The following is a 56,612-nucleotide window of genomic DNA, read 5'->3' on the forward strand; positions in this document are numbered from 1 at the left end:
CAACGTCGGCGGCGCGCGGCAGGCGGTGGAGCACCTGTTCCGCCAGGGCCGACGGCGGGTCGCGACCATCGCCGGCCCGCAGGACATGGGCGCCGGCCTGGCCCGGCTCTCCGGCTACCAGGAGGCCGTGCGTGCGTCCGGCAGCCGGGTGGATCCGGGCCTGATCGCGTACGGGGACTTCAGCGAGGGCAGCGGCACCGCCGCCATGCGCCGGCTGCTCGACGTCTGCCCGGAGCTGGACGCCGTGTTCGTGGCCTCCGACCTGATGGCGTTCGGCGCGCTGCGCGCGTTGCGCGAGGCCGGCCGCCGGGTGCCCGAGGACGTGGCGGTGATCGGCTTCGACGACGCCCCGATCGCGCGTCAGGCCGAGCCGCCGCTGACCACCGTGTTCCAGCCGGTGGAGGAGATGGGCCGGCAGATGGCCCGGCTGCTGGTGTCCCGCATCCGGGGCGAGGAGGTTCCCTCGCCGCACGTGCTGCTGGACACCGAGCTGATCCACCGGGCCTCCGCCTGACCCGGCCGGGCGGCGGGGGCCCGGTCAGGACCAGCGGCGCAGCTCGCGGCGGGCCAGCGACGCGCGATGGACCTCGTCGGGGCCGTCGGCCAGGCGCAGCGTGCGGGCCGCCGCCCACAGCTCGGCCAGCGGGGTGTCCTGGCTGACCCCGGCTCCGCCGTACGCCTGGATGGCCTTGTCGATCACCCACTCGGCCATCAGCGGGGTAGCGATCTTGATGGCCTGGATCTCGGTGTGCGCGCCCTTGTTGCCGACGGTGTCCATCAGCCACGCGGTCTTGAGCACCAGCAGGCGGGCCTGCTCGATCCGGACCCGCGACTCGGCGATCCACTCGCGGACCACGCCCTGCTCGGCGAGCGGGCGGCCGAACGCGATCCGGTCGAGCACGCGCCGGCAGAGCAGCTCCAGGGCCCGCTCGGCCATGCCGACCAGGCGCATGCAGTGGTGGATCCGGCCGGGGCCGAGCCGGGCCTGGGCTATGGCGAACCCGGTGCCCTCCTCGCCGACCAGGTTGTCCACCGGCACCCGCACGTCGGAGAAGTCGATCTCGGCGTGCCCGCCGTGCGGGGCGTCGCTGTAGCCGAAGACCCGCATGCCGCGCCGTACCGTCACGCCGGGGGTGTCCCGGGGGACCAGGATCATGCTCTGCTGACGGTGCCGGTCGGCGTCCGGGTCGGTCTTGCCCATCACGATGAATATCTCGCAGCGCGGGTCCATCGCCCCGGACGACCACCACTTGCGGCCGTTGATCACGTAGTGGTCGCCGTCGCGGGTGATCCGGGTGGCGATGTTCGTCGCGTCCGAGGACGCCACCTCCGGCTCGGTCATGCAGAACGCGGACCGGATCTCACCGGCGAGCAGCGGCATGAGCCACTGCTTGCGCTGCTCCTCGGAGCCGAACTCGGCGAGCAGTTCCATGTTGCCGGTGTCCGGCGCGGCGCAGTTGAGCGCCTCCGGGGCCAGGTGCGGGCTGCGGCCGGTCAGCTCGGCCAGCGGCGCGTACTGGAGGTTGGTCAGGCCGGCGCCGTAGCGGGCGTCGGGCAGGAACAGGTTCCACAGCCCGCGCTCCCGCGCCTGTGCCTTCAGCTCCGCCATCACCGGCGGGCGGGCCCACGGGTCGCCGGCGGCGGCCACCTGCTCGTGGTGCACCGGCTCGGCCGGGTACACGCACTCGGTGAGGAACGCCTCCAGCCGCTGCCGCAGCTCGACCGTCCGGTCGTCGTACGCGAACTCCATCTAGCTCTCCCTCACCGCGTGCAGCCCGTGTGCCACGAGCGGCGCCACCATGTCGCCGATCCGGTCGAAGCCCTCGCCCAGCGTCTGCCCGAGCGTGTGCCGGTAGTGGATGCCCTCGCAGATCACCGCGAGCTTGAAACAGCCGAGTGCCACGTGCCAGTGCAGGGGGCCGACGTCGACGTCGCTGCGCCCGGCGTACCGCTCGATCAGTTCGGCGCCGGTGGGGAAGCCGGCGCGCGGCCCGATGCCGTCGGCCACCGGGTTGCCCTCGCCGTGGTCGCTGTCGCCGAGCACGTCCCAGTACGTCAGCAGCAGCCCGAGATCGGCCAGCGGGTCGCCGAGCGTGGCCATCTCCCAGTCGAGCACCGCGCGCACCGCCACCGGGTCGACGGTGGCGAGCAGGTTGTCCAGCCGGTAGTCGCCGTGCACGATCCGGCCCGCGTTCGCGCCGTCGGGCACGCTGGCGGCCAGCGCGTCGCGCAGCTCGTCGATGCCGGGCAGCGGCCGGCTGCGGGACCGGTCGAGCTGGCCGGCCCAGCGGCGTACCTGCCGGGCCAGGTAGCCCTCCGGGCGGCCGAAGTCGGCCAGCCCCGCCTCGGCCGGCTCGACCCGGTGCAGCGTGGCGAGCGTGTCCATCATCGCCATGGCGAGGTCGCGCCGCTGCGCGGCGGTGAGCGCGTCGGTCTGCTCCCGCCGCCGGTAGACCTCGCCGTCGACCTTCGCCATCAGGTAGAACGGCGCGCCGATGACGCTCTCGTCGGCGCACAGCAGCAGCGCCTCCGGCACCGGTACGCCGGTCGGCGCGAGCGCCGAGATCACCCGGTGCTCGCGGGCCATGTCGTGCGCGGTGGCCAGCACGTGCCCGAGGGGTGGCCGGCGCAGCACCACCTCGCGGTCACCGGCGCGCAGCAGGTAGGTGAGGTTGGACTTGCCGCCGGCGATCAGCCGCGCCGACAGCGGCCCGCTCAGGTCCGGCCGGTGGACGGCCAGGTGGGCGGCGAGCCGGTCGAGGTCGAGCCCGCGCGGGGCCGGACCGGTCGAGGGCACGGCGACATCGGCGGCCGGATCGGTCATCCGATTAGTTGATGGCAGCTCAGCTTTGTTGTCAAGGTCGGGTTTTCCCGGCGGGACATGCCCTTGCAACAGGGGCGAAATGGTCAACCGGCAGGCTGGGCGCCAGCCTGCCGGCCGCTCGGCCGGCCCGCCGAGCGGAGGGGATCAGACATGCTGCTGAGAGTTCGGGTGACCCTGCCGGACCGTCCGGGCACGCTCGGCCAGGTGGCCCGGACACTCGGTGTCTCCGGCGCGGACATCGTGCAGGTGGTGGTGCTGGAACGGCTCGGCGGCCGGGCGGTGGACGACTTCACGGTGGTCTGGCCGGGTGCGGCGCGGGTGGAGCGGATGCTCGCCGGGCTGGCCGCGATCCCCGGCGTCCGGGTGGACGGGGTGTGGCGGGCGATCGGCGCGCCCACCACCACCGGTCAGGACGCCGAACTGCTCGCCCAGGTGGCGGCGAACCCGGTCGACGGGGTGGCCACGCTCGTCGACGCGGTGCCGGGGCTGCTCGCCGCGGACTGGGCGGTGGTCGCCGTCGTACCCCTGGACTGGGCCTCACGCAGCGGCGAGGCCGGCGTCGCCGCGATCGGCCACGCGAGCTGGCGGGCGCCGGTGCCGCCGCGGCTGCCGGAGGTGACCCCGCTGCGGGCGCGCTCCATGACCAGCCCGGACGGGCACCACTACGCGGTGGCGCCGTTCGGCCGGGCCGGGCTGGTGCTCGTGGTCGCCCGTGACCACAGCGAGCCGCTCGCCGCCGCCGGGTTCCACTCCACCGAGGTGGACCGGCTCGCCCAGCTCGTCCGCGCCAGCGCGGTGATCCTCGGCGACCGGCTGGACCTGGTCGGCACGCCGCCCGTGACCACCGTCACCTGACCGGTCGGCCCGCGTCACCCCGGGGCAACGGGCCCGCAACAGGCGCACGGCATGGTCGGTGCCGAGGAAGGGAGACAACCATGGCGCTGTGGCGGATCCGAGCCACCGTGGACGACCGGCCGGGCTACCTGTCGGTGCTCACGGCGAGCCTCGCGTTGCGCGGGGTCAACATCCTCAGCGTGCAGGTGCACACCACCGAGGCCGGCGCTGTCGACGACTTCCTGGTCGACGCGCCCGAGCAGGTGACCGAGGCGGAACTGCGGGCCGCCGTGGAGCGGGGCCGGGGGCGGGACTGCTGGATCGCGCGCAGCGGGGCACGCGGGCTGGCCGACGAGCCGACCCGGCTGCTGGGGCTCGCCGGGCGGCTGGTGCGTGACCCGGAGGCGACCGGCGAGGTGCTGCGGGCCCTGCTCGGCGCCGACACGGTGACCTGGCGTCCGACGCCCGCCGCCGCGCCGGGCGGGGTGGGCGGCACCACGATGGTGCTCGCCGACCCGGCCGGCGGCGCCCACGAACTGCACCGCCGGGAACCCAGCTTCACCCCGGCCGAGTACGCCCGCGCGCAGGCCCTCGTCGAGCTGGCGGCGACGCTGGCCCGCCGGGACGCCGACCGGATCACCCTGGTGCTGCCGGACGGCGGCGAGGTGTCGGTGCGGGCCGCCACCACCGAGGACGTCCCCGGCGTACGCGACCTGCACGCCGCGTGCTCGGCGCGCAGCCGGCAGCGGCGCTACCTGAGCGGGGCGGCGGACCCGTCGCCGGCCCGGCTGCGCCGGCTGCTGGAGCCGGCGCGGGGCGTGACGCTGCTCGCCACGGCGGGCTCCGGCGGGGCGGCGGAGCCGGTCGTGGCGATGGCGAACCTGCTCGGCGAGGGCGACGAGGCCGAGGCGGCGCTGCTGGTCCGCGACGACTGGCAGCGGCGGGGTCTCGGCTCGGCGTTGCTGCGCCGCCTGGTCGGCCACGCCGACCGGGCCGGCTACGCCGCCGTGCTGCTGCACGTGCAGTCCGAGAACACGCCGATGCTGCGGACGCTGCGCCGGCTGGACCGGCCGGTGGCGATGGAACGCGACGGCGGCGTGCTGACCGCGACGCTGCCGCTGGCCGCACGGCCGCCGGCCGAGCCCGCCGCGCGGGCCGGGGTGACGGTGCCGGCGCAGCGGTCGAGTTGAGCTGACGGCCGCCGGCCGGATCCCGGAGGTGCGCCGCAACGGCGCGGCACACCCGAGGGGTACGGCCCGGACGGCCGGAACCGGCGCGGTCACGCGCCAACAGGGGCCGACCTCCGATACGGGGGACGGTGACACGGCGGGGCTCCCGATGCGGGGGCCCCGCCCGTCTGTGCGCGATCAGGTGGCCGGGTAGCTGCTGTAGTCGGGGAAGTTGCCGTAGAGCCGGCCGTCGCCGCCCACGGTGACCGCCTGCACGAGCAGGTCGCCGCCGACGAACGCGCCCTTCCAGGACGCGCCCCGGCCGCCGAACGGCTCGTCCCGGTCGCCCCGGGAGCGCGGCTTGTTGATGCCCACCTTGAACGCCTGCAGGTCCACCGCCAGCTTGCCGGCGAGTTCCTCGTCGTCGCAGGCGAGCGACGCGACGAGCGCGCCGTTCGAGGCGTTCATCTGGGCCAGCAGCTCGTCGGTGGTGTCCACCACGACGATGGTGTCGACCGGGCCGAACGGCTCGGCGTGCATGAGGCGGGACCGGCCGGGCGGGGCCAGCAGCACGGCCGGTGCGACGTACGCGGACGTGTCCTGCCCGTCCAGGAACGGCGCGCCGTCCAGCTTGCCGCGGTGCAGCGGCACGGCGCCGCCGCGTACCGCCTCGTCGACCTTGCGCCGCAGCTCGTCGGCCTTCGCCCCGCTGATCAGCGGCCCGAAGTCCAGCTCGGGCAGCGGGTCGCCGGCCGCCCAGTCGTCACCGACGGCGAGCGGGTGCCCGAACCGGATCGAGCGGACCACGGGCAGGTACATGTCGAGGAACTCGTCGACCAGGTCGCGCTGGACCACGAACCGGGGGTACGCGGTGCAGCGCTGCTTGCCGTACTCGAAGCCCTTGCGCAGGTGGGCGGCCAGCGAGTCCCACTGGGAGAAGTTCCAGATGCCCCAGGCGTTGAGGCCCTCCTGCTCGATGAAGTGCCGCTTGTCGCAGTCGAGCAGCGCGGCGGCGACCTTGCCGCCGTTGGAGCGCCCGCCGACGAACGCCACGGCGCCGATCTCCGGCGCGCGGACGAGCACCTCGGACAGTTCCTCGCCGCTGCCGGACAGCAGCGTGGCGGGCAGGCCGGCGCGGCGCATCAGCGCGTGCGCGACGGTGAGGCAGACCGCGCCGCCCTGCGACGGCGTCTTGGCGATGACCGCGTTGCCGGCGAGCAACTGCACCAGCTCGGCGTGCACGAGCACGCTCATCGGGTAGTTCCAGGAGGCGATGTTGCTGACCGGGCCGGGCAGCGGCTCCCGACCGCCGGCGAGCATCCGCTCGATCTCCTGTACGTACCAGCGCACGCCGTCCAGCGCGCGGTCCACGTCGGCGCAGGCCAGCCGCCACGGCTTGCCGATCTCCCAGACCAGCAGCAGGGCGAGCAGGCCGCGGTGTGCGGTGAGCGCGTCGAGCGCGTCGGTGACCCGGGCGACGCGCTCGGCCAGCGGGGTCTGTGCCCACTCCCGGTGCGCGTCGGCGGCGTGGGCGACGGCGGCGCGGGCCGTGTCGGCGTCGAGCCGGGCGAGGTTGACCAGCACGGTGTTGTCCACCGGGGTCCGTACGGCGGTGGACGTGCCGAGCGCGCGCCAGTCGCCCCGGACGAGGTTGTGCAGCGTGGTGGTGCCGTCGGGGCCGGTGCCGAACGCCTCGGGCGTGGCGGCCACCGCCCGCGCGAGGGTGTCGGACCAGGAGGTGCCCTCGGCGAGTCGTAGAGCCATCGCGATCTCCTCAGTGTCGTCCGGGGAGCGGCGGCGTCGATGGCACCGCAGGTGAGGCGTACTGTCCCGCGGGCCGGAGCGGGCGGGCAACCGTACGCTCGTATGCCAGGACGGCCGCGCTGCCGACGGCGCTCTCGCGGGTGCACGCACCATCGTGACGATGCCGCTGAGCTGGGACCGAGCACGCTCTATATCGACGGAACTCGATGGTGTGATCCAGCTCCCGATGGTTACCCGTGAGTACGCCCGGGCCTCCCGGATCGGCGCGCTCTTCCCCTGTGGTGAACGGCGCATTACATTGTCGGTTGTCCATGGGAGCGCTCCCGAATCTCTCGCGGACACCCCACCACCACCGCCACGCGGCAGCCGGAGCCCCGCGAGACCGTCCCCGCTCCGGCTGCCGCCCGGCGCCAGCCACAGGAGCTCGCCATGCCCCGTCCGATTCCGCCGCCGGGAGGCCGGTCCCGGCTCCGCCGGCTGTTCGCTGCCGGCGCCGCGCTGGCCGTCGGCCTGGCCACGGCCGTCGCCGCCCCGCCACCCGCGTCCGCCGCCGCACAGGCCGCGCCCGCGTTCAACTACGCCGAGGCGTTGCAGAAGTCGCTGTTCTTCTACGAGGCGCAGCAGTCGGGCCGCAAGCCCTCCTGGAACCGGGTCTCCTGGCGCGGCGACTCGGCGCTCACCGACGGCGCCGACGTCGGCGTCGACCTCACCGGCGGCTGGTACGACGCCGGCGACCACGTGAAGTTCGGCTTCCCGATGGCGTTCAGCGCCACCATGCTGGCGTGGGGCGCGGTCGAGTACCGCGACGGGTACGTCGCCTCCGGTCAGCTCACCCACCTGCTGAACAACCTGCGCTTCGTCAACGACTACTTCGTCAAGGCGCACCCCGCCCCGAACGTCCTCTACGGACAGGTCGGCAAGGGCGACAACGACCACAAGTGGTGGGGCCCGGCCGAGGTGATGCCGATGGCGCGGCCCGCGTACAAGATCGATGCGAGCTGTGGCGGCGCGGACCTGGCGGGGGAGACGGCGGCCGCGATGGCCGCCTCCTCGATGGTGTTCCGGCCCACCGACGCGGCCTACGCGGACAAGCTGCTCGGCCACGCCAAGCAGCTCTACACGTTCGCCGACACGGTGCGGAAGAGCTACCACGAGTGCATCACCGACGCGACGAGCTTCTACAAGTCGTGGAGCGGCTACCAGGACGAACTGGTGTGGGGCGCGATCTGGCTGTACCGGGCCACCGGCGACGCCACCTACCTCGCCAAGGCCGAGAGCGAGTACGACAAGCTCGGCACCGAGCCGCAGTCCACCACCCGCTCCTACAAGTGGACCATCGCCTGGGACAACAAGCAGTTCGGCGCGTACGTGCTGCTGGCGAACCTCACCGGCAAGCAGAAGTACGTGGACGACGCCAACCGGTGGCTGGACTACTGGACGGTCGGCGTCAACGGCCAGCGGGTGCCGTACTCGCCCGGCGGGATGGCGGTGCTCGACTCCTGGGGCGCGCTGCGGTACGCCTCGAACACCGCGTTCGCCGCGCTCGTCTACAGCGACAAGACCACTGACACCACGCGTAAGGCGCGCTACCACGACTTCGCCGTCCGGCAGATCAACTACGCGCTCGGCGACAACCCGCGCAACTCCAGCTACCAGATCGGCTTCGGCACCAACTCGCCGCGCAACCCGCACCACCGCACCGCGCACGGCTCCTGGTGGGACAGCCAGACCGTGCCCGCCGAGACCCGGCACGTGCTCTACGGCGCACTGGTCGGCGGCCCGTCGGCGGCGAACGACGCGTACACCGACAGCCGGTCGGACTACGTGATGAACGAGGTCGCCACCGACTACAACGCCGGCTTCACCTCCGCGCTGGCCCGGCTCACGAACGAGTACGGCGGCAGCCCGCGCGCCGGTTTCCCGTCCGCCGAGACGCCCGACATGGACGAGATGACTGTGGAGACCACGGTCATGCAGGCCGAGCCGCGCGCCACCGGGCTCAAGGCGATCATCTACAACAAGTCGGCGTTCCCGGCCCGGGCGCTGACGACCGGTAAGTTCCGGTACTTCTTCCGGCCCGACGGCACCGGACCGGTCACCGTCACGCCCGGCTACACCCAGGGCTGCCCGTCCCCGTCCACGGCGAAGCAGTTCTCCGGCGACATCTGGTACGTCGAGGTCGACTGCACCGGCTACACCATCGCGCCCGCCGGGCAGTCGCAGCACCGGATGGAGGTCCAGTTCAAGATCGGGGTGCCGGAGGGCGGCACCTGGGACCCGACGAACGACCCGTCGTACCAGGCCACCGCCGGGCCGAACCGCAAGGTGCCGCTCTACTCCGGTGGCGTGCGCGTCTGGGGCGAGGAGCCCGGACCGGTCACCCCGGACACCACCGCGCCCTCGGTGCCCGGCACGCCCGTGGCGTCCGCCGTCACGTCGAGCGGACTCACGCTGACCTGGGCCGCGTCCACCGACACCGGCGGCAGCGGCCTCGCCGGATACGAGATCACCCAGTCCCAGACCGGCAGCGACGCGCTGGTGCTGCGCACCGCCACCACGAACACCCTGGCCGTGACCGGGCTGGCGCCGGAGCGGACGTACCAGTTCACCGTGCGGGCGCTCGACGGCGCCGGCAACCGCTCCGCGTCGTCGGCCGCCGTCAGCGTCACCACGCCGGCCGGCCCGGCACCGGACACCACGCCGCCGACCGCACCCGGTACGCCCACCGCCTCCGCGGTCGGCCCGACCGGACTGACGCTGACCTGGGGCCCGTCCACCGACGCGGTGGGCGTCACCGGATACCGCGTCTACCGCGGCGGGAACGTCCTGGTCGGCTCGGCCACCGGCACCACGCTGGCGGTGACCGGGCTGACCGCCTCCACCACGTACACCTTCACGGTGGTGGCGGTGGACGCGGCCGGCAACGTCTCGCCCGCGTCGCCCGGCGTCACCGTCACCACCACGGCCCCGCCCGCCGGCGGTGCCTGCGCGGTGACCTGGACGGCGAACTCCTGGGACACCGGGTTCACCGCGAACGTCACGATCGCCAACACCGGCACCACGGCGATCAACGGCTGGACGCTGGCGTTCACGTTCGGCAACGCCGGGCAGAAGGTCGGGCAGGCCTGGTCGGCGAACGTGACCCAGACCGGTACGGCGGTGACCGCGTCGAACCTGTCCTACAACGGGACGCTGGCGCCGGGGGCGTCGACCAGCTTCGGCTTCAACGGCAGCCACACCGGCGCCAACCCGAAGCCCGCCGCGTTCACGCTGAACGGCTCCGCCTGCACCGTGTCCTGACCGTCGAGGTGGCGTGGCGTGGCCGGTGCCGCACCGGGCGACCGGCCACACCACGCCTCGCGAGGCCAGAACCTTTCCGAAACGTTTCCGAAACACCATTGTCCTCGTCGATGCGCGATGAAAGCATCGACGGAGCTAGATACCCAACCGAGACGTCCAGTCGTCTTCGCCCCGACGGCCTTGGGTGTTGGCCAGTAAGGAGGCCGAGATGGCAATGAGCCCATCCGTTCATCGCGGCGGGAGCCGGCGACGGCGATCACCGGCCGTCCGGGCGCTGCTCGCCGGCGCGGTCAGCGCAGTGACGGTGGCAGCCGTCGCGGTGATGATGCCGTCGGCGAACGCCGCGGCGTCCACGCTGGGCGCCGCCGCCGCGCAGTCGGGCCGGTACTTCGGCACCGCCATCGCAGCGGGCCGGCTCGGCGACTCGACGTACAGCACGATCGCCGGGCGCGAGTTCAACATGATCACGGCTGAGAACGAGATGAAGCCGGACGCGACGCAGCCGCAGCGGGGGCAGTTCAACTTCTCCTCCGGTGACCAGATCTACAACTGGGCGACCCAGCGTGGTCTGAAGGTCCGTGGCCACACGCTGGCGTGGCACGCGCAGCAGCCGGGTTGGATGCAGAGCCTGAGCGGCAGCAACCTGCGGCAGGCGATGATCGACCACATCAACGGTGTGATGGCCCACTACCGGGGCAAGCTGGCCGCCTGGGACGTGGTGAACGAGGCGTTCAACGAGGACGGCAGCCGTCGTCAGTCGAATCTGCAGGGCACCGGTAACGACTGGATCGAGGTGGCGTTCCGGACCGCGCGGGCGGCCGACCCGTCGGTGAAGCTCTGCTACAACGACTACAACATCGAGAACTGGTCGTACGGCAAGACGCAGGGCGTCTACAACATGATCCGGGACTTCAAGTCCCGGGGTGTGCCGATCGACTGCGTGGGTCTGCAGACCCACTTCACCGGCGGCAGCTCCCTGCCGAGCAACTTCCAGACCACGCTGCAGAACTTCGCCGCGCTGGGCGTGGACGTGGCGCTCACCGAGGTCGACGTCACCAACTCCTCCACCAGCCAGTACGCGGGTCTGACCCAGGCATGCATCAACGTGCCGCGGTGCATCGGCATCACCGTGTGGGGCGTGCGTGACAGCGACTCGTGGCGCTCGAACGAGAGCCCGCTGCTGTTCGACGGCGGCGGCAACAAGAAGGCCGCGTACAACTCGGTCCTCAACGCCCTCAACGCCGCCGCCCCGACCTCCGGGCCGACCACGACCCCGACCACCGGACCGCCGCCCAGCGGTGGCGCCGGCCGGATCGTCGGCGTGCAGTCGGGCCGGTGCATCGACGTACCGAACGCCACCCAGACCAACGGCACCCGCGTCCAGCTCTGGGACTGCAACGGCCAGTCCAACCAGCAGTGGACGTACACGTCGAACAAGCAGCTCATGGTCTACGGCACCAAGTGCCTCGACGCGAACGCCAGGGGCACCGCGAACGGAACCGCGATCATCATCTACGACTGCAACGGGCAGCCGAACCAGCAGTGGAACATCAACTCCAACGGCACCATCAGCGGCGTGCAGTCCGGCCGCTGCCTGGACGTCTGGGGCACCGGCAACGGCCAGCAGGTCCAGCTGTACGACTGCCACGGGCAGACCAACCAGCAGTGGCGGACCGACTTCGGTGGCACCACGCCCCCGACCACGCCGCCGCCGACCACGACGCCCCCGCCGGGCGGCTGCTCGCTCCCGTCGACCTACCGGTGGTCGTCGACCGGCGCGCTGGCCAACCCGCAGAACGGCTGGGTCTCGCTCAAGGACTTCACAAACGTGGTCTACAACGGCAAGCACCTGGTCTACGGGTCATACGTCAACAGCAGCGGCCAGTACAGCTCGATGAACTTCACCCCGTTCACGAACTGGTCCGACATGGCCTCGGCCGGCCAGAACGGAATGAGCCAGGGCACCGTGGCACCCACCCTGCTCTACTTCGCGCCGAAGAACATCTGGGTGCTGGCGTACCAGTGGGGACCGACCTCGTTCAGCTACAAGACGTCGAGCGACCCGACGAACGCCAACGGCTGGTCCTCGGCGCAGACGCTCTCCACCGCGACCCTGCCGGACGCCCCGTACGGCGTCATCGACCAGACGCTCATCGGTGACGACCAGAACATGTACCTGTTCTTCGCCGGGGACAACGGCAAGATCTACCGGTCGAGCATGCCGCTCGGGAACTTCCCGGGCAGCTTCGGCTCGAACTACACGACGATCATGACCGACTCGACGAACAACCTCTTCGAGGGCGTCGAGGTCTACAAGGTGGCGGGCCAGAACCAGTACCTCATGATCGTCGAGGCGATCGGGAGCCAGGGACGCTACTTCCGGTCGTTCACGTCGAACAGCCTGAGCGGCTCGTGGACCCCGCAGGCCGCCAGCGAGAGCAACCCGTTCGCCGGCAAGGCCAACAGCGGCGCGACGTGGACGAACGACATCAGCCACGGTGACCTGGTCCGCACCAACCCCGACCAGACCAAGACCATCGACGCCTGCAACCTGCAGTTCCTGTACCAGGGCAAGAACCCCGGTGCGGGCGGCGACTACAACCTGCTGCCGTGGCGGCCGGGTGTGCTGACCCTCCAGCGCTGACCGTCACACAGTTACCGGCAAGCGTGCCCGGCACCCGTGCGGTGCCGGGCACGCCCTTTCCGGTGGGCCGGCCCGGCCGGCGGGCGGACGACGCCGACCCGGGGCAAGCTGAGTCGGTGGAGCGCATGCTGCTGACCGTCGGGCACGGGGCCGCCCACCGCGACCAGCTCGGGGACCTGCTGGCCGCCGCGGCTGTCGCCCTGGTCGTGGACGTGCGCCGCTACCCGGCCAGCCGGACCAACCCCGACGTCCGCCGCGAGGCCCTCGAACGCTGGCTGCCCGAACGGGGCATCGGCTACCGCTGGGAACCGCGCCTCGGCGGCCGCCGGCACGTCCGCGCCGGCGAGCCGGAACCGGACACCTGGTGGACGGTCGCGGCCTTCCGGGCGTACGCCGCGTACACCCGCACGCCCGACTTCGACGCCGCACTGGACGAGGTGCTGGCCGACGCCGCCCGGGAGAACACAGCGGTGATGTGCAGCGAGAGCGTCTGGTGGCGCTGCCACCGGCGGCTGATCGCCGACGTCGCCGTGCTCGGCCGCGGAGTGCCGGTGTCGCACCTCATGCCGGACGGCCGGCTCAGCCCGCACCGGCCCGCCGAGGGCGCCCGCCTGCTGCCCGACGGGCACCTGCTCTGGGCCGGCTGACTCAGCCGGCCAGGTCCTCGGCGAGCAGGTCCATCAGCAGCGCGTCGTGCCAGCGCCCGTCCGCACCGCGCTCGTAGCGGCGCATGATGCCCACCGGGCGGAACCCCACCTTCGCGTACGCCCGGATCGCCGCCGTGTTCGCCGCCGCCGGGTCGATCGTGAACCTGTGGTGGCCGTACTCGTCGATCAGGTGCCGGACCAGCGTGCGGATCGCGTCGCCGCCCAGCCCGGTGCCGCGTACCGCCGGGTCGAGGAAGACGTCCAGGCTGGCGTGGCGGTAGTCCGGGTCGGTCTCGGCGTACCACTGGATCGCGCCGACCAGCCTGCCGTCGTGCTCGACGGCGTAGATCGTCACCGTGTCGTCGGCGAGGTCGGCCCGGACCGACTCGGCCAGGTCGTCACCGCCGCGCCACCAGCGGCGCACCTCCGGGGTGGCCCGGATCGCGGCCAGGGCGGGCACGTCGGCGTCGGTCACCGGCCGCAGCGTCACCGCCCGCCCGTGCAGCACGCCTCAGCCCCGCCGCTCGCCGTGCTCGACGCAGACCGCCGACCAGCCGGCCGGTACGACCTGCACCTTCATCCGCCGCCGGCAGGACGCGCACCAGCGCGGCGGCTCCCACGCCCGCGCCGCCTCGCACGCCGGGTGCGGCCCGGCCGTCACCGACTCGCCGCACCTGTCGCACCAGAGCGCGGCGGGGGCGGCCGTGGCGGGGGAGGATTCGGTCACCGCTGCCTCACAGGGTCGCCGAGAGCGCCTTCACCGGCATCTTCAGGTCTTCCAGCAGCTTCAGGTCGGCCGTGGCGGGCCGCCCCAGCGTGGTCAGGTAGTTGCCGACGATCACCGCGTTGATGCCGCCGAGCAGACCGTCGCGGGTGCCGAGGTCACCGAGGGTCAGCTCGCGGCCGCCCGCGTACCGCAGGATGGTGCGCGGCATGGCCAGCCGGAACGCGGCGATGGCGCGCAGCGCGTCCTTGCCCTCCACCACCGGGCGGTCACCCAGCGGCGTGCCGGGGCGCGGGTTGAGGAAGTTCAGCGGCACCTCGTGCGGGTCCAGCTCGGCGAGCTGCGCGGCGAACTCGGCGCGCTGCTCGACTGTCTCGCCGAGGCCGAGGATGCCGCCGCAGCAGACCTCCATGCCGGACTCGCGGACCATCCGCAGCGTCTCCCAGCGCTCCTCCCACGAGTGCGTGGTGACCACGTTCGGGAAGTAGGAGCGGCACGTCTCCAGGTTGTGGTTGTAGCGGTGCACGCCCATCTCGACCAGCTCGTCGACCTGCTCCTTGGTGAGCATGCCGAGCGAGGCGGCCACCTGGATGTCGACAGCGGCGCGGATGGCGGCGACGCCCTCGCGCATCTGCTTCATCAGCCGGGCGTCCGGACCGCGCACCGCGGCCACGATGCAGAACTCGGTCGCCCCGGTCGCGGCGGTCTGCTTCGCGGCCTCGACCAGCGCCGGGATGTCCAGCCAGACCGAGCGCACCGGCGAGGTGAACAGACCGGACTGCGAGCAGAAGTGGCAGTCCTCCGGGCAGCCGCCGGTCTTCAGCGAGACGATGCCCTCGACCTCGACCTCCGGACCGCACCAGCGCATCCGGACCTCGTGGGCGAGCTGGAGCGCGGCGGGCAGGTGCTCGTCGGGAAGGTTCAGCACCGCGAGGACACCGGCCTCGTCGAGGCCGACGCCGTTGCCCAGCACCCGCTCCCGGGCCTGGTCGAGGATCTCTGGCATGGCTCGTAACCTAACAGGCCACCGTGAGCGCGGGAAACCACCGCCGCCGGCCCCCGGCGAGCCGGGACCGCGCCACGCCGGGGCCCTCGGCGCGGGTGGTAACTTCGCCCCGCGGAAGCGCCCGGCGGGGGGCGGGGAGTCGGCGGGAGGGGACGGCACGGTGGCGGACTGGCTGGCGGCCCTGGACCGCCGCGCCGAGCTGCGGGCCCGGGCGGGACTGACCCGCACGCTGCGCCCCCGCGCCGCCGACGACGCCGTGGTCGACCTGGCCGGAAACGACTACCTCGGCCTGGCCACCCACCCCGAGGTCACCGCCGCCGCAGCGCAGGCCCTGTCCGCGTACGGGCTGGGCGCCACCGGGTCACGCCTGGTGCGCGGGTCCACCGACGCCCACCACGCGCTGGAGGACGACCTGGCCGACTGGCTGGGCGTCGACCGGGCGCTGGTGTTCTCCTCCGGCTACCTGGCCAACCTCGCCGCCGTCCGGGGGCTGACCCAGCCGCGGACGCTGCTCGTCTCCGACGCCCACAACCACGCCTCGCTGATCGACGGCTGCCGGATCTCCGGCGCCGAGACGCTCGTGACGCCGCACGCCGACGTCGCGGCGGTGGCCGCGGCGCTCGCCGCCGCGCCGGGCCGCCCGGCCGTGGTGGTGACCGAGTCGGTCTTCTCCGTCGACGGCGACCTGGCCCCGCTCACGGAGCTGCACGCGGTGGCCCGCCGCCACGGCGCGCTGCTGCTCGTCGACGACGCGCACGCGCTCGGCGTCACCGGCCCGGCCGGAGCCGGCGGGGTCGCCGCCGCCGGGCTCGCCGGCGCGCCCGACGTGGTGGTCACCGCGACGCTCTCCAAGGCGCTCGGTGGGGCCGGCGGCGTGGTCGCCGGGCCGGCCGAGTTCGTCCGCCACCTGGTGGAGACCGGCCGCACGTTCATCTTCGACACCGCGCCGCCGCCCGCCGTGGTGGCCGGGGTCCGCGCCGCGGTGCGCCTGGCCCGCGACGGCGGCGCGCTGCGTGCCGAGCTGGCCGACCGGGTCGCCGTGGCGGTGCGCCGGCTCGGCGCGGCCGGGCTGTCCGTGTCCGCCCCGGACGGCGCCGTGATCTCGGTGACCGCGCCCGGCCCGCAGGAGGCGACCGCCTGGGCCGCCGCCTGCCGGGACCGCGGTGTGGCGGTCGGCTGCTTCCGTCCCCCGTCCACGCCGGACAGCCGCTCCCGGCTGCGGCTCACCGTCAGCGCCGGGGTGGACCGGGCCGGCTTCGACCACGCCCTGGACGTGATCGTGGAGTGTGCGCCATGAGCTTCGGCGACGCCTGGACCGGGCCGGTGCTGGTGACCGGCACCGACACCGAGGTCGGCAAGACAGTGGTGACCGCCGCCGTCGCCGCCGCCGCGCAGGCGGCCGGCCTGCGGGTCGCCGTGGTCAAGCCCGGCCAGACCGGTACGGCGACGGGAGAGCCCGGCGACGTCGACTCGGTGACCCGGCTGGCCGCCCCGCTGACCGGCCGGACACTGGCCAGCTACCCCGACCCGCTGGCCCCGCTGGCCGCGGCCCGGGTGGCGGAGCTGCCGCCGCTGGAGCTGTACAACGCGGTCGACGCGATCCGCGAGGAGGCGGACAAGCACGACCTGGTGCTCGTCGAGGGCGCGGGCGGGCTGCTCGTACCGATGGGGCTGCGCCCGTCCGGCGAGCCGTGGACGGTGGCCGACCTGGCGGTGTCGCTCGGCGCACCGGCGGTGGTGGTGGCGCGGGCCGGGCTCGGCACGCTCAACCACACCGCGCTGACGCTGGAGGCGCTGGAGCGGCGGGCCGTCCCGGCCGGCGTGGTGATCGGCGCCTGGCCGACCGATCCGGAACTGGTGCACTGGCTCAACCTGTCCGAGCTGCTGCCGAACCTGCTCGGCGCGGTGCCGGCCGGCGCGGGCGGCATGGACCCCGGTGTGTTCCGCCGGTCCGCGCCCGGCTGGCTCACCCCCGCCCTGTACGGCGTGCTGGACGACTGGCGGGCCTGGGCCGAGGAGTAAGGAAGGGCCCCTTCTTAACGCCTCCGGTAGAGGAAGGGCCCCCTATTAACGCACGCGGGGCTCAGGCGCGGCGGACCACGAACGCGTCGGGCATCCGGAAGGTGAGGTTGTCCGGGCACCACGGCGGACGGACCACCGTCACCCCGTCGAGCAGCGCGGCTGCCTCCGCGACCACCACTGCGGCCTCCATGCGGGCCAGCTGCGCGCCGACGCAGCGGTGCGGCCCGGCGCCGAACGCCAGGTGCCGCCGCGAGCCGGGTTGCCCGGGGCGGAACTCGCCCGGAGCCTCGACCACCGCCGGGTCGCGGCCGGCGCGGGACAGCCAGGCCACGATGCTGGTGCCCGCCGGTACGGGCACCTCGCCGAGCGCGGTGTCGACGGCCGCCACCCGCCGCCACGTGACGATCGGCGGCTCCAGCCGCAGCCCCTCCTCGACCACGTCGTCCACCGCCACCGTGCCGGCGCGCAGCCCGGCCCGTACCGCCGGCTCGCCGGACAGCCGGTGCAGCAACAGGGTGAGGAACTGCGAGGTGGTCTCCTGGCCGGCGACCAGCAGGAAGAACAGCGCCCCGACGACCACGTCGGGGGAGTGCCCGGCCTCGCGCAGCCGCGCGGCGAGCCCGCCCCCGGTGGCGGCGAACTCCCGCAGCACGGTGTGGAACCGGCCCACCTCGGCGGCGAGCGCGAGCTGCCGGGAGGAGTCCAGCGGTGCCCAGAACAGCTCCAGCGCGGCCCGGGCGAAGTCCTTGACCGCGCCGACCGGCGCGTCCGGCAGCTCGACCAGCCGGGCCAGCACCAGCAGCGGCAGGTCGGCGGCGAGGCCCGCGTACAGGTCGACCGGGCGGCCCGCGTCCAGCGCCGCCGCCAGCCCCGCCACCCGCTCCCGGACCAGCCCGGTCAGCCACCGGCGCTGGGCGTCCACCCGGTGCGGGTGCAGCGCGTCGGCGACGATGCCGCGGATCTCCGGGTGGCTCGCGCCGCCGTTGTTCGCCAGCGTCGGCGGCAGCCGGAACCGGTGCCCGGCGAGCACCCGCAGCGCGGCCACCGGGATCGGGGTGACGGCGTCGAGCGCGTTGTCCGGCCGGAACGTCACCGGGTCGGTGAGCACCTTGCGGACGAGCGCGTGCCGGGTCACCACCAGGTGCGGCACGCCGACGTGGTCGACCACGGTGGCCGCGTCGGGCCACTGCCTGTCGACGGACTCCCCCCAGCCCCGGAACAGCACGCGGTAACGCTAGCGGCGGGCACCGGGCGGGCTCGGGTCCAGCTCCCAGACGGTGGTGTGCTTCACCCGTACGCTCTCCAGCGCCTCGGACACCGGCACGTCGTACGCGGCCAGCTCGTGGAAGCGCTCGCGGGGGAGGAACGCCCGCCCCGGGTCGCCCACCAGCACCCGGGCGCCGGAACGGGCGGCCCGGAGCAGGAAGCGCAGCATCCGGCGGGCCATCGCCTCGCTGTAGAAGACGTCCCCGGCCAGCACCATTTCCGCGTCGCCCGCGTCGGAGTCGAGGATGTCGCCGAGTTCGGCGTCGACGCGTACCCCGTTGGCCTCGGCGTTGAGCGCGACGGCGGCCACGGCCCGCTCGTCCACCTCGACCGCCCGGACGGCGGCGGCGCCGGCGCGGGCGGCGGCGACGGCGACCAGGCCGGAGCCGGAGGCCAGGTCGAGCACCCGGCGGCCGGCGACCACGTCGGGGTGGTCGGTGACGTAGCGGGCCAGGCCCTGCCCGCCGGCCCAGGCGAACGCCCAGAACGGCGGCGGCTGGGAGCTGCGGAACTCGCCCTCGGTCAGCTCCCACAGGCCGATCGGCTCGTCGGCCTGGTGCAGCCGCACCTCGGGTACGAACGCCACGGGGGCGAGGTGGGCGTGCAGCCGGACGAACGCGGCGGACAGTTCGGACACCGGAGAATTGTGTCCCACCGCCCGGCCGGGCCCGATCCCGGGCGTGTCGCGGCGACACCGTGACCGGTTCACCACGCTCGGTGAAACAGCCCTCTTCTCTTGGCGTTGGATGCGAACACGCCCGTCTACCGGCGTGCCCGGCGTGCTCCTAGCGTTGCCTGTGGACACGACCGAGGGTGAGGAGGCGTGGTGAGCGGCTGGCGGCACGCGCTGCGGATCGGACTGGTACTGACCTTCGTGGCCGGGACCGGGTACGGCGGTGCCCTGCCGGCGCGGGCGGCGGCGGCCTTCTCCACCGAGTTGAGCGGCCTGCCGGACGAGTTCACCGCCGGGAACCGGGTGGAGACGTTGTCCGCCGTGGTGTCCCGCTCCGACGGGGGCGGCTGTGTCAAGGTGCGCTGGTCGATGCTGGTGCGGGTGCAGGGCCTGCGGCTGGACCAGCTCAAGGTGGACCGGGTGGAGGACAGCGGATCGTTCCCGCTGGAGATCCGCACCGAGGGAGACACCGCCCGGCTCACCGACCGGCAGCTGGACCCGGGTGTGCTCTGTCCCGGCCGTACCGTGACCGCCCGCTACCGGGTGGCGTTCGCCGAGGACGTCGGGCGTGGCCGGGTGAGTTTCGCCGCCGAGGCGTACGACCCGCAATTGCGGCTGCTGGCCCGGCGGACCGCCTCCCGTGAGGTGGTGGGGGAGGAGGCGGCCGAGCCGACGCCGTCACCCACCAGCGCGGAGCCCACCGAGACGCCTATCGACGAGCCGTCCACCGAGGCGCCCGACGAGGAGCCCACCGACGAGCCGACCGACGCCGCGGTGGTGGAACCGCCGGCGCCCGGTGGCGTGGCCGGGCGGCCGGTGGCGGACAGCGGCGGATTCGGCCTGGTGCAGGCCGCGTTCCTGCTCGGCGGGCTGCTGCTGTTCCTCGGCGCCGGACTGCTGCTGCGGATGCGCCGCCTGCTGCGCCCGTCCGCGCAGGCCGAACCGGAGACGCTCCCGCCCCCCTTCGAACGCCCCCGCCCCCGCTGGCACTGACCCGCCGGCGGGTGGGGTCAGTCGAGCTGGCTGGGTTCCAGGCCCAGCTCCCGGGCTGCCACCAGGCGGATCCACTCGGCGATCTGCCGGCGGGTGATCACCCGCTCGTGCACCGCGAGCTGGACCGCCAGCCCGTCCATCACCGCGCTGATCCGCCAGGCCGCCCCGGCCGGGTCGGGGCAGTCGAACGTGCCCTCGGTGACCCCGGCGCTGATCACCGCGGCCAGGTCCTGCCGCCACCGCAGGTCGAGGCGGCGGGAGAGTTTCTCCAGCTCCGGCGTACGCAGCGACTCCGCCCAGCCGTCGATCCACATCGACCAGGAGGTGGCCCGGCCGGTCGGCGCGTAGAGGCGCAGCATCCGGCGCAGCTTCGCCAGCGGCGGGGCGGAGGAGCGCAGTACCGCGTCGAGGCGGGCCAGGTCCTGCTCGACCGCGTACGCGAAGGCCTGCGCGAGCAGCCGGTCCTTCGTCGCGAAGTGGTAGAAGACGAGCGCCTGGCTGACCCCTGCGGCCTCGGCCACGTCCGCGGTGCGGGTGTTGGCGAGCCCTCGTTCCGCGATCACCTCGCAGGCCGTACGCAGCAGCGCGTCCAGGCGGATCTCGGCGGCTCGTCTCGTCACGGCGTTACGGTAACCCATCCGAATGACCACAGGGAGTTACCGAAGCGGCCGGTCGGCGGTGGGACAGTCGGATGCCGGACACTCGACTCGCCGGGCGGATTCCGCAGGTCGCGGGCCTGCCCGCCGACCTTCGACGGCAACCACCCAGGCTCCTAGGACGCCTGCGGCACGAGTCGCCGGCAACATCCGGACGCGCCGGAAGGGGCCCCGATTTGGCAACCGTTCCCGGGCTCGGCTAAAGTTCTCATCCGTCACCGGATAACACCGGGGGCGTGCGGACGTAGCGCAGCTGGTAGCGCATCACCTTGCCAAGGTGAGGGTCGCGGGTTCGAATCCCGTCGTCCGCTCGGAGATGCCGCCACGCAGTTCGGGGGCAACCTCGGTGGAGTGGCCGAGAGGCGAGGCAACGGCCTGCAAAGCCGTGTACACGGGTTCAAATCCCGTCTCCACCTCGCAGTAGACGAGGGCGATTGGCGCAGTGGGAGCGCGCTTCCTTGACACGGAAGAGGTCACTGGTTCAAACCCAGTATCGCCCACCAGCGGAAAGGCCGTGCCGATCTCATCGGCACGGCCTTTCTCGTCGCCGTCGATCAGTCCAGTACCGCGCCGCTGGCCATTGCCGCGCCCGGATCGCCCCACCCAGACTGGCTCGGTGGACGATCAGCAGACCCGAGCCCAGCGGTTCCGCGCCCTGCACCAGCCCGGCGACCCACTGATCCTCGTCAACGCCTGGGACGCGCTGAGCGCCCGGATCGTCGCCGCCGCCGGCGCCCGCGCGGTGGCCACCACGAGCGCCGCTGTCGCGTGGAGCCGCGGCGCCCCGGACGGCGACGTGCTCGCCCGGGACACCGCCGTCGACGTGATCCGCCGGGTGGCGGACGCGGTCCGCGTACCGGTCACCGCCGACATCGAATCCGGGTACGGCGACAGTCCCGCCGAGGTCGCCGAGACGATCACCGCGGTGCTCGCCGCCGGGGCCGTCGGCGTCAACGTCGAGGACTCCCGGCACGACGGCGGGGGACCGCTGCGCCCTGCCGACGAGCAGGTCGCCCGGCTCGCCGCCGTCCGGGCCGCCGCCGACCGCGCCGGCATCCCGCTGTACGTCAACGCGCGGGTGGACACCTATCTGCGCCGGGCCGGCGGCGTACCCGAGACTGTCGCGCGCGCCGAGGCGTACCTGGCGGCCGGCGCGGACGGGATCTTCGTACCCGGAACCGTGGAGCCGGAGACGGTGGCCGCGCTGGCGGCGGCGATCCCGGCGCCGCTGAACGTCCTGGCCGGGCCGGGCGCGCCGCCGATCGCCGAGCTGGGGCGGCTCGGCGTGGCCCGGGTGAGCATCGGCCCGGCGGTGGCCGAGGCCGCGTACGCGGTGGCCCAGCGGGCGGCCGCGGAGGTGCTGGGCGCCGGGACGTACGGCGCGCTCGCCGGTGGGCTCGACTTCGACGCGCTGAACGAGTTGATGCGGGGCTGACCCGGCGGCGCGGCATCGACGGCGAGCGGCCGGAGCAGAGCGGGCCGGCCGGATCGGGTGATCCGGCCGGCCCGATCCGGGACCGATCAGCTCCGTCGGCCCCGGTGCTGTCACATCGGCGGGGCGACGTCCCGGCGCTCCTCGACGCGGCGGTACTCCACCGGCTGCTCGGCGGTGGTCGTGACCACCTGGCGACGGCGACCCCACACCAGCGTGGTCATGATGAGGCCGAGGACGCCGGCCGCCATCAGGATCCAGCCGACGACGTCGAGGTCGACCCCGCCGACGCTGGCGTTGAGCGCGAACGTGAGGATCGCGCCGACCGCGATCAGGAAAATGCTCGTACCGATACCCACGACAGCCTCCTTCGGGGGGATGGTTGTGCTGTCACCGGCGTCAGTACCCCGGCGGCGAGCAGCGCAACCACCGGGCCACCCGGCGCGGCGGGGGTCTGCCGCACGGCGATCTTGGCATCGGGTAGAGTTCACTCCGTCGCCGGCGCGAACCGGCGGCGCGCGGACGTAGCGCAGCTGGTAGCGCATCACCTTGCCAAGGTGAGGGTCGCGGGTTCGAATCCCGTCGTCCGCTCGCGATCACCCGGGCGATTGGCGCAGTGGGAGCGCGCTTCCTTGACACGGAAGAGGTCACTGGTTCAAACCCAGTATCGCCCACCGAGAGTCACCCTCCCCGCCCGCCGGCGCCGCCGGTCGATCGGCGGACGTATCCCCTCGGACGGTTCGTACCGGCCACATCGGTCACCCGGCTCCACCGTGCGGGTTATTCAGCCGCTGCCACCACGCGTGTCACTGTGATGCCCGATACGCAGGGAGGCGGTCACATGGCAACGATCGAGCGGGGACGGTGGCGGCGGACGGCCGCACGATTAGGGGTGGCGACTGTCGTCGCGGCCGCCGGGGTGACGGTCTCGGCCGCGCCCGCGCAGGCCACCGCGACGCGGACGGTGGCGTTCTACAGCATGGACGAACCGGCGTCGTCGTCGACGGTGCTGACCGACTACAGCGGCAACGGCCGCCACGGCACGATCGGCGGTGAGGTGGTCACCGGCGCGCTCTACGCCGGGGCGACCGGCCACCGCTTCGCCACCCACCTGCCCACCGACAAGGAGTACGTCCCGGGCCACGTCGACCTGGTGCCGCACACCACCGACTTCAACCCGGACGCCGGGGACTTCTCGCTGACCATCCGCTACCGGACCACGTACTCCTTCGGGAACATCCTCCAGAAGGGACAGGGCAACACGGCCGGCGGCTACTGGAAGTTCGAGGCGCCGAACGGCAAGCCGAAGTGCCTGTTCCGGGGCGCGGACGGCGCCTCCCGTACCGGCTACACGGACGTGCCGATCTCCGACGGCCAGTGGCACACGGTCACCTGCAACCGCACCTCCGCGTATGTGGAGATGTACGTCGACGGCGTGCGGACCAGCCGCCTCAACGGGCCGACCGGCACCATCGCCAACACCTGGCCGCTGTCCGTCGGCGGCAAGAGCCAGTGCGACGGTACGAAGGTCACCTGCGACTACTTCGCCGGCGACATCGACTACGTGAAGATCCTGAAAGGCTCGGGCGGCCCGGCCAACCAGGCGCCGGTAGCGGCGCTGACGCCCACGTGCTCCGGGCTGGTGTGCACGTTCTCCGGTGCGGGCTCCACCGACGCCGACGGCGCGATCCAGAATCACAACTGGGCGTTCGGCGACGGTGACACCACCGGCACGGCCTCCGTGCCGACCACGTCCCACACGTACGCGGCGGCCGGCACCTACCCGGTCACGCTCACCGTCACCGACGACCGGGGCGCCACCGGCACCGCGACAGTCGACGTGACTGTCGCGCCCGTACCGGAGCGGATCTCGTTCGTCGGCCAGGCCGCCGCGAACGCCAACTGGACCAGCCACACGGTCACCGTCCCGGCGGGCGTGCAGGCCGGTGACACGCTGCTGCTCGTGCTCAGCCAGAACACGCACACCGGCACCGGCGAGCCGACCGGGGTGACCGGCTGGACCCGGCTCGACCGCCTCGACGGTGGCTTCGCCACCACCACCGCCTGGTGGAAGACCGCGAGCGCCGATGATGCCGGCACTGCGGTCCGGGTGACACTGGACAGCCAGGCCAAGGGCAACCTGGTGCTGGCCGCGTACCGGGGCGTCGCACCGGGCGGGCCCGTCTTCGCCAGGGCCACCGATCCGGCGAGCACCGCCACCCGGATCACCCCGTACGCGCCGGTGACAGCAGCGCAGAGCTGGGCCGTGTCGTACTGGCTGCACGGCGACAGCACCTCCACCGCGCTCACCCCGCCGTCCGGCGTGGCGGTGCGCAGCAACTCCTCGCAGACCGGCGGCGGCCGGGTGACCGGCCTGTTCGCCGACTCGGCGAGCAGCGTGCCGACCGGCAGCTACGGCGGGCTCACCGCCACGGGCGCCGCGGCCAGCACGACCACCACCACGTGGACGTTCGTGCTGCCCCCGGCCTGACCCATCGGGTACGCGACAAGGCCGGCACCCCGTTGGTTCGGGGTGCCGGCCTTCAGCTTGTGTCTGTTACTTGTTGTCTCAGCTGTTCCAGTGCTGGGCGACGAGGTCGGCGGCCTGCTGCTCCCACTGGGCGTAGTGGTCCGGGTAGGCCGACACCTGGACGGTCTGGGCGGCCTTGGTCAGCGGCATGTCCTGCCAACCGTCGACCTGCTTCAGACCCTTCAGGAACGCCGTCGTCGAGTACTCAGGGTCGGTGATCTGCTCCACCGTGCCCCAGCCGGAGGACGGGCGCTGCTGGAACAGGCCCTGCGAGTCGTGGTCGTTGCGGTCGCCGAGGTGGCCGAGGTTCTCCAGCTTCGACTCCTGCAACGCCGTGGCGATGGAGACGACCGCGGCACGCTCGTCCATACCGGCCTTCTTCGTCGCCGCGATGATCGCCTTCACGTTCTTGGTCTGTTCGTCGTTCAGGTCGATGCGGGACTGCTCACCCTGCACGCCGTGCGGGATCAGCTTGTCACCCTGCACGGTGGCCGTGACCGGCTTGGTGTGGGCGGTGGTGTCCGCCGCGTGGGCGGCCACCGGACCGGCGAACACGCCACCGGTGAAAGCCAGACCAGCAATACCCAGGATGCTCTTCCGCAGAATCGTGTTCATCACAAGTGCTCCATTCGGGGGTCGACGCGCCCCACCGGGGGGATGGGGATGCGTGGGCACCGTCAGGCGCTCAAAAAGACTTCGGGGGGATCCGGCAGCTCGCGGGGCAGGACCTCTGCGCGGCGCCGGAAGCATGTCCAACGACCCGCCACCCGGCATCATTCCCGGGCCCGGTTCACGCCGTCGGAACCATGTTCAACGACCAGCCGCCCGGGTCTGTTCCTGCAGGCCGTGCGGCCCTTCGGGGGCGGGCCGGTGCTCGGTCGTTCACCCGGTTACAACGCCACCCACCCGCCGACGATTCCACCGCCAGAGTGCCGCCCACCACCCCCGAACCAGACACCCCACCCACGTCGGCACGGATGGCACACACGCGCCCGCCCTCGGCGCAGTCGATCATGAACTTGGCGGCGACAAACCGGACACGAAATGCCGTCAAGTTCATGATCGACCAGGCCGGTCGGGTCGACGTGGCCAGCGAGGTCGACGTCGCTGGGCGGGTCGAGGTGGGCTGGGCGGGCTCGAGGTGGGCTGGGCGACGCCGACTCCGGGAGGAGCGAGGCACCCATGAGGCCGCGCCGCCCTACGCGATCTTGCAGTTGAGCCCTTCGTGCATCCCATTCGCGAGGTTTGCGGGGTGCCAAAGTGCAAGATCGCGGGCGGCCCGGGGCGGCCTGGGTGGTTTTGGGGCGGCTGTTGATCGGAGCTGACGAGAGTCGGCCGCGCCTTCGGGGTTAACTCGTCGATCTTGGAGTTGTGGCACCTCGCGAACTGCGTCAACCGGGCATCCGAGGCGCCACAACTCAAAGATCGACGGTGAGGGGCGACGGCGGGGCGGGCGGGTCGGGGTGGGGCAAGTCCGGCGCGGACGAGCGGCGGGGGGCGCGGCTCGGTTACGGGAGATCCGGGTTCTGCCGTTGGCAGATCCGCTGACCGTGAAACGGGGCAGCCGTACCCGACGCGCGGCGGCACGCTGGGACGCATGCGACTCCTCATGCTTGGTGGTACGGGCTTTGTCGGTGGTGCGGTCGTGGCCGAGGCGGTACGCCGCGACTGGCAGGTGACAGTGTTCAACCGGGGTGTGCACGGGCGGGTGCCGGACGGCGTACACCGGTTGCGGGGTGACCGGACCGCGCCGGACGGGCTGGCCGCGCTCACCGGCGGCGAGTGGGATCTGGTGGTGGACACGTGGGACGGCGCGCCCCGAGCGGTACGGGACGCGGCGTCGGCGCTCGCCGACGCGGTGCCGCACTACGTCTACGTGTCCAGCGGATCGGTGTACGCGCCACCCGTCGCGCCCGGCAGCGGCGAGGAGGCGCCCACAGTGGCCGCCGACGCGGATGCGGGGGACGGTGACTATCCGGCGAACAAGGCAGGCGGGGAACTCGCCGCGACGCGAGTGTTCGGTGACCGGGCGCTGCTGGCACGCGCCGGGCTGATCCTCGGGCCGGGGGAGGACATCGGGCGGCTGCCGTGGTGGCTGAACCGGGTCGCCCGGGGCGGGGACGTGCTGGCGCCGGGGCCGCGTGACCTGCCGATCCAGTACGTGGATGTCCGGGATCTGGCGACCTGGCTGCTGGACCGGGGCGCCGAGGGCGTCGGCGGGGCGTACAACGTGGTGAGTCGCACCGGGCACGCGACGATGGGTGACCTGCTCGACGCGGCGGTGGCGGTGACCGGGTCGGACGCGACGCTGCGGTGGACCGCGCCGGAGCCGATCCTGGCCGCGGGCGTGGAGCCGTGGAACGACCTGCCGTTGTGGATCCCGCGCGGGCACGAGTACCGGTGGTTGCAGGAGCGGGACGTGGAACGGGCGTACGCGGCGGGGCTCGTCTGCCGGCCGGTGACCGAGACGGTCGCCGACACCTGGCGGTGGCTGCGCGAGGTGGGGCGCGTGCCGGACCGGGCGGGGCGGCCGGCGCGCGCACCGGTCGGGCTGGCGCCGGAGCGGGAGGCCGCCCTGCTGGCCGCGCTCCCGGCCTGACCCGGAGCAGGCCCGCACTGCCCCAGCCGGCCCCGAACAGCCGGGCCTCGGCCCGCACGACCGGGACGGGCAGGGCCGCGCGGCCGACGTGGCCTGCGGAGGGTACGGGTCAGGCCGGCACGACCGGCAGGTCGAGCACCTCCTCGACCGAGCGGCGCGGGGTGGCGCGACCCGGCTGGCCGTACCCGATCCGCATCACCATCTGCGGGGTGCCGAACCGGCCCAGCGACATCCGCAGCGCCTCCCGTGCGGCGGGCACCTCGATCGGCTGGGACAGCATCGACACGCTCAGCCCGGCGTCCGTGGCGGTGAGCAGCACCCGCTGCAACGCCTGCCCGGCCAGGATCTGGTCGGCCGAGGTGTTGCCGGCCGAGCCGAGCACCGCGACCAGCGGCTCCGGCTCGAAGTCGCGGCCGGGGGCGCGGTTGCGTCCGCCGAAGCCGCGCTGCGGCAGCAGGTCCTGCGGTTCGCTCTGCGGCCCGCCGGCGCCGGTCGGCACGCCGTCCGGAGCCGGCTCGGAGCGGATCCACTCGGCCCGCTCGGCCACGTACGCGGGGTCGCGTTCCAGCACGCGGTGGGCGCTGCGGGCGACCTCGGCGACCGCGTTCACGGCGCTGGTGCCGATCACCAGCTCCAGCCAGCACTGCTCGGCGCGGGCCGCCTCGCCGAGCCGCCACCGGGCCTCGGCCGGCACCGGGTCCGGCCAGAACGGCGCGCGGTTGCTGAACCGGTGGCCGATCGCCCCGTACAGGCTCTGCTCGACCGGGGTGGGACGGCGCGGCACGTCCGGCACCAGCCGGGCCACGACGTCCGGGTCGGCGGGGTACGGGCGCAGCCGCACGGTGGCCGGGGTGCCCGCCACGGCGAGCGCCAGGCGCAGGTTGAACAGGGCCGCACCGGCGGCGATCCGTGCGCCCCAGCCGGTCGGGTCGGTGGCGGGCAGGCCGCGCAGCGGGTCGACGGACACCTCGATGCCGCCGTCGACGAGCCGGAACCGCCACGGCTGGGTGTTGTGCAGTGACGGGGCCCGGACCGCGTCGGCGACCGCGGCCCGCAGTTGCTCGGCGGTGTATTCGGTCGTCATGGTGCTGCTCCCTCTCGTGCGGCGCCGGCTCCCCCGGCCGGGTACACCACTACGGTGCGTCAGCGGGCGGTGCGGTGAGCAGGGCCGGAGGTCCCCACCTGGGCCCGGCCGTCGGTCCCGGCCGGCGCGCGCAGGACGGGACTTTCGACCCGTGCTACAGGTGCGGGAAAGCGGGTAGAAAGGACTGATGATCCGGGTGTTCCTGCTCGACGACCACGAGGTCGTCCGTCGTGGCCTTGCCGACCTGCTGCAGAGCAGCGGCGACATCGAGGTGGTCGGCGAGTCCGGCCTGGCCCAGGAGGCAGCGCGCCGCATTCCGGCGCTGCGCCCCGACGTGGCGATCCTCGACGCCCGGCTGCCCGACGGCAACGGCATCGACGTGTGCCGGGACGTCCGCGCCGTGGACTCCTCGATCAAGGGACTGATCCTCACCTCGTACGAGGACGACGAGGCGCTGTTCGCGGCGATCATGGCGGGCGCCGCCGGGTACGTGCTCAAGCAGATCCGCGGCACCGACCTGGTGGACGCGGTCCGCCGGGTGGCGGCCGGGCAGTCGCTGCTCGACCCGGCGATCACCACCCGTGTGCTGGAGCGCATCCGCAGCGGTGTGGAGCAGCCGCGGGAGCTGAAGTCGCTGACCGAGCAGGAGCGGCGGATCCTGGAGTACGTGGCGGAGGGGCTCACCAACCGGGAGATCGCCGGGAAGATGTTCCTGGCCGAGAAGACGGTGAAGAACTACGTCTCCAGCGTGCTGGCGAAGCTCGGCCTGGAGCGGCGTACCCAGGCGGCGGTGCTGGCCACCCGGCTGCTCGGCAAGAACACCTGACGCCGGTCAGTCGAGCGGGACGCTCCAGCGCACCTCGGTGCCGCGCGGCTCGGCCCGGCGCAGTGCGAACTCGCCGCCCAGCCGCTCGGCCCGTTCCCGCAGGTTGACCAGGCCGCTGCGGGCCGCCTCCGGGTCGCAGCCGATCCCGTCGTCGGTGACGGTGATCTCGACCCGGCCGGAGTCGACGCGGACGCGCACCGACACCCGGCCGGCCTGCGCGTGGCGTACCGCGTTGGAGAGCGCCTCGCGCAGCACGGCGGTGAGTTCGGGGCGCAGGTCGTCCGGGACGGCGCTGTCGATCGGGCCGATCAGTTCCAGCTCGGGCCGGTAGCCGAGCGACTCGGCGGCTACCTCGATCGCCTCACGGATCTCGGTGCGCAGCGCCGCGCTCATCGGGGTGCGCAGCTCGAAGATGGTGCGGCGGATGTCGCGGATGGTGGCGTCCAGGTCGTCGACGGCCTGGTTGATCCGCTTGGCGGCCTCGGGACGGGCGTTCATCGCGCCGCTCTGCAGTTGCAGGCCGGTGGCGAACAGCCGCTGGATCACCACGTCGTGCAGGTCGCGGGCGATGCGTTCGCGGTCCTCCAGGACCACCAGCAGTTCCCGCTCCTCCTGCCCGCGGGCGCGTTCCATGGCGAGCGCGGCCTGCCCGGCGAAGCTGGCGAGCAGCGCGAGGTCGTCGTCGGCGGCGGGCCCGTGGTCGGGCCGGTAGCCGATCACCAGGACACCATGCAGCGTGTCGGCGGCGGCGAGCGGGGACACCACTGCGGGCCCGGCGACCACCGGCCGGGGCCAGGGCGCGGCGGCGGCGAGATCCTCGACCTGGTCGTGGCGGCCCTGCGTGACGGACGCGGCGAAGCTGGTCTCGGCGGCCGGCAGCACCGCGCCGACCAGTTCCCGGGCGACCGGGTCGGCGCCGTCGACGACCTCGACGGTGAACTGCGCCTCGTCCTCGTCGTAGAGCAGCACCAGCGCCAGTTCGGCCTCGGCGACCTCGCGGGCGCGGCGGGCCACGAGCGTCAGCGCGTCGGTACGGCGTACCTCGCCGAGCAGCACCGAGGTGATCTCGGCGGCGGCGGCGAGCCAGCGTTCCCGCCGGTGCGCCAGCGCGTAGAGACGGGCGTTCTCGATCGCCACGCCGGCCGCGGCGGCCAGCGCCACCACGATCTCCTCGTCGTCCTCGGTGAACTCGGCAGCGCCCTGCTTCTCGGCCAGGTAGAGGTTGCCCCACACGTGGTCGCGGATGCGCACCGGCACGCCGAGGAAGCTGTGCATCGGCGGGTGGTTGGGCGGGAAGCCGTACGACTTGGGGTGCTTGGTGATGTCCGGCATGCGGACCGGCTTCGGGTCGTCGATGAGCAGGCCGAGTACGCCCCGGCCGTGCGGCAGCTCGCCGATCTTCGCGTGCAGCTCGGGGCTGATGCCGTGGACGATGAAGTCGTGCAGCATGCGGTCGGGGCCGATCACGCCGAGTGCGCCGTAGCGGGCGCCGGCCAGCTCGCACGCCGACTGCACGATCCGCTGCAGCGTGCTGCGCAGATCGAGGTCGGACCCGATGCCGACGACCGCGTCCAGCAGGGCCCGTAGCCGCTCGCGGCTGGTGACCACCTCGCCGACGCGGTCGAGCATCTCCTGGAGCAGTTCGTCCAGGCGGACACGGGACAGCGGGGTCAGCCCGAGCGACGGCGTGAGGTGCTCGTGCCGGGACTGGGGTGCGGCGGCCACCCGGCGATGGTATCGCCCGGTGACCGCCGTGATCGAGACCGGTCAGGCGAGCCGGTCGCGGACCGCCGAGGTGTCGACCGTCTGCGTGACGTCCAGCCGGGGCGTGTGCGGCGGGCCGGCGTGCGTCGGGTCGGCCAGGCCGAGCCGCATGCTGATGTACGGGAACCCCAGGCCGGAGAGCATCTGCCGCAGCACCTCGCGGGTGCCCTCGACCTCCACCACACCGGACAGCGGCACCAGCGACACGCCGTGCCGGGTGGCGGTGAGCCACGCGGCGGAGAGCGCCTCACCGGCGCGCAGCCAGCTCATCGTCTCGTCGTCGGAGCCCCACAGGATCCCGTAGACGGCGGCCTTGTCGTGGCCGGGCCCGATCGGCAGCGAACCGGCGCGGCCGAAGTCGCGGGCCGGAACGGTCGTCTGCGGCGCCTGCTCGGGCAGCACCTCCGGCGGCAGCCCGGTGCCGGTGCCGGCCCGGCTGGTCCAGTACGCCAGTTCCTCGCGCAGCTCCGGGCTGTCCGCCTCGACGGCGGCGGCCTGCTGGGCGGCGCCGGCGAGCTGGATCTTCTGGGTGTCGTCGAGCAGTTGCAGGTTCACCCCCTCCAGCGTGGCGGCCCGGTCGATGTCGTTCAGCGCGGCGGTGGGGATCGGCTCGTCGCTGACCGGCCGCCGGTCGGTGTGCCGCACCTGCATGCACTGCACGACGCGCATGGCGTCGGGGTCGGCGCCGGTGTGCTCGAGGGTGGTGATCCGGGCCAGCAGGTCGGGTTCCTTCGAGTCGGGCAGCCGTTCCACCACCGGGGTCCAGCCTTCGGCGGCCAGCGCCACCCGGGCGTGGTGCAGCGCGGCGCCACAGCTCACCACCAGCAGATGCCCTTCCGGGTCCAGGGCGCTGAGGTGCCGTTCGCGGACCACCCGCAGCTCCAGCGCGTCGGGCAGGACCGTCCAGTGCCACGGCTGCGTGTTGTGCACCGAGGGGGCGTGGCCGGCCATTCCGGCGGCCTCCGCGAGCGCGGTGGTCAACGGGCGATCGCCGGCCGGCGTCTCGTGGCTCATCGTCACGACCTTTCCTGTTTTCCCCATCGTGCCCCACGGGCGGGTGGGGACGCCGTTCCATCCCCCGGATTACCCGCATCGCCCTGCCCGTCCGACGTCCGGGCTGAGACGATCGACACGTGGGAACCGAGCCACGCGAGTGCGTACCCGAGCAGCCGGCCCGCGCCCGGCGGTGGGCCCGGGCCGAGTGGGCGCCGCTGGTGCTGCTCACAGTGGCCGTGCTGGCCGGTGCGGCGCTGTGGTTCGCCGGCGCGCACGACGCCGCGCGGCTGGTCTGGGCGGCGGTCACGGTGGTCGCCCTGGTGCCGGCGGCCTGGACGACGCTGCGCCAGCTCTGGCTGCGGCAGTTCGGGGTGGACGTCATCGCGGTGCTGGCGCTGCTCGGCGCGCTGCTGGTGCGGGAGTTCCTGGCCGGCGCCGTGATCGCGGTGATGGTCGCGACCGGGCGGGCGCTGGAGGAGTACGCCCAGCGCCGCGCCACCCGTGACCTGCGGGCGCTGCTGGAACGCGCGCCCCGGCAGGCGCGGCGGCGCACCCCGGACGGCGGGATCGAGGTGGTGCCGCTGGACCGCGTCGAGGTGGGGGACCGCCTGGTGGTCGGGCCGGGCGACGTGGTGCCTGTGGACGGCGTGGTCGAGGAGGCGGCGACGCTCGACGAGTCGGTGGTCACCGGCGAGTCGCAGCTGGTCACCCGCGCGGCCGGGGAGCAGGTCGCCAGCGGCGTCGTCAACGCGGGCGCCGGCTTCGGGCTGCGGGCCAGCCGCAACGCGGCGGAGAGCACCTACGCCGGCATCGTCCGCCTGGCCGGCGAGGCCACCGCCCGCAAGGCCCCGATGGTACGGCTGGCCGACCGCTACGCCGCCGCGTTCGTGCCGTTCACGCTGGTGCTGGCCGGGCTGGCGTGGCTGCTGTCCGGCGAGTTCACCCGGGCGGTGGCGGTGCTCGTGGTGGCCACCCCGTGCCCGCTGCTGCTGGCGACCCCGATCGCCGTGGTGTCCGGGCTGTCCCGGGTGGCCCGGCGCGGCGTGCTGGTCCGCGACGGCGGGTCGCTGGAACAGCTCGGCCGCGCCCGTACCCTGCTGCTGGACAAGACCGGCACGCTCACCGCCGGGCGACCCCGGGCGGCCGAGGTGGTGGTGGCGCCGGGCGGCGACCGGGACGAGGTGCTGCTGCTGGCCGCCTCGGTCGAGCAGCTCTCCCCGCACGTGCTGGCCGCCGCGCTGGTCCGGCAGGCCCGCGAGCGCGGGCTGGCGCTGGCCGAGCCGGCGCAGGTCACCGAGGAGCCGGGGCACGGGGTGAGCGGCCGCGTCGACGGGCGGATGGTGCACGTCGGGCAGCTCGCCGGGGAACCGCCGGAGTGGGCGGGCCGGCTCGGTGAACGCGCCGAACGGGCCGGGCGCTCGGCGGTGTGGGTCAGCGACGACCGAGGGCCGCTGGGCGCGATCCTGCTGGAGGACCCGGTCCGCGCGGACGCCCGCCGGACCGTGCGGCGGCTGCGCGAGGCGGGCTTGGAGCGCCTGGTCATGGTGACCGGCGACCGCCCGGGCACGGCCCGGCAGGTGGCGCAGATCGTGGGCGTGGACGACGTGATCGCGCGGTGCTCGCCGCAGGAGAAGGCCGATCGGGTACGCCAGGAGTCGGCGCACGCGGTGACCGTGATGGTCGGCGACGGCGTGAACGACGCGCCGGCGCTGGCCGAGGCGCACGTCGGGGTGGCGATGGGCGCGACCGGGGCGACCGCCTCGGCGGACGTGGCCGACGCGGTGCTCACCGTGGACCGGCTGGACCGGCTCGCCGACGCCGTCGAGATCGCCCGGTACGCCCGCCGCATCGCGGTGCAGAGCGCCACCGTCGGCATGGGCCTCGCGGTGCTGGCGATGCTGGTGGCCGCGGCGGGCCGGCTGCCCCCGGTGGCCGGCGCGTTCCTCCAGGAGGGCATCGACGTCCTGGTGATCCTCAACGCGTTGCGCGCGCTCGGCGGCGGCCTGCGGCGGCGGGATCTGCCGGCGCACACCCGCGAGCTGCTCGACCGGTACGCGGGCGAGCACGGCGGCATCCGCGACGTGCTGGCCCGGCTGCGGGACACCGCCGACATGGTGGCGACCCGCCCGGACGACCCGGCGTGCCTGCCGGCGCTGCGCGAGGTGCACCGGCGCCTGGTCGACGAGGTGCTGCCGCACGAGGCGGCCGAGGACCGGCAGCTCTACCCGGCGCTGGCCGGGCCGCTCGGCAGCGACGAGGCGACCTCCACGATGAGCCGGGCGCACGTGGAGATCGTGCGGCTGGTGGAGCGGATCGGCGGGCACCTCACGGCGCAGCCGGACGGCCGGCTGCGCCGTGACGAGGTGCCCGATCTGCTGGCCGCGCTCTACGGCCTGGACGCGGTGCTGCGCCTGCACCTGGCCCAGGAGGAGGAGGACTACTTCTCGCTCAACCCGGAGGACGGCTCGACCGCGCCCGGCCGCTGACCACCGTTCTCGGCAGTAGCCGAGAGCTCTGGTCGCCGGGGCGCGGCAAGGATCACCCGGGGATGCCTGCGGGAGACCATGCCAAGAAATGGATATGACTCTGAGGCACATCTATGCCTCAGAGTCATATCCGGTCGAGCGGACCTTCTCCAGCGGGCGATCACCGAGGGTGAGTCCGGAAGTGCGCCCGTCGGGTCAGCGCTCGCGTACCACCGCGACGGGGCAGTGCGAGTGCTGGATGAGCTGCTGGCTGACCGAGCCGAGCAGCATGCCGCGCAGGCCGCCCCGGCCCCGGCTGCCGACCACCACGAGCTGCGCCGACCGGCTCGCCTCCACCAGCAGCGCGGACGCGCTGCCGGGTACCGCCTCGATCTCGACCGGCACGTCGGGGAAGCTCTCCCGCCACGGTGCCAGTTCCGCCTCGGCGGCGGCCCGTTCGCTCGCGGCGACCTGCTCCGGGTCGAAGTCCGGCGGCACCCACCTGTCACCAGGCGGCTCCCAGGCCCGCAGCACCCGCAGCGGCACGTCCCGCTGCGCGGCCCGTTCGACGGCGAAGCCGAGCGCCCGCAGCGCCGACTCCGAGCCGTCCGAGCCGACCACCACCGGCCCGGACGTGGCGGCCTGGCCGTCGCGGACCACCACCACCGGGCAGTGGGCGTGCGCGGTGACCGAGACCGCCGTGGAGCCGGCGAGCAGCCCGCCGAAGCCGCCGTGGCCGCGGCTGCCGAGCACCAGTATCCCGGCGTCGGCGGACCGCTCCTGGAGCACCAGCGCGGGCGGCCCGTCGAACACCTCGCCGTGCACGGTCAGGCCCGGCCGGTCGGCGGCGGCGTCCGCCGCCGCCTTGCGGACCAGTTCGTCGACCTGCTGCCGGGCGGCCTCGTCCGGCCACACCCCCGGCGCCACACCGGGGCCGATCCAGCCGGTCACCGTCAGCCACTCGAAGACGTACGCCAGTCGTACCGGCCGCCCCGACCGGCCCGCCTCGTCCAGCGCCCAGTTCAGGGCCACCGACGCGTCGGCGGACCCGTCGTAGCCGACCAGGATCTCCTCGCCGCTCATTCGCCACTCCTCACGGCCGGGTCGTTCTCGCGGATCCAGCGCCACTCGGCGACCCGGGGGTCGTCCTCGCCGCAGCGCCGGGTGTAGTCGCGGCAGGCCTGGCGGGCGTCCACCATGTCCTGGCGCAGGTGCGCGGCGCGCGACCGCAGCCCGGGCACCCGGTCGATCACGTCGATGACCAGGTGGAAGCGGTCCAGGTCGTTGAGCATCACCATGTCGAACGGCGTCGTGGTGGTGCCCTCCTCCTTGTAGCCGCGCACGTGGAGGTTCTCGTGGTTGGTCCGGCGGTAGGTGAGCCGGTGGATCAGCCACGGGTAGCCGTGGTAGGCGAAGATGACCGGTCTGTCGCGGGTGAAGATGGTGTCGAACTCGTTGTCCGGCAGGCCGTGCGGGTGCTCCGACGGCGGTTGCAGGCGCATCAGGTCGACCACGTTGACGACCCGCACCCTCAGGTCCGGCAGGTGCCGGCGCAGCAGGTCGACGGCGGCGAGCGTCTCCAGCGTCGGCACGTCGCCGGCGCAGGCGAGCACCACGTCCGGCTCGGTGCCGTCGTCGCTGCTGGCCCAGTCCCAGATGCCCAGGCCGCGGCGGCAGTGCTGGATCGCCTCGTCCATGGTCAGCCAGTTCGGCGCGGGCTGCTTGCCGGCCACCACCACGTTGATGTACTGCCGGCTGCGCAGGCAGTGGTCCATCGTGGACAGCAGGGTGTTGCCGTCCGGCGGCAGGTAGACCCGTACCACCTCGGCCTTCTTGTTCACCACGTGGTCGATGAAGCCCGGATCCTGGTGCGAGAAGCCGTTGTGGTCCTGGCGCCACACGTGGCTGGACAGCAGGTAGTTCAGCGACGCCACCGGCTCCCGCCACGGGATGTTCCGGGTCACCTTCAGCCACTTGGCGTGCTGGTTGACCATCGAGTCGACGATGTGGATGAACGCCTCGTAGCTGGTGAAGATGCCGTGCCGGCCGGTCAGCAGGTAGCCCTCCAGCCAGCCCTGGCACAGGTGCTCGGAGAGCACCTCCATCACCCGGCCGTCGGGGGAGAGGTGGTCGTCGCCGGGCACCTCGGCGCCCACGAACGCCCGGTCGGTCACCTCGAACGCCGCGCCGAGCCGGTTGGAGGCCACCTCGTCCGGGCCGAACAGGCGGAACGTCTCCGGGTTGCGGGCGATCACGTCCCGGACCCAGGGCCCGAGCACACCCGTCGCGCCGGCCATCGGCTCGCCCGGCGTCGGTACGTCGACCGCGTAGTCGCGGAAGTCCGGCAGCTCCAGGTTGCGCAGCAGCCGGCCGCCGTTGGCGACCGGGTTGGCGCTCATCCGGTGGTCACCTGTGGGCGGCAGGCCGGCCACCTCGGGGACCGGGCCGCCGGTGGCGTCGAACAGCTCCTCCGGCCGGTAGCTGCGCAGCCAGCGCTCCAGCTCGGCCAGGTGCTCCGGGTTGTCCCGGACCTCGGAGATCGGCACCTGGTGGGCGCGGAAGGTGCCCTCGACCTGCTTGCCGTCGACGCGGGACGGGCCGGTCCAGCCCTTCGGCGTCCGCAGGACGATCATCGGCCAGCGGGGACGCTCGACGTGCTCGCCGGAGCGGGCCCGGCGCTGGATCGCGGCGATCTCGTCGACCGCCCGGTCGAGCGTTCCGGCCAGCAGCTGGTGCACCGTCGCCGGGTCGTCGCCCTCGACCACGTACGGCTCGTAGCCGAAGCCGCGCATCATGTCTCGCAGGTCCTCGCCGGGGATCCGGTCCAGCACCGTCGGGTTGGCGATCTTGTAGCCGTTGAGGTGCAGGATCGGCAGCACCGCGCCGTCGCGGGCCGGATTGAGGAACACGTTCGACAGCCAGCTCCCGGCCAGCGGGCCGGTCTCCGCCTCGCCGTCGCCGATCACGCAGGCCACGAGCAGATCCGGGTTGTCGAACGCGGCACCGTACGCGTGGCTCAGCGCGTACCCCAGCTCGCCGCCCTCGTGGATCGAACCCGGCACCTCCGGCGCCACGTGGCTGGGGATGCCGCCCGGGAAGGAGAACTGCCGGAACAGCCGCTGCATGCCGGTCTCGTCCCGGGGGATGTGGTGGTACAGCTCGCTGTAGGTGCCCTCCAGCCAGGTGTTCGCCACCAGCGCCGGGCCGCCGTGGCCGGGGCCGGTGACGAAGATGGCGGACAGGTCCCGGTTCACGATGACCCGGTTGAGGTGCGTGTAGAGCAGGTTGAGCCCGGGACTGGTGCCCCAGTGGCCCAGCAGGCGAGGCTTCACGTGCTCAGGCCTGAGCGGTTCGCGCAGCAGCGGATTGTCGAGCAGATAGATCTGGCCGACGGTCAGGTAGTTCGCCGCGCGCCAGTAGGCGTCCAACCGGCGCAACTCGTCTTCGGTCAAGGGGCTGTGCAGGTTCACCGCGGTGTCCATGCTGCCTTAGCCTCTCGTGGCTCGGGTTCGGCTGCCACTCGGGGACCACGCTTTCTCCCCCGGCGCGTCCAGCCTCGTCCCCATCGGGGGTCGGCGGTCAGGGCCGTAGGTCCCGCCTCGCGCGGGCTCATGACTCGTCCCCGGCATCCCCGGGGATGCCCCGTACGACGATCAGCGGGGCCGGCGAGTGGTAGAGCAGGGACTGGCTGACCGCGCCCAGAGTGGACCCTACCGGCCCGTCTCCCCAGGCGGCGACCACCGCGAGCTGCGCGGCGCGGGACCGGTCGAGCAGGACGGACCTCGGCTCACCGTGGACGGTCTCGCAGTCGGCGGTGACCCGGGGGTACCGCTGGGCCGTCCGGGTGACCGCCTCCTCCAGCCGCCCGTCGTCGCGGTCGCCGGACCCCGGCTCGATCACCCGGACGGCGAGCAGGCGGGCGCCGCGGTGCTGCGCGCAGTCGAAGGCGTACCCGAGAGCGGCCTGCGAGCTGGGCGACCCGTCGAAGCCGACGAGCAGCGGCCCGGGCGGGGCCGGCTGGGTGCGCCCGACCAGCACCGGGCAACCGGCCCGGGCGGCCACGTCCACGGCCGGCGTGTCGGGCGGTACGCGGTCCGGGTGGGCGGACATGCCGCCGTCACCGAGCGCGATCAGGAACGCGGTGTCGGCGACCCGCAGCAGCGCCTCGACCGGCGAGCCCTCGACGATCCGGCCGCTGACCGGCACCTGCGGCGCGCACTCGGCGACGACCTGCCCGGCGTGCTCCAGCACGTTCTCCGCGTCCGTGCGGGTGCCGCCGGCCGGGGCCGGGCCGGGCGTGGCGGCCCAGTTGAACGCGTGCAGCAGGTGCAGCGGCCGGTCGTGGGCGGCGGCCTCGGCGGCGGCCGTGCGGACCACCGTCAGATCGGCCTCGGACCGGCTGACGCCGACCACCACCGCGCCGTGGCTGGGTGCGGCCACCCCGGCTCACCTCCCGACCCGTGCCTTTCACTCACCGTAGTCGCGGGAGCGGGTGCGCCGGAGCGGGTCGGCGGAACTGGCGGTCAGCGCGGGGCGGGCAGCGCCGGGTGGACGCGTAGCACGACGGCTGTGGCGTTGTCCTCGCCGCCCTCGTCCAGGCTGGCGGCGAGCAGGGCCTCGACGGTGCGCGCCGGGTCGCGCCGCGCGGCGAGCAGGTCGCGCAGCCGGTGGTAGCCGAGCTGGTCGCTGATGCCGTCGGTGCACAGCAGCCAGGTGTCGCCGCGGCGCAGCGGCACGGCGAGCAGGTCCGGTTCGGGGCGGTCCGGGTGACCGACGTAGCGCAGCAGCTGGTAGCGCGCCCGGGCCGCCTCCGGCGAGTCGGCCGGCCACCAGCCGTGCAGCAGGCCGAGCCAGGCCATCGTGTGGTCGACGGTGACCAGTTCGAGCAGCCCGTCGCGCAGCCGGTACGCCCGCGAGTCGCCGAGCTGCACCAGCCAGCCCTGCTCGCCGTCCGGCTCGACCACGAGCGCGGTGAGCGTGCACCCGGTCAGGCCCGGCTGCGCCGCGCCGGCCTGGCGTACCCGCCGTTGGGTCTCGGCGACGGCGGCGCGCAGCGCGGCGGCGCCGACGGCGGGCCAGCCGGCGTGGACCTGCTCGGTGAACGTCCGGGCCGCCGTCGTGCCCGCCACGCGGCTGCCCTCGCCGTCGCCCATCCCGTCGCAGACCACCGCGAACGGCAGCTCGGGGTCGACGTGCAGCACGTCGTAGTTCTCCGGGTAGCGGTGCCCGACCACGCTGCCCCCGGCGATCTCCAGGGTGAGGCGGCCGGCGGTGAGCCGGCGCGCGGACTCGACCGGCCGGTCCAGCGGACGGCGGCGGAACACCAGCGGACCGTAACACCGGGACGGGCCGGACAGCGGCAGGCAGGGTCGCGTGTCAACCAGGGTTGACAGGTGGTTGCTGTCAACCTACATTGACAGCATGAGTCAGGCGACGGAACTCGCGGCGGCGGCCGGCAGCACCGACCCCAAGGTCGGCCTGCGCGCCGTGCTCGCCCTGCGCCGGCTGCTCGAACGGCTCGAGGTGATCCAGGTCGACAACGCCCGGCGGCAGGGCTGGTCGTGGCAGGAGATCGCCGACGCCCTCGAGGTCAGCCGGCAGGCGGTCCACAAGAAGCACGCCGGACGACCGGCGGTGCGCGAGAGCTGGGAGGCGTGATGTTCGAACGATTCACCGACCGGGCCCGCAGGGTGGTGCACCACGCGCTCGACGAGGCCCGCACCGAGGGACGGCGGCCGGTCGGCACCGAACACCTGCTGCTGGGCGTGCTCGCCGACCGCGACAACCTGGCGGTACGGCTGCTCGCGGCCGGTGGCGTCGAGGCCGGCGTGCTGCGCGCCGCGGTGGCCCGCCACACCGCGCAGGGCGTGGACGGGCTCGGCGAGGCGGACGCCGCGGCACTGCGCGAGATCGGCATCGACCTGGCCGCGATAGTGGCCCGGATCGAGGAGTCCTTCGGCCCCGACGCGCTGCGCGAGGCGACCCCGCGTCCGCGCCGGTGGTGGCGTCGCGGGCCGCACCACGGCGCGTTCTCGCCCCGCGCCAAGAAGGTGCTGGAGCTGTCGCTGCGCGAGGCGCTGCGGCTGCGCCACCGGCACATCGGCACCGAACACATCCTGCTCGGCCTGCTGCGCGAGGGCGACGGCCTGGCCGCCGTGGTGCTCACCGAGGCCGGGGTGGACATCGACGACCTGCGGCGGCGCGTCGACGCGGCGCTGCGCGAGGCGGCCTGACCCGTACCCGGATTTCAAACCTGTTTGCGGTCCTCGCAACGTCCCGCTGCGCCGGGTCGCCGTCACGCCCCGTGTCCTGCACACTGACGCCGTGGACGGTGCAGACGACAAGCGCCCGGTGAACGCGGAGAACCGCACCCCGCGCTCGGCAGTGGTGGTCAACCCGGTGAAGGTGGCCGACCTGGACGAGTTCCGCCGCACCGTGGACGGCGCGCTCGCCGCCGCCGGGTGGCCGGCCCCGGCCTGGTACGAGACGACGGTCGAGGATCCGGGCCGCGGGCAGGCGGAACAGGCCGTGAAGGCGGGAGCGGAGGTCGTCTTCGCCTGCGGCGGCGACGGCACGGTGATGGCCTGCGTGACCGCGCTGGCCGGCACCGACGTGGCGCTCGCGGTGCTGCCCCAGGGCACCGGCAACCTGCTGGCCGCCAACCTCGGCCTCTCGAACGACCTGGCCGCCGGGCTGGAGGTCGCCGTCGAGCGGGGAATGCGCCGCCTCGACGTCGGCGTGGTCGGCGACAAGTGCTTCGCGGTGATGGCCGGGATGGGCTTCGACGCCCAGATGCTCGACTCCACCTCGGAGACCACGAAGAAGCGGATCGGCTGGCCCGCGTACGTGGTGGGCGCCGCCCGCCACCTGCGCGACCGGCCGATGCGGGTCTCGGTGCGCATCGACGGCAAGCCGCCGCTGCGCCGCCGGGCCCGCTCGGTCCTGGTCGCCAACGTCGGGCGCCTGCAGGGCGGGGTACGCCTGCTCACCGAGGCCGAACCGGACGACGGCTGGCTCGACGTGGCGGTGCTGACGCCGCGTACGCTGCGCCACTGGCTCGCGATGGGCTGGGCGGTGCTGCGCCGCCGCGACAGGGTGCCGGGGATGGAGGTGTTCCGGGCCCGCTCGGTCGAGATCACCAGCACCCGGGCGCAGCCCCGGCAACTCGACGGCGACTTGATCGAGCCGGGCCGGTCGCTCAAGGCCACCATCCGGCCCGAGTCGCTCTGGCTCTGCGTACCGCGCCCGGAGGAGCACCCCGACCTGGCGGTGGACGCCGACGCGGCCGGTGAGCGCGGAGAGCACCTGGTCGAGGAGGCCCGCCGTGAGTAGCACCAAGCTGGTCCCCGAGACCCGGTTGATGACCGAGAACGAGCTGTCCGCCGACGACGCCTGGCACACACTGCGCCGGCACGGCGGTTGGTGCCTGCTGCGGGACGCGTTCATCCGGTTCCGCTACGGCGACGGGTTCAGCCACTCCCGGGCGCTGGCGTTGCAGCTCTGCCTGGCCGTGGTGCCGTTCCTGATCGCGCTCACCGGCCTGATCACCGACCTCGGCGTGGACGAGGGCGGCAAGGTCGTCGCCGACACGGTGCTGGCCATCACGCCCGGCCAGAGCGAAGCCATGGTGCAGGACCTGCTCACCGACAGCGAGCGCACCGAGGACGCCGGCGAGCTGGCGCTGACCCTCGGTCTGCTCACCGGGCTGGTCGCGCTGACCACGACGATGGCGCAGATCGAGCGGGGCGCCAACCGGATCTACGGCGTCGAGCGGGACCGCCCGGCGCTGGCGAAGTACCTGCGCGCCGCGATCCTCGCGGTGGTCGCCGGCGTGCCCGCGCTTGCGGGCTTCCTGATCCTGGTCGGCGGCCGGGCGATGGGCGAGTCGGTACGGCGGCACTACGAGTGGGGCGACGTCGCCATGGCCGGGTGGGACGTGATCCGCTGGCCGCTGAGTCTCGGCCTCACCGTGCTCGCCGTGGCGGTGCTGTTCCGGCACGCGCCCCGGCGCCGCCAGCCCGGCCTGTCCTGGCTCTTCTTCGGCGCGTCCATCGCCATCGCGATCTGGTGGCTGGCGAGCCTGCTGCTCGCCGCGTACGTGAAGTACAGCGGCGGATTCGGCCAGACCTACGGCGCGCTGACCGGCATGATGGCCCTGTTGCTCTGGGCCAACCTCACCGGGATCGCGCTGTTCGGCGGGCTGGCCTTCGCCGCGCAGCTCGAAGCGATGCGCATCGGCGTGGAGGAGCCCGCCAAGCCGGACCTGTGGGAGCCGGAGGCGCAGCGGGCGGAGCTGTTCGACACCGGTGAGATGACCTCGCTCTGACGCCGCGCCGGTCCGGCGTGTACGGGACACGCCGATCGGGTACAGCGCGCCTCGCAGAAGAACGAGGGAGGTGCGGTGTGACCGCGGTCAAGGAAGCCGGGAGCCGGCCGCTCAGCCATTTCGCGGAGCGGAGCCTCGCGGGCCTGCTCGCCGTGGCCGGTGCGGGAGTCGGGTTCGGCGTGCTGCTCATGCTGGTCCGGTTCCGGTGGAGCCCGCTCTACCACGCCGACCACGAGACGGCCGAGTGGTTCAACAACCTCGTGGCCCCGCACGGCCCGCTGGTCACAGTGCTCCAGGCGATCACCGACCTGGGCGGACGGCCGGTGCTGATCTGGCTGGTCACCATCGCGGTGGTGGGCCTGCTGATCCGCCGCCAGTCCCGGCTGGCGGTCTACCTGATCGTCACCGGCGCCGGCGGGCTGATCCTCGACCCGTCGCTCAAGGCGCTGGTCGGGCGGCTGCGCCCGGTGGTGGACGTGCCGATCGCCAGCGCGCCGGGGAACAGCTTCCCCAGTGGTCACGCGCTCGGCTCGTTCGTCGCGTACGGGGCGCTGCTGCTGGTGTTCCTGCCGGCCATGTCGCCGCGCTGGCGCAAGCCGGCCATCGCCATCGCCGGCGTGCTGATCCTCCTGGTCGGGCTGACCCGGATCGCGCTGGGCGTGCACTTCGTGTCCGACGTGATCGGCGGCTGGCTGCTCGGCGCGGCCTGGCTGGGCGTCACCGCGTACGCCTTCCGGCTGTGGCGGCGCGAGCGCGGCCGGCCGGTGCCGCCGCTGCGCGAGGGCTTGGAGCCGGAGGCGGGCGAGGAACTGGCGCTCGCGCCGGACGAGGAGAAGGTGCTGGAACACCCGCGCTCGGCGGTGGCCGAGCTGCTGGTCGGCTGGGTGCTCGTCTTCGGTGTGCTCTACGCGTTCGGCATGTTCGTCAGCTACCACGCCAAGGGCACGTTCTTCGACACGCTCGACACCGGGGTGCCGCGCTGGTTCGCCGAGCGGCACACCGACGCGCTCACCGAGCTGAGCTGGTGGTGGAGCAAGTTCGGCGACACCCACGCGATCCTGCTGGTGTCGCTGGTGTTCTGCCCGATCGTGCTGGCCGTGTGGCGGCGCTGGCGGCCGGTGCTGTACGTGGTGCTGGCGATGTTCGGCGAGCTGAGCCTGTTCCTGGCCAGCGCCCGGGTGGTGGACCGGCCCCGGCCGCCGGTGGAGAACCTGGACGGGCAGATGCCGACCTCGTCGTTCCCGTCCGGCCACATCGCGGCGACCATCTGCCTCTGGGTGGCCATGGCGGTCATCGTGTTCCCGCGTACCGACAGGTGGTGGCGGTGGCTGTTCGTGGGCATGGCCGTGCTGATGCCGGTCGGCGTGGCCACCTCCCGGATGTACCGGGGCATGCACCACCCGACCGACTTCATGGGCGCGATCCTGCTCGGCGCGCTCTGGCTGTCGCTGCTGTACTGGGTGATCAAGCCCAACGCCGACGTGTACGAGGGCAACCAGCCGGCGATCGAGTCCGAACAGGTCGACGAGCTGGACGACGAGCTGGCCAAGGCCGCGCGGCCGGACTGAGCCGATGCTGCGGGTGATGACCTGGAACATCCGGACCGGCGGGCGGGACGCGGGCGGTGCCGACCGCCGGGGCCGGATCGTCTCGGTCGTCACCGCGCAGCGCCCCGACGTGCTGGCGTTGCAGGAGCTGCGCGGCATGGACGCCACGCTCGACGGCCTGGCCGACCGGCTCGGGATGGCGGCGTACCCGGCCCGGTCCTGCTTCGGCCAGCCGGTGGCGGTGCTGGTCCGCCCGCCGCTGCGGGTGCTGCGCGCCGGCCGGGTCCGCCGCCCGTTCCACCACGCCGCCGCCCGGGTGCAGGTCGCCACCGGCGCGGGACCGCTGACCGTGCTGAGCACGCACCTGTACCCCTACTCGGGCGGGCGGCGGCGGATGGAGGCGGACTGGCTCGCCGCCGCGCTGCGGCGTACCGGGGGAGAGCTGGCCCTGCTCGCCGGGGACCTGAACACGCTGGAGCCCGCCGTCGACCACACCGCCCGGCTCGCCGGGCTGGCGACGGCGTACCGGCGGCGGCACCTGCGCCGCGACGGCCGTACCGTGGACACCCGCGCGGTGGCCCGGCTGCTCGACGCCGGTCTGGTGGATCTGTGGCCGCGGTCCGGCGGCGACGAACCCGGCGGCCTGACCGTGCCGACCCGGCACGGCGGCGCCGAGTTCGCCGGGATGCGGCTGGACTACCTGCTCGCCACCCCCGCGCTGGCCGGCCGGGTACGCGCGGTGCGGGTGGTCCGCGACGGTGACGCGGACACGGCCTCGGACCACTATCCGGTGCTGGCCGAGGTGGACGTCACGACCTAGACGAGGTCGGACACCACGATCGCCACGAAGACCAGGATCACCAGCTCGCTGATGATCCAGGAGTGCGCGTCGGACCAGTCACGGAGCCTCGGCAGCAGCCGTTCGGCACGCGCGCCCAGCATCACCAGCGCGAGCAGCGGCAGCGCCAGCAGCAGCACGGTCAGGATCAGGAACGGCAGCAGGTGCCACCACGGCTTGTCGTGTCCGGCCAGGCTGCCGGCGACCGACGCCATGGTGACCTCGTCGCTGGGCATGGCGACGAAGAGCAGCAGGCCGAGGCCGAACGCGAACGGTGGCCGGGTGTCCTCCAGCTTGCGCATCCAGCCGGGCGGCTGGTTCCGCTTGCGTCTGAGGAACGTGATGACCATGAGCGCCGCCAGCAGCACCAGCACGATCCAGTCGATCAGGTGCCGGCTGCCGCTGTCCTTCGTGCCGTTGCCGGCGCTGTACCGGATCACCCGGAACACGCCGTACCAGACGGTCAGCGCGACCAGCGTGCCCAGTGCGGCGCCGGCCAGGTAGGCCACCGAGCTGCGCCGCGGGTCCCGGCTGGCGGCCAGGAACACCGCGCTGATCAGCTGTGGGCCGGCGACCATCACGAAAGCCAGCGGCAGCACGGTCAGCAGGCTCATGGCCTCATTCTGTTGCCGCCCGCTCGACGGCACGGCCGTTTCTAGACGATCAGGTTGAGCAGCACGGTCAGCACCACCGAGGCGACGACCGAGAAGAGGATCATCAAGAGGCAGCCGAGCCCGCCGCCGGCGGGCCGGATCTCGGTGTCACCGATACGCATGGCGTCAGCTCCTCACAGCTCGCGCAGCCGGGGCAGCAGCTCCTCCTGGGCCCAGTCGAGGAACATCGGCTGGGTGCCGCCGCCCACCTGGACCAGCGCGACGTGGGTGAAGCCGGCGTCGACGAACTTCTTGAACGCCTCGACGTGCCGGTCGGTGTCCGGGCCACAGGAGATGCCCTCGGCCACGTCCTCCTCCCGGACGAACCGGGTGGCCGCCTCGAACGACTCCGGGCCGGGCAGGTCGGCGTTGACCTTCCAGCCCAGGCCGAACCAGCGGAACTGGTCGTGCACGATCTTGCGGCACTCGTCCTCGTCCGGGCCGTAGCAGATGGCCACCTGCCCGTAGCGGGGGCGGCCCGCGCCGCCGGCCTCCTCGTACATGTCGATCAGGTGGGACAGCGGATCGGTGGAGATCATGGCGTCGGCGTACTCGGCGGCGAGCGTGGCCGACTGCCGCCCGGACGCGGCCACCGCCATCGGCACCGGCCGCTCCGGCCGGTCCCAGAGGTACGCGTCGGGTACGTCGAAGTGGTTGCCGGAGAACGTCAGCGTCTCGCCGTTGAGGAGCGGCCGGATGATCTGCAACGCCTCCTCGAACATCTCGTGCCGCTGCTGCACGTGCGGCCATCCGCCCACCACGTGCTCGTTGAGGTTCTCCCCGGCGCCGAGACCGAGCGTGAACCGCCCGTCCGAGAGCACCCCGATGGTGCTGGCCTTCTGCGCCACGACCGCCGGGTGGTACCGCCGGATCGGGCAGGTCACGAACGACATCAGCTCGGCCCGGCTGGTGGCGTGGGCGACCGCGCCGAGCACCGACCAGGCGTACGGGGAGTGGCCCTGGGACTCCAGCCAGGGGTAGTAGTGGTCGGACATGACCAGATGGTCGAAGCCGGCGGCCTCGGCGCGTACGGCGTGGTCGACGAGTTCCTTCGGGCCGGCCTGCTCGCACATGAGGGTGTAACCGACGTTGACCATGGCACGTCTCCTTTCCGGGCGGATCGTCCCCGGATACCCCGCCCGGCTCGGGTCAACCCTGCTGTCCGCTTCCCGGTTCCGCTCTTAACCGGTTCAGCTCACGCCACCCGCCAACGGCCACCGCCTCCCGGCGCGTCCCGCTTAACCGGTTGCCTAAAACCTTCCATCGCCCTACGCTGATGGCTGCGTCCGTTCGGGAACCGGGCGGCGGCTACCGGGCTCAGCCGCCACCACCTCGTCACCGTCACCGCACCCCCGCTCGGGCACGGGGGAGACCTTCCCCTGAGGACAGCCATGAAGAAACTGCTCTCCGTCGCGGGCGCCGCCCTGCTGACGGCCCTCGCCGCCGTCTTCGCCCTCGGGCAGCCGGCCCATGCCGCCACCGGGTTCTCCGTCTCCAACGGGCGGCTCTACGACGCGGGCGGCGTCGAGTTCGTGATGCGCGGGGTCAACCACGCGCACACCTGGTACCCGCAGCAGACCAGCTCCTTCGCCAATATCAAGGCGCTCGGCGCGAACACCGTCCGGGTGGTCCTGTCCAGCGGCGACCGGTGGACGAAGAACAGCGCCGCCGACGTGGCGAACGTGATCTCACTGTGCAAGGCCAACCGGATGATCTGCGTACTGGAGGTGCACGACACCACCGGGTACGGCGAGGACGGCGCCGCCACCACGCTGGCGAAGGCCACCGACTACTGGCTGAGCATCGCCGACGTGCTCAAGGGCCAGGAGAAGTACGTCATCGTCAACATCGGCAACGAGCCGTTCGGCAACCAGGGCTACAGCGCCTGGACCACCGACACCTCGAACGCGATCAAGCGGCTGCGCGCCGCCGGCCTGACCCACACGATCATGGTGGACGCGCCGAACTGGGGCCAGGACTGGTCGTTCACCATGCGCGACAACGCCGGCACCGTGTTCGCCGCCGACCCGCAGCGCAACACCGTCTTCTCCATCCACATGTACGGCGTGTTCGACACCGCCGCCGAGATCAGCGACTACCTGGGCCGGTTCCGCACCGCCGGGCTGCCCATCGTGGTCGGCGAGTTCGGCTTCAACCACTCCGACGGCAACCCCGACGAGGACGCCATCATGGCGTACGCCCAGGCCAACGGCATCGGCTACCTCGGCTGGTCGTGGAGCGGCAACGGCGGCGGCGTGGAGTACCTGGACATGACCACCGCGTTCAACCCGGCCCAGCTCACCAGCTGGGGTCAGCGGATCTTCAACGGCGCCAACGGCATCGCCGCCACGTCCCGCGAGGCGTCGGTGTACTCGAGCACCACCCCGACCGCCAGCCCGACGGTCAGCCCCACCGCCAGCCCCACCGTCAGCCCCACGACCAGCCCGACCGTCAGCCCGACCCCGCCGCCGCCCACCACGCCCCCGCCGTCCGGTGGCTGCACCGCCACCTACACCGTCGCGAACTCGTGGCAGGGCGGCTTCCAGGGTGAGGTCAAGGTGACCGCCGGAGCCGCCGCGATCACCGGCTGGACGGTCCGCTGGACGTTCGCCAACGGCCAGTCCGTCACCCAGGCGTGGAACGCGAGCGTCAGCAACAGCGGGTCGGCGTACACGGCCCGCAACGTCGACTACAACGGCCGAATCGGCGCCGGCGCGAGCACCACGTTCGGCTTCATCGGCAGCTGGCAGGGCACCAACTCCACCCCCGCCCTCACCTGCACCGCGAGCTGATTCACCGGGTGGCCGGGCCCGCGCGGGCCCGGCCACCGCTCTCCGACATAGTGATCACGGGGTTTGTGCCGCGTCCGGGCGCGGGTACAGACGCCACGCCCTTGATCGCGGGTCGAGGCGCGAGCACGAGGGACTGGAGGCGACGTCATGAGCACGGGAACCAGGGGACGACCGTCGGGACTGGTGGTCGGCTCGCTCGTGGCCATCTCGTTCGGCACCGTGTTCGTGCTGGTCAACAGCGACGGTCTGGACGCGCCCTGGCCGCTGGTGCTGCGCGTCGCCGGCCTGCTGGTGGCCGCGCTGCTCCTGGCCGCGCTGTTCCGGGTGGCCCGGGTCGAGACGCCCGCCCCGCAGCGGGAGGCCGCCGGGTTCATGGACCGCCGCTACTGGCTGGTGGTGGCGCTGGAGGCGGTCGCGCTCTTCGGTGGCCTGTCCGTGATCAACAACGTGCTGGACCGCCCCGCCGTGGCAGTCGCCTGGGTCGCGGTGGTCGTCGGCGTGCACTTCTTCGGCCTCGCCCACGTCTGGCGGATGCCGCTCTACCACTGGCTGGGCGCCGTGATGACCGCGCTCGGCCTGGCCGGGTTCCTCGCCCACGCGCTGGGCGCGGGCGCCGGCACGGTCGGCCTGATCTCCGGTGTGGGGTGCGGCGCGGCCCTGTTCGCCGCGGTGGCTCTGGCCCTGCGCGACACCGTCCGTCGCGCCGCCGCCTGAGGACGGCCGGACCGCTGACTGACCGTCGGGAGGAACGCGGCCGGAAGTCGGTGACTCAGGGTGTTGCACTCTCTGCTTAGCGTGAGGGGAGTCGTACTCCTTGAAGGGGCGGGAACATGTGGGAAACGATTCTGGGCTTCGTCAGTCTGATGCTGGTCGCGGTGTCGTTGTGCTTCTCCGCCGTGCAGACGCGGAAGGTGGCGAAACAGAGCCGCATCAACAACGGCATCGGCTCGGCCACCGCGCTGATGGAAGTGAACAATCTGTCTCGCGCCTGGCACGACCGCCTGTTGGAGAATCCGCCGCTCCGCGCATACTTCTTCGACCGGAAGCCCTCCGCGCCGACCGACACCGACCGGTCCGTCGTGATCACCCTCGCGGAGCTACTCGCGGACGTGCTGGAGTGCGAGCTGCAGGTGGCCGGGCTGCTGCCCGACTTCCGATTCGCCCACTCCTGGCACCGATGGCCCGCGCACATGCTGGAGCAGAGCCCCGTCCTGGTCGAGGTGGTGGAGAGCCACCCCGACTGGTGGCCCACGCTCCACGAGCTGTGGCGCTCGACCGGCGAGTCCCACCCGGCCGCCGTGACCCATCCATTGGTCGATGGGGCTGCGGCCACCCCGGCCCGCGTCCCGCGGCGGCGCCGGTGACCCCACGAACGTCCCGGGCGCGTAGGCTCGCGCGGCTGAACGGGCCGGTCACCGCTGCCGGCGTCGCTCAGTCATCGACGGTGACCTCCAGGAGGAGGGCCTGTTCGGGGTGCAGAGCCGGCAGTTGCAGGCCTACCGAACCCAGCACCGAACCGGTCAGCGTGATGCCGTCGCCCGGCCAGGCCAGCCAGCCGGGCGGGGACAGCTCCAGCAGGGCCGGTTCCGGCACTCCAGCGGGCGGGCGGACCCGGTAGCGCCGCTGCGGGTCCAGCCCCGGCAGCCGTACCTGACCCGGCACCTGCGCCGCGGAGGTGGAGAGCCGGCTGACCGCGTACACCGCATGGGAGCTGTCGTGGGCGACCACGCCGTGGGCCTGCACGGCCGGGTCCGGGTGGTCGACCCGGACCACCCGGCCGGTGTGCAGCAGCGGGCGCAGCCGCTTGTGCAGCGCGACCCAGGCGGCGAGTTCGGCCCGCTCGCCGGGCTCGATCGCGCTGATGTCCCACTCGATGCCGTGGTGGCCGAACAGCGCGGTGACCGCGCGGAAGCTCAGGTCGTGTACGCGGTGCGTGGTGTGTGAGCGTTCCGGGCCGATGTGCGTGCCGATCAGTTCCGGCGGCAGCAGCAGGCCGGTCCAGCGCTGGATGGACAGCCGTTCCAGCGCGTCGTTGCAGTCGCTGGCCCAGACCCGGTCGGTGCGGCGCAGGATCTCCAGGTCGACCCGGGCGCCACCGGAGGAGCAGCTCTCGATCTCGACGTCCGGGTGCCGGGCGCGCAGCTCGTCCAGCAGCCGGTAGAGCGCGAGGGTCTGCGCGTGCACACCCGGCCGTCCGGCGTGCCCGGCCTCGGTGAGGTCGCGGTTGTGGTCCCACTTCAGGTACGCGAGCCCGTCGTGCTCGCTCAGCACCGTGTCGAGCCGTTCGAGCAGGTACGCGTACGCGTCCGGGTGGGCCAGGTCGAGCACCTGCTGGTGCCGCCACGGTGGTGGCAGCCGGCCCGGCGCCTGGAGCACCCAGTCGGGGTGGGCGCGGAACAGATCGGAGTCGGGGTTGACCATCTCCGGTTCGACCCACAGCCCGAACTGCATGCCGTGCCCGCGTACGTGGTCGATCAGCGGCTGCAACCCGTCCGGCCAGACCTCGCCGTCGACCCACCAGTCGCCGAGCCCGGCCTGGTCGTGCCGCCGGCCGCGGAACCAGCCGTCGTCCAGCACGAAGCGTTCCACCCCGACCTCGGCGGCCCGGTCGGCGAGCGTCCGCAGCCGGTCCAGGTCGTGGTCGAAGTAGACCGCCTCCCACACGTTCAACGTGACCGGCCGCGGCGTGCGCGGGTGCGAGGTGCGTGCCCGTAGGTGCGTGTGCAGCGCGTCGCTGAGCCCGTCCAGCCCGTCGGCCGAGTGGGCCGCGTAGAGCAGGGGAGTGGCGTACTCCTCGCCCGGCCCGAGCACGATCTCGCCGGGTGCCAGCAGCTCACCGCCGCCGAGCGTGGACTCACCTGTGGGGCGGCGTTCGGCGGCGGTGACGTGGTCACCGCTCCACGCGGTGTGCACCGCCCACACCTCGCCGTGCCGGAAACCGAACCCGGACGTGCCCGCGACCAGCAGCAGCGTCGCGTCGTGGCCGGTACGGCCGTGCCGTCCCTCGCGTACCCAGGCGCCCATCGGCCACGGGTGCCGCTGCGGCGCGCGTTCCCGGCACCAGCGGCCGGTCAGGTCGAGCAGTTCGGTGGCGACCGCCGGCACCGGCAGCACGGGCGTCAGCTCCCGTACCTCGTACCGGCCGTCGCCGTCGTTGCGCAGCCGGTGCCGCAGCGTGAGCACACCCGCCACGTCCAGGGTGATCTCGACGGTCAGGCTCAGCCCCGCGCCCGGGTCCGCCGCCCGCACCACCACCCGCCCGGAGGAAAGGAAGGGCCCCTTGTTAACGCCTGGTGCATGTAAAGGGTCCCCTCCTAACAGCTCAGGCGGTGCAGCGGGTTCGTCGTGCACGTCGAGGCCGGTGAGGCGGAACGCCGTCGACCAGTCCCGGCCGTCACGGTGACCGGCGAGACCGGGCCGCCCGCTCCACCCGGCGCTCGCCTCGGGCAGCAGCGACAGCACGGTGGGCGTGTCGAAGCTGCTCGGCACCACCGGCGGCACCGTGGCGTCGACGACCGCAGGCAGATCCTCGTCGGGCAGCGGGCCGAGGTCGGCGCCCCAGTGCACGACCCGGGGCAGCCCCGGGCCGCGGGCGTCGAGCACCAGGCTGGTCCGCGCGCGGCGCAGGTGGACGATCGTCATCCCTTGGAGGCTCCCAGCGTCAGGCCCCGGACGAACTGCTTCTGCAGCAGGAAGAAGATCACCAGGGTGGGGATCGCGACCAGCACGGAACCGGCCGAGACCAGGTTGTTGTCGGTGAAGAACTCACCGCGCAGGTTGTTCAGCGAACTGGTGACCGGGAACTTGTCGCCGGTCCGCATGAGCACAGTGGCCCAGAAGAACTCGTTGTAGATCCAGGTGACCTCCAGCGTGGCGAGGGCGGCCAGCGCCGGGCGGCACAGCGGCATCGTCACCTGCCAGTACTGCCGCCACACGTTCGCCCCGTCGACCATCGCGGCCTCGTACAGCTCGTGCGGCAGCGCCTTCATGTAGTTGCTGAGCACGAACACGCAGAAGCCGCACTGGAAGGCGACGTTGACCAGGATCAGCCCCCAGTAGCTGTCGTACAGCAGCTCCGAGTCGCTCATCCAGGCCGGCAGTGGGATCTCGGTGAACATCCGGAACAGCGGGATGAGCAGCGCCTGCTGCGGCAGCAGGTTCGCCGCGGTGAACAGGCCGAGCAGCGCGATGTTGAGCTTCCAGCTGAACCGGGCGATCACGAACGCCACGCAGGAGGCGAGGAACAGCGTGAGCAGCACCGCCGGGACGGTGATGTACGCCGAGTTGAGGAAGTGCTTGCCGAACTCGGCGGTACGCCAGGCGGTGACGTAGTTGTCGACAGTCCAGCCGCCGAGCGACACGTAGCCGTTGGCGGCGGTGTACTCGTAGGAGCGGAACGAGGTGAGCACCGCCCAGAGGATGGGGAACAGCCAGCCCACGGCGACCGTACCCAGGAACAGGTGCAGGACGACCCGGGCGGGCCGCACGGGGCGGCGGCGGCCGGCGGAGACGGCGGTCATCGCTTGTCCTCCCGCATCACGGTCCAGAGGTAGATGGTGATGAAGACCAGCGAGACGGCCAGCATGATCGTCGCCAGCGCCGAGCCGAAGCCGATCCGGCTCGCCTCGCCGACCACGTTCTGGGTGACCAGCGCGGAGATCAGCTCCAGCCCGTTGCGGCCCTTGTTGATGACCCAGACCAGGTCGAACGCGCGCAGCGACTCGATCACCGTGACCACCAGCACGATGATGTTGATCGGGCGCAGGACCGGGAAGACGACCCGGAAGAACGTGCTGGTCTCCGAGGAGCCGTCCACCGCTGCGGCCTCCCGCAGCGACGGGTCGACGCCCTTCAGGCCGGCCAGGTAGAGCAGCATGATGTAGCCGACGTGCCGCCAGCCGGCCGCCACCAGGACGGCCCAGATGTTGACGTCCGGGTCGCCGTACCAGTCGGTGTCGCCGCCGAACACGCCGTTGAGCAGCCCTTGGTCGCGGCTGTAGATGAGCTGCCAGACGAAGCCGATGAGCGCCAGCGACAGCACCACCGGCAGGTAGAGCGCCGTCTGGTAGAAGCGGCTGCCGCGCAGTTCCTTGTCCAGCAGTACGGCGAGGAACATGCCGAACGGGGTGGCCACCACGAACAGCGCGGCCAGCCAGAGCAGGTTGTTCTGCACGGCGGGGACGAACGGCGGGTAGATGTTCACCACGTCGTCGTAGTTCTTGGCCCCGACCCACTCGATCTCGCTGATCGGGCCGATGCCGTCCCAGTTCGTGCCGGAGAGCAGCACGGTCGCCACCGCGGGCAGCCAGACCAGCCCGGTGACGAGCAACAGGGGTACCAGCACCATCAGCGTGATCACCACGCGGTCGGTGCGGGACAGGAGCCGTAGCCGGCGGCCGCGACCACCCTTGGTGGTGGTCGCGGCCGGCGGCGGCACGGCGCGATCCGCTTGGATCAGGGGCAGGTCGGACATGATGTCCTTCCCCTTCCGCCGTCAGCTGGTGAAGATCGACTTCTTCTGGTTCTCGATGCTGGTGAGCAGCCCGCCGATGTCCTTCGGATCCTTGATGAACTGCTGCAACGCCGGGATGATCACGGTGGAGGCGAAGTCCGGCCGGGTGTCCCGGTCGAGGAACTGGGCGATCTCGGTGGCGGAGCCGACCAGCTCGGCGGCCTTCTTCTGCAGCGCGGTGTAGGCACCGGTGTCCGCGCCGCTGTTGGCGACGAGCGTGCTCGGGTCGTTCTTGACGGTGATGTCCGCCGCCTCCTTCGAGCCGAGGTACGTCAGCAGCTTCTGCGCCGCGTCCTTGGACTTCGGCTTGCGGGCCATCATGTAGCCGTCGATCGGGGCGTCCAGCGCCTTCGCGCCGATCGTGGAGTCGATCTCGGGGAACGTGAAGAAGTCCAGGTCCTCCAGGTCGGCGCCGCTGAACTGCTGGCCGACGAACAGGCCGAGCAGGTACATGCCGCTCTTCTTCTGCTGCAGCGACTGCGCGGCCTCCTGCCAGGTGCGGCCGAGCGAGTCCGGCTGGTGCAGGGGGAGCAGCCCGGCCCAGGTGTCGAAGACCTTCTTCACCTTGTCGGAGGTCCACGCCTCCTTGCCGGCCATCAGGTCGATGTGGAACTGGTAGCCGTTGATCCGCAGGTTGAGGATGTCGAACGTGCCCATCGCCGGCCAGCCGTCCTTGTCCGCGAACGCGATCGGGACCAGGCCGTCCTTCTTCATCCGCGCGCCGAGCGTGTTCAGGTCGTCCAGCGTCTTCGGCACCTCGTAGCCGCGCTGCTGCCACACCGACTTGCGGTAGAAGACGGCCCACGGGTAGTACGACGCCGGTACGAAGTACTGCTTGCCGTCGTCGCCTGTGGACGCCTTCTTGAACGCGTCGGAGTAGCCGTCGAGCTTGCCCCACACGTCGCTGAGGTCACCGGCCAGGCCCTTGGCGGCGAAGAAGCGCATCCGGTAGCCGGCGAACCAGGTGAACACGTCGTCCGGCTTGCCCTGCAGGTAGTTGTTGATGTTCTCCTGGAACGTGTTGTGGTCGACCGTGTTGATGTTGACGGTCACGCCGGAGGACGTCTTGAAGCCGTCCATCACCTTCGCGACGACGTCCTTGGGCTTCGGGTCCGACTGGTTCGAGCCGAGCGAGACGCTCTTGGCGTCGCCGCCGGACCCGGAGTCGGAGTCGCCGCAGCCGGCGAGCAGCCCGGTGCCGAGCAGCGCCCCCGCGCCGGCCGCGCCGGCGAGCAGCGAGCGCCGGTTCAGGCCGGCGACGGACGGGGGTACGAGCCGGGCGAGGTACTCGGCTTGCGAGCGGGGACGGGACATGGTGCCTCCTGCGTGGAAGAGGTGCGCTGCGCTCATGGACCGTGATCGTTGGCGGTGAGCGGTGTTCGTGTCGGCAGTGGCAGATCCACCGAGAATCCACACGTCCGAACACAAACAGCCGGTGGCGCTTGAAGCTACCCCTTGGCGCGGCGCTGTCAAGAGGGCAAAAAGGCGACGCTGTCGGCGGCAGGGCAGGGCAAAGAGCCGGTAAACGTTGGAACTTCAGTCGATGTTGGAAAGTGTTGACTTGGGTGCTGTTCAGGGGCACCCTCTGCTGTCATGCGGAACTGGCACGGCGAGGGCATCTGGTACGGCGCCGACTACAACCCGGAGCAGTGGCCCGAGCAGACGTGGGCCGAGGACGTCGATCTCATGCGACGCGCCGGGGTCAACCTGGTCTCGGTCGGCATCTTCTCCTGGGCCCTGATCGAACCCACCCCCGGGCGGTACGTCTTCGACTGGCTGGACCGGGCGATCGACCTGCTGCACGATGGCGGCATCAGCGTCGACCTGGCCACCGCCACGGCCAGCCCGCCGCCGTGGCTGGCGCACCGGCACCCGGAGACGCTGCCCCGCCGGGCCGACGGCACGGTGCTCTGGCCCGGCGGCCGGCAGGCGTACTGCCCCAGCTCGCCGGTGTTCCGGGACCAGTCACTCGCCCTGGTCGAGGCCGTCGCCCGGCGGTACGCGCGGCACCCCGCCGTCGTGCTCTGGCACGTCTCGAACGAACTCGGCTGTCACAACGTGCACTGCTACTGCGACGTCAGCGCCGAGGCGTTCCGCGGCTGGCTGCGCGAGCGCTACGGCGACCTGGACTCGCTCAACGCGGCCTGGGGCACCGCGTTCTGGAGTCAGCGCTACCACGACTGGGCCGAGATCAACCCGCCGCGTACCGCGCCGACGTTCGCCAACCCGACCCAGCAGCTGGACTTCCTGCGGTTCTCCTCCGACGAGCAGCGCGCCCAGCTGCGCGCCGAGCGGGAGCTGCTGAACCGGCTCGTCCCGCAGCCGGTCACCACGAACTTCATGATCGGCACCGGCATCAAGTACCTGGACTACCACTCGTGGGCCTCCGACGTGGACGTGGTAGCCAACGACCACTACCTCACCGCCGCCGACCCGCAGCCGCAGGTCAACCTGGCCCTCGCAGCCGACCACACCCGGGGCGTCGCCGGCGGCGCGCCGTGGCTGCTGATGGAGCACTCCACCAGCGCCGTCAACTGGCAGCCCCGCAACGTGGCCAAGACGCCCGGTCAGATGCGCCGCAACAGCCTCGCCCACGTCGCGCGCGGCGCCGACGGGGTGCTGTTCTTCCAGTGGCGGGCCTCCCGGGCCGGCGCGGAGAAGTTCCACTCCGCGCTGGTCCCGCACGCCGGGCCGGACACCAAGGTGTTCCGCGAGGTCTGCCGGCT

General features: G+C 72.9%; 48 protein-coding genes and 5 tRNA genes (2 of these 53 cut by a window edge). 29 read left to right on the top strand and 24 right to left on the bottom strand.

Going from position 1 to position 56,612, the window contains the following annotated elements; genetic code table 11:
• Positions 1 to 514 carry the 3' portion of a LacI family DNA-binding transcriptional regulator gene (locus tag NMK34_RS09750; protein WP_135238999.1) on the top strand. The gene continues 533 nt to the left of window position 1, outside the view, so only the last 514 of its 1,047 coding nucleotides appear in the window; its start codon lies beyond the left edge, outside the window; it ends in the stop codon at positions 512 to 514.
• Positions 515 to 538: 24 nt separating this feature from the next.
• Here NMK34_RS09750 and NMK34_RS09755 read toward each other — a convergent pair whose 3' ends face one another.
• Together NMK34_RS09755 and NMK34_RS09760 are read right to left on the bottom strand one after the other, a co-directional pair.
• The gene (locus NMK34_RS09755) at positions 539 to 1,750 is read right to left on the bottom strand and encodes an acyl-CoA dehydrogenase family protein (RefSeq protein WP_318333102.1); all 1,212 of its coding nucleotides are present in this window, start codon (positions 1,748 to 1,750) and stop codon (positions 539 to 541) included.
• Entirely contained in the window at positions 1,751 to 2,824 is a 1,074-nt protein-coding gene (locus NMK34_RS09760; protein ID WP_318333103.1) for a phosphotransferase family protein, read from the bottom strand.
• Positions 2,825 to 2,974: 150 nt separating this feature from the next.
• Between NMK34_RS09760 and NMK34_RS09765 the strand changes: the two genes are divergently transcribed.
• Both NMK34_RS09765 and NMK34_RS09770 read left to right on the top strand, forming a co-directional pair.
• Positions 2,975 to 3,679 carry an amino acid-binding protein gene (locus NMK34_RS09765; RefSeq protein WP_318333104.1) on the top strand — a complete coding sequence of 235 codons (705 nt, stop codon included), beginning with the start codon at positions 2,975 to 2,977 and terminating at the stop codon, positions 3,677 to 3,679.
• A gap of 80 nt (positions 3,680 to 3,759) precedes the next feature.
• The gene (locus tag NMK34_RS09770) at positions 3,760 to 4,848 is read left to right on the top strand and encodes a GNAT family N-acetyltransferase (protein ID WP_318333105.1); all 1,089 of its coding nucleotides are present in this window, start codon (positions 3,760 to 3,762) and stop codon (positions 4,846 to 4,848) included.
• A 177-nt stretch (positions 4,849 to 5,025) separates the two neighbouring features.
• Here the strand turns inward: NMK34_RS09770 and NMK34_RS09775 are convergent, their stop codons facing one another.
• Positions 5,026 to 6,591 (bottom strand): aldehyde dehydrogenase family protein, encoded by a 1,566-nt coding sequence (locus tag NMK34_RS09775; protein ID WP_318333106.1) that lies wholly within the window; start codon positions 6,589 to 6,591, stop codon positions 5,026 to 5,028.
• Positions 6,592 to 7,020: 429 nt separating this feature from the next.
• On the opposite strand from NMK34_RS09775, the gene NMK34_RS09780 reads away from it, so the two are divergent.
• The 3 genes from NMK34_RS09780 to NMK34_RS09790 all read left to right on the top strand — a co-directional run bounded on the left by NMK34_RS09780 (position 7,021) and on the right by NMK34_RS09790 (position 13,182).
• On the top strand, positions 7,021 to 9,891 hold the full coding sequence (locus tag NMK34_RS09780) for a glycoside hydrolase family 9 protein (protein WP_318333107.1): 2,871 nt from the start codon (positions 7,021 to 7,023) through the stop codon (positions 9,889 to 9,891).
• Positions 9,892 to 10,099: 208 nt separating this feature from the next.
• Positions 10,100 to 12,535 carry a non-reducing end alpha-L-arabinofuranosidase family hydrolase gene (locus tag NMK34_RS09785; protein WP_318333108.1) on the top strand — a complete coding sequence of 812 codons (2,436 nt, stop codon included), beginning with the start codon at positions 10,100 to 10,102 and terminating at the stop codon, positions 12,533 to 12,535.
• Between the two features lie 125 nt (positions 12,536 to 12,660).
• Entirely contained in the window at positions 12,661 to 13,182 is a 522-nt protein-coding gene (locus NMK34_RS09790; RefSeq protein ID WP_318336309.1) for a DUF488 domain-containing protein, read from the top strand.
• A 1-nt stretch (position 13,183) separates the two neighbouring features.
• On the opposite strand, the gene NMK34_RS09795 is transcribed toward NMK34_RS09790, so the two are convergent.
• Genes NMK34_RS09795 through bioB form a run of 3 tightly spaced genes read right to left on the bottom strand, consistent with a single transcriptional unit; the run spans position 13,184 to position 14,912 of the window.
• Entirely contained in the window at positions 13,184 to 13,690 is a 507-nt protein-coding gene (locus tag NMK34_RS09795; RefSeq protein ID WP_318333109.1) for a GNAT family protein, read from the bottom strand.
• A gap of 3 nt (positions 13,691 to 13,693) precedes the next feature.
• Positions 13,694 to 13,909 carry a hypothetical protein gene (locus NMK34_RS09800; RefSeq protein WP_194803251.1) on the bottom strand — a complete coding sequence of 72 codons (216 nt, stop codon included), beginning with the start codon at positions 13,907 to 13,909 and terminating at the stop codon, positions 13,694 to 13,696.
• A gap of 7 nt (positions 13,910 to 13,916) precedes the next feature.
• Positions 13,917 to 14,912, bottom strand: a complete 996-nt coding sequence (gene bioB, locus NMK34_RS09805) for a biotin synthase BioB (protein WP_013284870.1) — start codon at positions 14,910 to 14,912, stop codon at positions 13,917 to 13,919.
• Positions 14,913 to 15,072: 160 nt separating this feature from the next.
• Here bioB and NMK34_RS09810 point away from each other — a divergent pair, with 160 nt between their 5' ends.
• Positions 15,073 to 16,209 carry an 8-amino-7-oxononanoate synthase gene (locus NMK34_RS09810; protein WP_318333110.1) on the top strand — a complete coding sequence of 379 codons (1,137 nt, stop codon included), beginning with the start codon at positions 15,073 to 15,075 and terminating at the stop codon, positions 16,207 to 16,209.
• A complete protein-coding gene (gene bioD, locus NMK34_RS09815) occupies positions 16,206 to 16,934 on the top strand; it encodes a dethiobiotin synthase (protein WP_318333111.1) in 729 nt (242 codons plus the stop codon). The genes NMK34_RS09810 and bioD overlap by 4 nt, the downstream gene beginning before the upstream one ends.
• A 61-nt stretch (positions 16,935 to 16,995) precedes the next feature.
• Here the strand turns inward: bioD and NMK34_RS09820 are convergent, their stop codons facing one another.
• A complete protein-coding gene (locus NMK34_RS09820) occupies positions 16,996 to 18,159 on the bottom strand; it encodes a cytochrome P450 (RefSeq protein WP_318333112.1) in 1,164 nt (387 codons plus the stop codon).
• A gap of 9 nt (positions 18,160 to 18,168) precedes the next feature.
• A complete protein-coding gene (locus NMK34_RS09825) occupies positions 18,169 to 18,837 on the bottom strand; it encodes a class I SAM-dependent methyltransferase (RefSeq protein WP_318333113.1) in 669 nt (222 codons plus the stop codon).
• Between the two features lie 189 nt (positions 18,838 to 19,026).
• On the opposite strand from NMK34_RS09825, the gene NMK34_RS09830 reads away from it, so the two are divergent.
• Positions 19,027 to 19,866 (top strand): hypothetical protein, encoded by an 840-nt coding sequence (locus NMK34_RS09830; RefSeq protein WP_318333114.1) that lies wholly within the window; start codon positions 19,027 to 19,029, stop codon positions 19,864 to 19,866.
• 17 nt (positions 19,867 to 19,883) lie between these two features.
• Here the strand turns inward: NMK34_RS09830 and NMK34_RS09835 are convergent, their stop codons facing one another.
• Positions 19,884 to 20,486, bottom strand: a complete 603-nt coding sequence (locus NMK34_RS09835; RefSeq protein ID WP_194803241.1) for a TetR/AcrR family transcriptional regulator — start codon at positions 20,484 to 20,486, stop codon at positions 19,884 to 19,886.
• Positions 20,487 to 20,760: 274 nt separating this feature from the next.
• On the opposite strand from NMK34_RS09835, the gene NMK34_RS09840 reads away from it, so the two are divergent.
• From NMK34_RS09840 to NMK34_RS09855, 4 genes are all read left to right on the top strand, one after another.
• Positions 20,761 to 20,833 (top strand) — tRNA-Gly (locus NMK34_RS09840).
• A 34-nt stretch (positions 20,834 to 20,867) separates the two neighbouring features.
• A tRNA-Cys gene (locus NMK34_RS09845) sits at positions 20,868 to 20,938 on the top strand.
• A gap of 12 nt (positions 20,939 to 20,950) precedes the next feature.
• Positions 20,951 to 21,025: transfer RNA gene (locus NMK34_RS09850), tRNA-Val, on the top strand.
• 113 nt (positions 21,026 to 21,138) lie between these two features.
• A complete protein-coding gene (locus tag NMK34_RS09855; RefSeq protein WP_318333115.1) occupies positions 21,139 to 21,957 on the top strand; it encodes an isocitrate lyase/phosphoenolpyruvate mutase family protein in 819 nt (272 codons plus the stop codon).
• Between the two features lie 110 nt (positions 21,958 to 22,067).
• Here the strand turns inward: NMK34_RS09855 and NMK34_RS09860 are convergent, their stop codons facing one another.
• Positions 22,068 to 22,313: a DUF6458 family protein gene (locus NMK34_RS09860; RefSeq protein ID WP_013284878.1), complete on the bottom strand. Its 246-nt coding sequence runs from the start codon at positions 22,311 to 22,313 to the stop codon at positions 22,068 to 22,070.
• Positions 22,314 to 22,472: 159 nt separating this feature from the next.
• On the opposite strand from NMK34_RS09860, the gene NMK34_RS09865 reads away from it, so the two are divergent.
• The 3 genes from NMK34_RS09865 (at position 22,473) to NMK34_RS09875 (ending at position 24,445) form a co-directional block, all read left to right on the top strand.
• Positions 22,473 to 22,545 (top strand) — tRNA-Gly (locus tag NMK34_RS09865).
• 11 nt (positions 22,546 to 22,556) lie between these two features.
• Positions 22,557 to 22,628: transfer RNA gene (locus tag NMK34_RS09870), tRNA-Val, on the top strand.
• Between the two features lie 167 nt (positions 22,629 to 22,795).
• The gene (locus tag NMK34_RS09875; RefSeq protein WP_318333116.1) at positions 22,796 to 24,445 is read left to right on the top strand and encodes a PKD domain-containing protein; all 1,650 of its coding nucleotides are present in this window, start codon (positions 22,796 to 22,798) and stop codon (positions 24,443 to 24,445) included.
• 78 nt (positions 24,446 to 24,523) lie between these two features.
• On the opposite strand, the gene NMK34_RS09880 is transcribed toward NMK34_RS09875, so the two are convergent.
• On the bottom strand, positions 24,524 to 25,099 hold the full coding sequence (locus tag NMK34_RS09880; RefSeq protein ID WP_318333117.1) for a hypothetical protein: 576 nt from the start codon (positions 25,097 to 25,099) through the stop codon (positions 24,524 to 24,526).
• A 982-nt stretch (positions 25,100 to 26,081) separates the two neighbouring features.
• On the opposite strand from NMK34_RS09880, the gene NMK34_RS09885 reads away from it, so the two are divergent.
• The gene (locus NMK34_RS09885) at positions 26,082 to 27,083 is read left to right on the top strand and encodes an NAD-dependent epimerase/dehydratase family protein (protein WP_318333118.1); all 1,002 of its coding nucleotides are present in this window, start codon (positions 26,082 to 26,084) and stop codon (positions 27,081 to 27,083) included.
• 109 nt (positions 27,084 to 27,192) lie between these two features.
• Here the strand turns inward: NMK34_RS09885 and NMK34_RS09890 are convergent, their stop codons facing one another.
• Complete coding sequence (locus NMK34_RS09890; protein ID WP_194802571.1) at positions 27,193 to 28,167, bottom strand: Acg family FMN-binding oxidoreductase; 975 nt, start codon at positions 28,165 to 28,167, stop codon at positions 27,193 to 27,195.
• Positions 28,168 to 28,354: 187 nt separating this feature from the next.
• Between NMK34_RS09890 and NMK34_RS09895 the strand changes: the two genes are divergently transcribed.
• Positions 28,355 to 28,993: a response regulator gene (locus NMK34_RS09895; RefSeq protein WP_013284884.1), complete on the top strand. Its 639-nt coding sequence runs from the start codon at positions 28,355 to 28,357 to the stop codon at positions 28,991 to 28,993.
• A 6-nt stretch (positions 28,994 to 28,999) separates the two neighbouring features.
• Here NMK34_RS09895 and NMK34_RS09900 read toward each other — a convergent pair whose 3' ends face one another.
• On the bottom strand, positions 29,000 to 30,667 hold the full coding sequence (locus tag NMK34_RS09900; protein ID WP_318336310.1) for a GAF domain-containing sensor histidine kinase: 1,668 nt from the start codon (positions 30,665 to 30,667) through the stop codon (positions 29,000 to 29,002).
• Between the two features lie 93 nt (positions 30,668 to 30,760).
• Positions 30,761 to 31,771 (bottom strand): Acg family FMN-binding oxidoreductase, encoded by a 1,011-nt coding sequence (locus NMK34_RS09905; RefSeq protein WP_318333119.1) that lies wholly within the window; start codon positions 31,769 to 31,771, stop codon positions 30,761 to 30,763.
• Positions 31,772 to 31,890: 119 nt separating this feature from the next.
• Here NMK34_RS09905 and NMK34_RS09910 point away from each other — a divergent pair, with 119 nt between their 5' ends.
• Positions 31,891 to 34,239, top strand: coding sequence for a heavy metal translocating P-type ATPase (locus NMK34_RS09910; protein WP_318333120.1), 2,349 nt, complete (start codon positions 31,891 to 31,893; stop codon positions 34,237 to 34,239).
• A gap of 195 nt (positions 34,240 to 34,434) precedes the next feature.
• Here the strand turns inward: NMK34_RS09910 and NMK34_RS09915 are convergent, their stop codons facing one another.
• The 4 genes from NMK34_RS09915 to NMK34_RS09930 form a co-directional block, all read right to left on the bottom strand.
• The gene (locus tag NMK34_RS09915) at positions 34,435 to 35,301 is read right to left on the bottom strand and encodes a universal stress protein (RefSeq protein WP_318333121.1); all 867 of its coding nucleotides are present in this window, start codon (positions 35,299 to 35,301) and stop codon (positions 34,435 to 34,437) included.
• Positions 35,298 to 37,700 (bottom strand): phosphoketolase family protein, encoded by a 2,403-nt coding sequence (locus NMK34_RS09920; RefSeq protein WP_318333122.1) that lies wholly within the window; start codon positions 37,698 to 37,700, stop codon positions 35,298 to 35,300. The genes NMK34_RS09915 and NMK34_RS09920 overlap by 4 nt, the downstream gene beginning before the upstream one ends.
• A 127-nt stretch (positions 37,701 to 37,827) precedes the next feature.
• A complete protein-coding gene (locus NMK34_RS09925; protein ID WP_318333123.1) occupies positions 37,828 to 38,658 on the bottom strand; it encodes a universal stress protein in 831 nt (276 codons plus the stop codon).
• A gap of 83 nt (positions 38,659 to 38,741) precedes the next feature.
• Positions 38,742 to 39,542, bottom strand: a complete 801-nt coding sequence (locus tag NMK34_RS09930; protein WP_318333124.1) for a PP2C family serine/threonine-protein phosphatase — start codon at positions 39,540 to 39,542, stop codon at positions 38,742 to 38,744.
• Between the two features lie 97 nt (positions 39,543 to 39,639).
• On the opposite strand from NMK34_RS09930, the gene NMK34_RS09935 reads away from it, so the two are divergent.
• The 6 genes from NMK34_RS09935 (at position 39,640) to NMK34_RS09960 (ending at position 44,911) form a co-directional block, all read left to right on the top strand.
• Positions 39,640 to 39,876: an HTH domain-containing protein gene (locus tag NMK34_RS09935; RefSeq protein ID WP_030275209.1), complete on the top strand. Its 237-nt coding sequence runs from the start codon at positions 39,640 to 39,642 to the stop codon at positions 39,874 to 39,876.
• Positions 39,876 to 40,451, top strand: a complete 576-nt coding sequence (locus NMK34_RS09940; protein ID WP_318333125.1) for a Clp protease N-terminal domain-containing protein — start codon at positions 39,876 to 39,878, stop codon at positions 40,449 to 40,451. Before NMK34_RS09935 ends, NMK34_RS09940 begins: the two co-directional genes overlap by 1 nt.
• A 91-nt stretch (positions 40,452 to 40,542) precedes the next feature.
• On the top strand, positions 40,543 to 41,550 hold the full coding sequence (locus NMK34_RS09945; RefSeq protein WP_318333126.1) for a diacylglycerol/lipid kinase family protein: 1,008 nt from the start codon (positions 40,543 to 40,545) through the stop codon (positions 41,548 to 41,550).
• Complete coding sequence (locus NMK34_RS09950) at positions 41,543 to 42,544, top strand: YihY/virulence factor BrkB family protein (protein ID WP_135239032.1); 1,002 nt, start codon at positions 41,543 to 41,545, stop codon at positions 42,542 to 42,544. The genes NMK34_RS09945 and NMK34_RS09950 overlap by 8 nt, the downstream gene beginning before the upstream one ends.
• A gap of 77 nt (positions 42,545 to 42,621) precedes the next feature.
• Positions 42,622 to 44,112, top strand: coding sequence for a phosphatase PAP2 family protein (locus tag NMK34_RS09955; protein WP_318333127.1), 1,491 nt, complete (start codon positions 42,622 to 42,624; stop codon positions 44,110 to 44,112).
• Between the two features lie 4 nt (positions 44,113 to 44,116).
• Positions 44,117 to 44,911, top strand: coding sequence for an endonuclease/exonuclease/phosphatase family protein (locus NMK34_RS09960; RefSeq protein WP_318333128.1), 795 nt, complete (start codon positions 44,117 to 44,119; stop codon positions 44,909 to 44,911).
• On the opposite strand, the gene NMK34_RS09965 is transcribed toward NMK34_RS09960, so the two are convergent.
• Both NMK34_RS09965 and NMK34_RS09970 read right to left on the bottom strand, forming a co-directional pair.
• Complete coding sequence (locus NMK34_RS09965) at positions 44,908 to 45,543, bottom strand: GAP family protein (protein WP_318333129.1); 636 nt, start codon at positions 45,541 to 45,543, stop codon at positions 44,908 to 44,910. The genes NMK34_RS09960 and NMK34_RS09965 overlap by 4 nt on opposite strands.
• A gap of 173 nt (positions 45,544 to 45,716) precedes the next feature.
• Positions 45,717 to 46,679 (bottom strand): TIGR03557 family F420-dependent LLM class oxidoreductase, encoded by a 963-nt coding sequence (locus NMK34_RS09970; RefSeq protein ID WP_318333130.1) that lies wholly within the window; start codon positions 46,677 to 46,679, stop codon positions 45,717 to 45,719.
• Between the two features lie 294 nt (positions 46,680 to 46,973).
• Between NMK34_RS09970 and NMK34_RS09975 the strand changes: the two genes are divergently transcribed.
• The 3 genes from NMK34_RS09975 (at position 46,974) to NMK34_RS09985 (ending at position 49,738) form a co-directional block, all read left to right on the top strand.
• Positions 46,974 to 48,374, top strand: coding sequence for a cellulase family glycosylhydrolase (locus tag NMK34_RS09975; RefSeq protein WP_318333131.1), 1,401 nt, complete (start codon positions 46,974 to 46,976; stop codon positions 48,372 to 48,374).
• Between the two features lie 147 nt (positions 48,375 to 48,521).
• Positions 48,522 to 49,088, top strand: a complete 567-nt coding sequence (locus NMK34_RS09980) for a hypothetical protein (RefSeq protein ID WP_318333132.1) — start codon at positions 48,522 to 48,524, stop codon at positions 49,086 to 49,088.
• A 149-nt stretch (positions 49,089 to 49,237) separates the two neighbouring features.
• Positions 49,238 to 49,738, top strand: a complete 501-nt coding sequence (locus NMK34_RS09985; protein ID WP_318333133.1) for a hypothetical protein — start codon at positions 49,238 to 49,240, stop codon at positions 49,736 to 49,738.
• 67 nt (positions 49,739 to 49,805) lie between these two features.
• On the opposite strand, the gene NMK34_RS09990 is transcribed toward NMK34_RS09985, so the two are convergent.
• The 4 genes from NMK34_RS09990 to NMK34_RS10005 are packed head-to-tail and all read right to left on the bottom strand — an operon-like array spanning position 49,806 to position 55,236.
• Positions 49,806 to 52,016 (bottom strand): alpha-galactosidase, encoded by a 2,211-nt coding sequence (locus NMK34_RS09990; RefSeq protein ID WP_318333134.1) that lies wholly within the window; start codon positions 52,014 to 52,016, stop codon positions 49,806 to 49,808.
• A complete protein-coding gene (locus NMK34_RS09995) occupies positions 52,013 to 52,894 on the bottom strand; it encodes a carbohydrate ABC transporter permease (RefSeq protein WP_013284905.1) in 882 nt (293 codons plus the stop codon). Before NMK34_RS09995 ends, NMK34_RS09990 begins: the two co-directional genes overlap by 4 nt.
• Positions 52,891 to 53,847: a sugar ABC transporter permease gene (locus NMK34_RS10000; protein ID WP_318333135.1), complete on the bottom strand. Its 957-nt coding sequence runs from the start codon at positions 53,845 to 53,847 to the stop codon at positions 52,891 to 52,893. The genes NMK34_RS09995 and NMK34_RS10000 overlap by 4 nt, the downstream gene beginning before the upstream one ends.
• 21 nt (positions 53,848 to 53,868) lie before the next feature.
• A complete protein-coding gene (locus NMK34_RS10005; protein WP_318333136.1) occupies positions 53,869 to 55,236 on the bottom strand; it encodes an ABC transporter substrate-binding protein in 1,368 nt (455 codons plus the stop codon).
• A 243-nt stretch (positions 55,237 to 55,479) separates the two neighbouring features.
• Here NMK34_RS10005 and NMK34_RS10010 point away from each other — a divergent pair, with 243 nt between their 5' ends.
• Positions 55,480 to 56,612, top strand: partial view of a beta-galactosidase gene (locus NMK34_RS10010; protein WP_318333137.1) — the 5' portion only. The gene runs 877 nt beyond the window's last position; 1,133 of the gene's 2,010 nt are visible here — the first part of the coding sequence; the start codon lies at positions 55,480 to 55,482; its stop codon lies beyond the right edge, outside the window.

The sequence above is a fragment of the Micromonospora sp. BRA006-A genome (assembly GCF_033433935.1).
Taxonomy (GTDB): Bacteria; Actinomycetota; Actinomycetes; order Mycobacteriales; family Micromonosporaceae; genus Micromonospora; species Micromonospora aurantiaca.

What these genes read in the sequence shown, in the direction of transcription:
- NMK34_RS09755 (WP_318333102.1), bottom strand. Translation starts at nt 1,750, where the DNA reads ATGGAGTTCGCGTACGACGACCGGACGGTCGAGCTGCGGCAGCGGCTG.
- NMK34_RS09760 (WP_318333103.1), bottom strand. Translation starts at nt 2,824, where the DNA reads ATGACCGATCCGGCCGCCGATGTCGCCGTGCCCTCGACCGGTCCGGCC.
- NMK34_RS09765 (WP_318333104.1), top strand. Translation starts at nt 2,975, where the DNA reads ATGCTGCTGAGAGTTCGGGTGACCCTGCCGGACCGTCCGGGCACGCTC.
- NMK34_RS09770 (WP_318333105.1), top strand. Translation starts at nt 3,760, where the DNA reads ATGGCGCTGTGGCGGATCCGAGCCACCGTGGACGACCGGCCGGGCTAC.
- NMK34_RS09775 (WP_318333106.1), bottom strand. Translation starts at nt 6,591, where the DNA reads ATGGCTCTACGACTCGCCGAGGGCACCTCCTGGTCCGACACCCTCGCG.
- NMK34_RS09780 (WP_318333107.1), top strand. Translation starts at nt 7,021, where the DNA reads ATGCCCCGTCCGATTCCGCCGCCGGGAGGCCGGTCCCGGCTCCGCCGG.
- NMK34_RS09785 (WP_318333108.1), top strand. Translation starts at nt 10,100, where the DNA reads ATGGCAATGAGCCCATCCGTTCATCGCGGCGGGAGCCGGCGACGGCGA.
- NMK34_RS09790 (WP_318336309.1), top strand. Translation starts at nt 12,661, where the DNA reads ATGCTGCTGACCGTCGGGCACGGGGCCGCCCACCGCGACCAGCTCGGG.
- bioB (WP_013284870.1), bottom strand. Translation starts at nt 14,912, where the DNA reads ATGCCAGAGATCCTCGACCAGGCCCGGGAGCGGGTGCTGGGCAACGGC.
- bioD (WP_318333111.1), top strand. Translation starts at nt 16,206, where the DNA reads ATGAGCTTCGGCGACGCCTGGACCGGGCCGGTGCTGGTGACCGGCACC.
- NMK34_RS09875 (WP_318333116.1), top strand. Translation starts at nt 22,796, where the DNA reads ATGGCAACGATCGAGCGGGGACGGTGGCGGCGGACGGCCGCACGATTA.
- NMK34_RS09880 (WP_318333117.1), bottom strand. Translation starts at nt 25,099, where the DNA reads ATGAACACGATTCTGCGGAAGAGCATCCTGGGTATTGCTGGTCTGGCT.
- NMK34_RS09885 (WP_318333118.1), top strand. Translation starts at nt 26,082, where the DNA reads ATGCGACTCCTCATGCTTGGTGGTACGGGCTTTGTCGGTGGTGCGGTC.
- NMK34_RS09890 (WP_194802571.1), bottom strand. Translation starts at nt 28,167, where the DNA reads ATGACGACCGAATACACCGCCGAGCAACTGCGGGCCGCGGTCGCCGAC.
- NMK34_RS09895 (WP_013284884.1), top strand. Translation starts at nt 28,355, where the DNA reads ATGATCCGGGTGTTCCTGCTCGACGACCACGAGGTCGTCCGTCGTGGC.
- NMK34_RS09905 (WP_318333119.1), bottom strand. Translation starts at nt 31,771, where the DNA reads ATGAGCCACGAGACGCCGGCCGGCGATCGCCCGTTGACCACCGCGCTC.
- NMK34_RS09915 (WP_318333121.1), bottom strand. Translation starts at nt 35,301, where the DNA reads ATGAGCGGCGAGGAGATCCTGGTCGGCTACGACGGGTCCGCCGACGCG.
- NMK34_RS09920 (WP_318333122.1), bottom strand. Translation starts at nt 37,700, where the DNA reads ATGGACACCGCGGTGAACCTGCACAGCCCCTTGACCGAAGACGAGTTG.
- NMK34_RS09935 (WP_030275209.1), top strand. Translation starts at nt 39,640, where the DNA reads ATGAGTCAGGCGACGGAACTCGCGGCGGCGGCCGGCAGCACCGACCCC.
- NMK34_RS09940 (WP_318333125.1), top strand. Translation starts at nt 39,876, where the DNA reads ATGTTCGAACGATTCACCGACCGGGCCCGCAGGGTGGTGCACCACGCG.
- NMK34_RS09960 (WP_318333128.1), top strand. Translation starts at nt 44,117, where the DNA reads ATGCTGCGGGTGATGACCTGGAACATCCGGACCGGCGGGCGGGACGCG.
- NMK34_RS09965 (WP_318333129.1), bottom strand. Translation starts at nt 45,543, where the DNA reads ATGAGCCTGCTGACCGTGCTGCCGCTGGCTTTCGTGATGGTCGCCGGC.
- NMK34_RS09970 (WP_318333130.1), bottom strand. Translation starts at nt 46,679, where the DNA reads ATGGTCAACGTCGGTTACACCCTCATGTGCGAGCAGGCCGGCCCGAAG.
- NMK34_RS09975 (WP_318333131.1), top strand. Translation starts at nt 46,974, where the DNA reads ATGAAGAAACTGCTCTCCGTCGCGGGCGCCGCCCTGCTGACGGCCCTC.
- NMK34_RS09980 (WP_318333132.1), top strand. Translation starts at nt 48,522, where the DNA reads ATGAGCACGGGAACCAGGGGACGACCGTCGGGACTGGTGGTCGGCTCG.
- NMK34_RS09985 (WP_318333133.1), top strand. Translation starts at nt 49,238, where the DNA reads ATGCTGGTCGCGGTGTCGTTGTGCTTCTCCGCCGTGCAGACGCGGAAG.
- NMK34_RS09990 (WP_318333134.1), bottom strand. Translation starts at nt 52,016, where the DNA reads ATGACGATCGTCCACCTGCGCCGCGCGCGGACCAGCCTGGTGCTCGAC.
- NMK34_RS09995 (WP_013284905.1), bottom strand. Translation starts at nt 52,894, where the DNA reads ATGACCGCCGTCTCCGCCGGCCGCCGCCGCCCCGTGCGGCCCGCCCGG.
- NMK34_RS10000 (WP_318333135.1), bottom strand. Translation starts at nt 53,847, where the DNA reads ATGTCCGACCTGCCCCTGATCCAAGCGGATCGCGCCGTGCCGCCGCCG.
- NMK34_RS10005 (WP_318333136.1), bottom strand. Translation starts at nt 55,236, where the DNA reads ATGAGCGCAGCGCACCTCTTCCACGCAGGAGGCACCATGTCCCGTCCC.